Source organism: Fusicatenibacter saccharivorans (assembly GCF_015557635.1).
Classification (GTDB): domain Bacteria; phylum Bacillota; class Clostridia; order Lachnospirales; family Lachnospiraceae; genus Fusicatenibacter; species Fusicatenibacter saccharivorans.
Genome location: NZ_JADNOP010000001.1, coordinates 1 through 57,671 on the forward strand (window position 1 = coordinate 1; position 57,671 = coordinate 57,671).

Consider the following 57,671-nt stretch of genomic DNA (forward strand, 5'->3'; position numbering starts at 1 on the left):
TCATGTGTTTATGCGGATTTGAGAGACTTAATTTCAGAAATGGAACTGCAAAAAGCAGCATAAACACAGGCAGATATGCAGTGGATTACCTGTTATGTGGAAACCTGCCGTATCCGGCATGGAAGAAGCGCGTATCCGCGCAAGATCTAAGAAACAGGCGTATCCGCCGATATTTTGTCTGCCGCCTAAAGCGGTCTGAAGCACGTGACTTTAGTCATGTGAGGTTCACTTTATGTATGATTTTTTACTTCCAGCTTTTCAGTTTGTCCGCTTCTGGAGTCTGCAGCAGAATTTCTTTACAGGCCAAAAGAGAAGGACTCACATAATCACAAAATGGAAAAAGCTCTTTTGTATACGGTGTCAGATCCGGGATCATGCAGGAGATGGCACCAGCTGCACGCGCGGCCTTCAGACCATTGATGCTGTCTTCGGCTACTATGCATGCAGCAATCGGAACTTTCAGAAGAGACGCTGCTTTTAAGAAAATTTCCGGATCCGGCTTGCTGTTGATTACCTCATCCCCGCAGACTGAAGCATCGATATACTGGTCAATGCCAGACTGTTTCCAATAGTCTTCCGCAACGCGCCGCGTTGTAGAAGTAGCAACGGCAACTTTGATCGAATGCTCTTTGAGCCAGGAAAGAAACTCATGAAGCCCTGGTTTTTCCGGGACACCGTTGCGTCGAATATAATCGTTTAGATACGCCGTGCGGATTGCGCGTCCTTCATCGTATGTCACCTGTCCGTGAAACCACTCCTCAAACAGCTTTCTGCTCCGCGGAAGCGCACTGCCGCGCATCTGTGAGAGATGTTCCTCCGTGAGCGTAAAATTCAGCTCCCGGGCAGCTTTTTGCCAGCCCTCTTTCATTATAATCTCGGTGTCAAACAGGATACCATCCATATCGAATAATACTGCCTTTATCATAAACATGACCTCCAAAGCACTTCTGTATTTTCAGTTGCTTAAATACTATGTTCAGTATACGAAAAATCCCGAAAAAAGACAAGTCCATGAGACAAACAGAAGACCACAAATTATACTTGACTTCAACCTGGCTTGAAGTGATATGCTGTCAAAAAACGACAAATCAGGAGGAATGACAAAATGGAAAAGTCAACGGTTTATTTTACCGACTTTCGATGTCCGGTTGGAACGAGTCAGCTTGACAAGCTGAAAAAACTCTGTATCGCTGCCGGCATCAAAGATATTGATATGGAAGGGAAATTCGTCGCAATCAAAATGCATTTCGGCGAACTAGGAAACATGGCGTTTCTTCGCCCGAATTATGCGAAAGTGGTTGCCGATCTCTGCAAAGAGCAGGGCGGTCTTCCGTTTCTGACAGACTGCAATACGCTGTATCCAGGCAGCAGAAAGAATGCGCTGGAACATCTTGACTGCGCAAATCTGAATGGATTTAATACCATTACGACCGGTTGTCAGATTATCATCGGAGACGGTCTGCGCGGAACCGATGAAGTAGAAGTTCCGGTTGTCAACGGAGAATACTGCAAAACAGCATTGATTGGCCATGCGATCATGGACGCAGATATCTTTATCAGCTTGAGCCATTTCAAAGGCCATGAGGCAACGGGCTTTGGCGGTGCACTGAAAAATATCGGTATGGGATGCGGAAGCCGCGCCGGAAAGATGCAGCAGCATGCCAGTGGAAAACCGGCGATCAATACGGATGTCTGTCGTGGCTGCCACCGCTGTGCAAAAGAATGCGGAAGCGATGCGATTTCTTATGTAGATAAAAAAGCAGTCATTGACTATGATAAATGCAAAGGCTGCGGCCGCTGCATCGGTGCCTGCAGTTTTGATGCGGTTTACAATCCAAACAGCAGTGCAAACGAGCTTCTCGACCGGAAAATGGCGGAGTATGCGCAGGCTGTCTGCTATGGACGTCCGTGCTTCCATATCTCGCTGGTACAGGATATCAGCCCGAACTGTGACTGTCATGGGGAGAACGATGCTCCGATCCTGCCGGATATCGGAATGTTTGCAAGCTTCGACCCGGTTGCTCTTGACCAGGCGTGTGCCGATGCCTGCCTGAAGGCAACTCCGATTGAAAACAGTCAGCTTGGCGAGCACCTTGCACAGCCGGGATGGCACTGCCACCACGATCATTTTAAAGATTCCAACCCGAATATTGAATGGGAGGCAACCCTTGATCAGGCGGAAAAGATCGGCCTTGGTACGAGACAGTATGAACTGAAACGAATCAAATAGTTTCTCAAACAGAAAAAGCGCTGCGTCACACTCCTGTGCGGCGAAACAGCAGCGAAACACAATGAGAAAGCTCCAGCTTCAAAGAGAAACTGGAGCTTTTTACGATCAGATTTTTGCATTGCTTTTTGAGTCTGCTATTGTTTTATCCGTCTTATATCATCTTCAAAAACGCCTTATGAATCCGCACATCCGGGTCGAGTTCCGGGTGGAAGGAGAAGGCCATCTGGTTTTTGTGTTTTACACCGACGATCCGCTCTTCCACAACCGCGAGCACTTCCACGCCGTCCCCCACAGATGCGATATACGGCGCACGGATAAACGTCATCGGCACTGTTCCGATGCCTGCAACCTGTGCTTCTGTGTGGAAGCTGCCTAACTGACGGCCGTAGGCGTTCCGCCTGATGCACATCGGGATCGTACCGAAATACTGCTCCGGCTGTCCCTTAATCTGTCCGTCGATCGTTTCTGCCAGAAGAATTGCACCGGCACAGGTTGCGAGGACCGGCATGCCGTTTTGAATCTGGCTTTTGATCGTATCGAACATGCCAAGCTCTTTTAAAAGCTTTCCCTGAACGGTACTCTCGCCACCCGGCAGTACAAGTGCATCATAAGGCTCAGAAAGATCACGGTCCTGACGCAGTTCGATGCATTCGGCGCCAAGCTGCTCTAATACTTTTTCATGTTCTGCAAACGCACCCTGCAGTGCAAGCACTCCAATTTTCATTATTTTCCTCTTTCTGCCATCAGTAAAGCGATTTCCTGCTCGTTGATGCCGACCATAGCCTCGCCGAGATCAGCGGAGAGTTCTGCGATCAGTTTCGCATCGGTGTAGTTGGTAACGGCTTTTACGATGGAAGCCGCACGTTTTGCCGGGTTGCCGGATTTGAAAATACCGGAACCAACAAAAACACCCTCTGCTCCAAGCTGCATCATCAGTGCTGCATCGGCAGGAGTTGCCACACCGCCGGCTGCAAAGTTGACAACCGGGAGACGGCCGTTGTCATGAACATACTGAACAAGGTCGTACGGAACCTGCAGGACCTTGGCTGCCTCAAACAGCTCATCCTCACGCATCGAGGTCAGTTTCTGGATTTCGCTGTTCATTTTTCTCATATGGCGGACGGCCTGTACGATATCGCCGGTTCCCGGTTCACCTTTGGTACGGATCATGGATGCGCCCTCATTGATCCGGCGGAGTGCCTCACCGAGATCCTTTGCACCGCAGACAAACGGTACTTTGAAGCTTCGTTTGTTGATATGGTAAACATCATCTGCCGGAGAGAGAACCTCACTCTCATCAATGTAGTCGATTTCGATGGCTTCGAGTACCTGCGCCTCTACAAAGTGCCCAATACGGCATTTTGCCATAACCGGGATAGAAACGGCTTCCTGAATGCCGCGGATCATCTTCGGATCACTCATACGGGAAACGCCGCCGGCTGCACGGATGTCTGCCGGAATCCGCTCCAGTGCCATAACGGCACAGGCACCAGCTTCCTCGGCAATATGCGCCTGCTCCGGAGTGGTAACGTCCATGATCACGCCACCCTTTAACATCTGTGCCAGTTCTTTGTTCAGTTTGTATCTCTCATTCGCTGCTGTCATAATAAGTTCCTCCGTGTCTGATAAATTTTAGTTCCTGTTTTGGCTTTACTTTTGCTCTGTCTCACAGTATACTGGTAAAGTGACTATAAAAAAATTGCCAAAACAAATATATTCAGTAAGGTCAGATGAGAGGAGAACGGTCGGATGCTGACGTATAATTTTGCGAATATAGGGTCAGATTCCCTGTATGAATATTTATATAAATGTATCAAAAATGACATATTGCTGGGAAATATCCGCCCTGGAGAGAAGCTGCCGTCGAAACGGACGTTCGCGAAAAATCTGGGTATCAGCGTCATTACCGTCGAGAATGCCTATGCGCAGCTTGTTGCGGAAGGCTATCTGTATTCCATGCCAAAGCGCGGATTTTATGCAGCTGATCTGGAAATTGAGGATTCCATGCGGGATGCGGTGCCAAAAGAGATCCTGCAGGTGGCAAACGGGGAGACTTCCTATTTTGCGGATTTTTCCAGTAACCAGACGGACAGCGAGATTTTTCCGTTTACAATCTGGACGCGGACGGTGCGTGCTGTCCTGAATGACAACCGGATCCAGCTCATGATCAATTCCCCGTGCGCCGGGATTTTAAAGCTGCGCAGTGCGATTGCAAAATATCTGCGAGAGTTTCGTGGAATGCAGGTGCTGCCGGAGCAGATTATTGTCGGCGCAGGAACGGAGTATCTGCATAACCTTCTGATTCAGCTTCTTGGGAACGATCTTGTTTATGGAGTAGAGGATCCCGGGTATCACAAAATTGCGCGGATTTATGAGAGTATGAAGGTGCGGTACGAGCCAGTGCCGCTCGACCAGGACGGTGTTTCGGTGCAGGAGCTGGAAAAAAGATCGGTTGATATTATTCATACATCCCCGTCCCATCACTTTCCAACCGGGACAGTCATGCCGGTCAGCCGCCGTTATGAACTGCTCGGCTGGGCGGCAAAATCAGATCATCACTATATCATTGAGGACGATTATGACAGTGAGCTGCGTCTCGGCGGAAAGCCGTTTCCAACGCTGCAGAGCATCGATGTATCGGATAAGGTCATCTATATGAATACGTTTACAAAAACACTTGCTTCTACGGTACGGATCAGCTATATGGTGCTGCCGCAGACACTGGCAGAGAAATTTTACCGCGAGCTGTCGTTTTATTCGTGTACCGTTTCCAACTTTGAGCAGTACACACTGGCAGAGTTTATTGAGAACGGCAGTTTCGAAAAACATATCAACCGGCTGCGGAACTATTATCAGAACAAACGAGATCTGATTTTGCAGGCGCTTGAAAAGAAGCCGCTCGGTGATTACGTAACCATCGAAGAGGAAGAAGCCGGCGTCCATTTCCTGATGCATCTTTGCACAAATTTGAAAGAAGAGGCGATTGTGTCGCAGGCGAAATCCCGTGGCGTGAAATTGAAGCCGCTCTCCGGCTATTACGCAGACACAGCGGAGGCGGCAAAGCAGGAAAATACGTATGTCATGAATTATTCCTCCATTGATCCGGCAGCAATGGAGCGGGCAGCGGGAGTGCTGCTTCATATTCTGCAGATACCTGGCAGATGATCTGCGAAACGAAAAGAATCGGAAGGATTGGGTGGCCGGATGCAGAGAATGATAGACACTGTTTCCAAAATGGACATGTCTGCGCATCCCCAAGTTACTGAACTGATAGAATGGAGAAAAGCATATGACGAATCGTGAAATGATGGAGATTGCCATGAGGCAGTCTGCGGAAGATATGGGATGCCGCGTGGAAGATTTCAAGGCGGACAAAAATGTTGTTGTTCCCATAAAATTAGGAAAGAAGGCCCGCAAATATTTGAAAGAGCCTATTACCTGCAATCTGGTTTCCTATGGAAATAATATCATGGCGGCTTCCATACCGGAGACGATGGATCTGGTATCTGCGTATGTAGACAAATTCGAATTTTACCACTGTTTTGAGACACCAAACATGCATTGGCTGAATGAACGTTTAGCTGAAAAAGGTCACAAAATATGTTTCATGGCAGAATACTATCTGCCGGACATCAGCCGGATACCGACTCTTTCCTGCGCCTATGAGACACGAGTATTGACACAGGAAGATTTTGCGGATTTGTATCGACCGGAATGGAGCAATGCGCTTTGCGAAGATCGGAAGAATCTGGATGTACTTGGCGTCGGCGCATATGATGGAAGTACGCTGGTGGGACTTGCCGCCTGTTCTGCCGATTGCGACGATATGTGGCAGATCGGTGTGGATGTCTTGCCGGAATACAGACGACAGGGGATTGCCTCTGCACTGACAAGCAGACTTACAAAAGAGATCATAAACAGGGGAAAAGTACCTTTTTACTGTACCGCCTGGTCTAATGTCAGATCTGTAAGAAACGCTGTCAAAAGCGGTTTTATACCGGCATGGGTAGAAATGACTGCAAAACCGGCAAATATTGTTGATGAGATGAATTTATGAAGGAACCTTCCCTGTCGATTCCCGCTGAATCAGCTGTGCATGCAACAAATACGTACTGATTGGGATGTGATTGAGAAGACTTGACAATGCAAAAAATCCACTTTTTCCGAGCTCCAGCCGATCTTGTCTGATGGTTGTAAGGGGCGGTGACGTACAAGCAGCAATCGGCAGATCATCAAATCCGATAATGCTGATATCATCAGGAATTTGGAATCCCAGCTGCTGACATTGCGTGAGCGTTGCACTAGCAAGGGTATCCTGGTTGCAAATAATAGCAGTGATTCCGTTCTCCAGAAAACGGGGAAGATGCTTTTCCATACATTCTGACAGATAATAAGAACAGCCGATCGCAGCAGGAGAAGTCTTCAGTCCATGCTGGTGCATGGAACGGAGAAAGGCAGCATGGCGTGCCTGGAGAACCCGGGCACCGAGGGAGCTGCTCAGATAGGCGATCTTCCGGTGTCCAAGTCCGGCAAGATAAGAGACGGCAAGCTCCATTCCCTCCTCATTATCAATACCTACATAAGCGGTGGAAGGATTCCCTACTATATAGTTGTCGAAAAGAACAGCCGGTGTGCGGCTGATTTTAAAGTCTTGAATCCAGGGATCGCTCAGGGAAAAGCCGACCACAAAAGCTCCTATATAATCATGCTCCAGCATAAAAACATCATAATGCTGGTTTCTTTGGGTCTTAATATCAACGGGTACAATTTCAACATCAAATCCGGCAGGTTCTGCCATCTGACGAAAACCCACCAGGATATCATAGGCAAAATGATGCGGTTCCTGATACCGCATATTTTCTTTTTCTATTATAATACAGACTTTTTTCGTTGGTTTCTTATAACGCCGCAGCTTCGTATAACCCAGAGCTACGGCAGTTTCCAAAACCTGTTTCCGTAAAGCATCGCTGATATCAGGCGCGTCATTGAGCGCTTTGGATACCGTGCTCTTGGAAACTCCCATTTTATCAGCAATATCCTGAATGGTAGTCATAATCGGCAATCCTTTCACAAAACAAAAAATGTAAACTCCCAGCTATCATGATGGAGTTCTTTTAACGCTATTATATGAAGATTGCGGGAGTGCAAAGCACGTAGCAATCTGGTATCAAAGGGGTCAAAAAACCTTTTGCCCCCGTATCATTATATAAAAACATAAGATAAAAAGCAATCCATACCGTGAAAAAGAAATGTTTCGCTAAGTTTCGAAAAAAGAAAGCATCCTGCACAAAAATCATCCTGAAAATTATCTGAATTTTACGAAAGCGCAGGGAAAAATGGAAATTGATTGACGAAGAAATAAAAAAGGCTTATAGTAAAGTTACGAAACAATACGAAACAAAAAGTGATCGTGTTTCTTACAAGGATGCAAAAAACAGCTTTAGAGCTATGCGGGAGGAAAATGAGATGGAATTTAGCGGTGTATACCATAAAACTTCAGAACAGATGAGTTATGCCCTGGATGAGGACAGACTGATTGTCAATATCAAGACAGGATATGATGTAAAACAGGTTTTTATCCATTACGGAGATCCTTATGAAGCCGGAATTTTGGGCGGAAAAGAAAAGTGGATCGGAAAAAGAGAGGAAATGATATATAAAAAACGTCTGCCTTATCAGATCTGGTGGACAACAACGCTTCTTCCGGAATACAAAAGATGCAAATATTATTTCGAGCTGCGGACGGAAAAGGAAGTCTGGTATTATTTTGAAGATGGTTTCCTGACAGAAGAACAGCTCCGGATGGATGGCCGTATGCAGCAGTGCTTTATTGTACCCTGGATGAACCCGGCAGATATCAATCGCACACCGGCATGGGTAAACGAAACGATCTGGTATCAGATTTTCCCGGATCGGTTCTGCAACGGGACACCGGAAAAAAACGGAGATGATATCACGCCCTGGAGAAATCACGGAACCGTAACAAACGAAGAAAAATTCGGAGGAAACCTGGAAGGGATCCGTCAGAGATTATCGTATCTGCAGGAACTTGGGATTACCGGTATTTATCTGAATCCGATCATGAAAGCAGAGTCCAACCACAAATATGACACGACCGATTATACAAAAATAGATCCGTCTTTTGGCGATGCGGATACAATGAAAGCGCTTTGCAAAGAAGCACATGAAAAAGGAATCCGCATTATGGTAGATGCAGTGTTTAATCATAGTGGAAGAAAATTTGTGCCGTGGATAGATATCCTGGAGCATGGAAAAGAGTCTCGTTATGCGGACTGGTTTATGGTAGAGGACTGGGAACAGGTTCAAAAAAGGGGAGACACCAGAGACCGACGGTTCTATTCCTTTGCATTTACAGACGGGATGCCAAAGCTGAATACAAACAACGAAGAGGTGATACAGTATTTCTGTAAAATCTGTGAGGACTGGGTACGGGAGTTTGATATCGACGGAATTCGTTTCGATGTAGGAAACGAAGTGTCGCACAGGTTCTTAAAGCGGATAAGGGAGCATTTAAAAACGATAAAGCCGGATATTTATCTTCTGGGGGAAATCTGGCATGATGCAAGCCAGTGGCTGCAGGGAGATGAATATGATTCTGTCATGAACTACCCGCTGCTGAGCGGAATCCATGATTTCTTTCTTGATAAAACAATGAAAAAAGAAGAATTTGAATATATGGTAAACCGTTGCTATACCATGTATATGCAGCAGAATAACGATGTACTTTTTAATCTCCTGGATTCCCACGATACCGAGAGGCTGATGAACCGTTTTCACGATCTGGACAAGTTCTACCAGCAGCTTGCAATCCTTTTTACGCTTCCGGGAAGCCCCTGTATTTATTATGGAACGGAGATCGCAATGGAAGGCGCTCATGATCCGGACTGCAGAAGATGTATGCCTTGGAGTGAAATTGAAAGCGAAGAGAATCAGAAAAAAATTGCAACGATGCGGAAACTGATCATGCTTCGAAGAAATGAAAAAGTGTGCAGAAGCCTGCATTTCCATTTTCCGAATGGCTATGAAAATGATCGGTGTGTAGAGTATATTAAACTAGACGAAGAGGGAAATAAAATCGAAGTTCTGCTCAACGCATCAGATGAGGAGATAAAAGTAAAAGGAGACGGGGAAGTACTTTTCGCCCGGGAATTTGACGGAGAGATACTTGGTGTAAATGGAACGTTAATTCGCAGGATGTAAGGGTTTCACCTGTTAGAAATATGTGCAGACAGGCACAAAAAAAGCATGTTTTCTGGAAAAGCCACCGGAAAACATGCTTTTTTGATCTCTTGACTCGCCAAAAACATAAGTAAGGAGCCATTTTTCGAAGGAAAATGAGCGGATTACGAATGTTTTTGAAGATTGCGTGAGTGCAAAGCACATAGCAATCTGGTATCACAGTGATCAGACGTTTAAAATACCGAACGACTGCAGCAGCAGTGCGGCAAGGAGCACGGGTGCAATAAACTTCACCATGACGATATACAGTCTCTTTCGACCGAACTTATATCCTCCCAGCGTCACCTCATCGATGATGACCTGCGGCTTTACAACCCATCCGATCAGAATACAGGAGAGAAGTGCGACAAGCGGCATCAGAAGGTTATTGCTGATAAAATCCATGACATCCAGGATCTGAGCCGTTGCGCCATTTGGAAGCTTCAGTTCAAAATAAAGCGCATTGTAGCCGAGGCATACGATGATACCGACGAGACACGCATAAACCGTTACAATCACAGTGCTCTTCTTTCTGCTGATGTGAAATTTGTCGATCATACAGGAAACAATGGATTCCATGACCGATACGGAAGATGTAATGGCTGCAAAGGAGACCATAAGAAAGAAAATGGTTCCGATTACGCCGCCTGCTGCTCCCATGGACTGAAAGACCTTCGGCAGGGAGACAAACATCAGACCAGGGCCGGCAGACATACCCTCTGTCCCCATAAAGGTAAATACGGCAGGAACGATCATCAAACCGGCGAGCAGCGCAACAATGGTGTCGAAAATTTCGATCTGGTTGATCGATTTCATCAGGTTTGTTTCTTTTTTTACGTAGGAACCATAGGCAACCATAATACCCATCGCTACACTGATCGAAAAGAAAAGCTGTCCGAGTGCGTCGACAAAGACGGTGAAAAATTTCTGCGGCGTCATTCCTTTAAAATTTGGAACAAGATAAATTTTCATACCCTGCAGTCCCGTACGGACGACACCGTCTGCATCGGTATGGGTCAGTGTCAGCGAAAAAACAGAAATTCCGATGATTAAAATCAGAAGGATCGGCATCAGAATTTTGCTGTAGTTTTCAATTCCCTTATTGACACCACGATATACAACGAATGCGGTAAGAAAAAGATAGATTCCCAACCACACAATCGGCTGCCATGTACCGGTAATATAGCCGGTAAAGTAACCATCCTCGGCAGCAGCAGTGCCATGTCCGGTGAGAAACACAGACAGGTATTTTAATACCCAGCCGCCAATGGAGCAGTAGTAAGGCAGAATGACAACCGGCACGATACTGGCGAGAAGGCCAAGGCCGTTCCAGCCCGGGTGAATTTTTCCATAAGCGACAAGCGGACTTTGTCCCGTTTTTCTGCCGATGGCAATATCAGTTGTCAGCAGCGTAAATCCAAAGGTCAGAGCCAGTACGATATAAACTAAAATAAAGGTTCCGCCTCCGTCTTTTGCGGCAAGATAAGGGAAACGCCAGATATTTCCCAGTCCAACCGCGCTTCCTGCGGCAGCAAGCACGAAGCCGATCGATCCGGTAAAGCTGCCGCGCGTATGTTTCTTTTCCATATAAGATACATCTCCTTATTGATAGACTGACTGTTTTTAACAGCCGAATACTTCTATTATAAAGTTCGGACGATACTTCGTCAACCAGAAGATCTATAGATTGACAATTTCGATTAGTTGTACTATCATCTAATTAGTTGTATATGCATCTATTTGAAACAGATTGAGAATGGACAGGAGGAACAGAAAAATGGATCCAACAGAACGGAAAATAACAAAAATAGCGCGGGAAGCCGGGAAATTTACGGTTCAGGCAATGAAAGAAGAGGGCATCGGCACAGCAGAATTTGACTTTATCCATCTGGTGCGCCATCATCCGGGCATCACGCAGACGGAAGTGCGCGAACAGTTAAAGATTGATAAAGGAGCCGCTGCAAGACGCGCTGCAAGCCTTGAGGCAAAGGGATATCTGATCCGGAAACCGAATCCGTGGGACGGCAGAAGCCAGCTTCTGTATGCTACGGAAAAAGCAGAAACTTTGAAAAATTCCAAAGCAGAAATTGAAACGGTTTTTTATGAATGGCTGCTTTTGGAGCTTCCGGAAAAGGAGGCAGAAAGCTTCTGCGAAACACTGGACAAGCTGTACTGGAAATCGAAGAGAGAACGGCAGAATCATTTTGCGGAACTTTCAAAAATTTTAAGTGAAAAAGCAGATAAAACAATAAAAGCAACAGCAGAAGGAGGCAGCAGCGATGAAGGATGAAACCTTTCGCCCGAACCGGGTGCTCTCTTACTTTCAGGAAGAATGGAAAATTCTCTTTTTTGTTACGGTTTCCGGTCTCATCTATAATCTGGGACTTCTTGCAGGCCCCTGGTTTGAGGGAAAAATGACAGGAAAGCTGGTTGATCTCCTGGGTGGCACAGGAACCTTCCACCAGATGCTGATGCTGGTCACGGCCTATGTCGTGAGTATTGGCATTGTGCAGGTTTCCCGCTATTTCAAACGGTTCTATGTCAGAAGATTTGCCAACAACGTCAACCGGCATATGAAGCAGATTCTTTACGGAACGCTGGTTCGCAAAAGCCGCTTGGAGCTGGAAGCGGAAGGTACCGGAAATGTACTGACGAAGGCCATTCTCGACGTAGACGATTGCGTAGAAGGAATGCGGAAATTTACAACGGAAATCTTTGATACCGGTGTTGCTCTTCTCGCCTATGCGTGCATGCTGCTCTGGTACGACTGGAAGCTGGCCCTTCTCTGTATGATTTTCCCGCCGGTTTCCTACGTGATTGCGGAAAAGATGAAGGTCATTGTACAGAAAACAGGTGCCGCCTATAAGGTGCAGTCGGGTGCATTAAGTGCCGCAACCCTGGACCGTGCGGCAAACGCGATCACCTATCGTGTCTTTGGCTGCGAGGAAGACCGAAAAGCTGCATATGAGAAAAACCTTTCCGCTTACGAGAATGCTGCTGTCCGTGCCAATATCTGGAACACAGCAATGCCGCCGATTTACCGGATCATCTCGATGGCGAGCATTCTGTTTATCCTGTACTTCGGAGGCAGAAATGTTCTTCATGAGGGCTGGACACCGTGGACTATCGCCGTATTTACGACGTTCCTGTCCTGCTATACAAAGCTTGCTACTAAATCATCGAGTGCGGCAAAGCTGTTCAACGCGGTACATAAAGCACAGGTTTCCTGGAAACGAATCAAGCCGCTCTTGCAGAATTCCGAAGCAGAACCAGAGCTTCCGGCCGCAGCGCCTGCAAAGCTTTCGGTCGATCATCTGCATTTTGCCTATCCGAACGGAAAAGAGATCATCCATGATCTGTCGTTTGAAGCAGCTCCGGGCCAGATCATTGGTGTGACGGGACCGGTTGCATGCGGAAAATCAACGCTTGGAAAGACCTTCCTCTGCGAATCACCGTATGAGGGAAGCATCACTTTCGGCGGAAAAGAGCTTGGAAAAATGGAAAAAACAGACCGGAACTGCATCATCGGTTATCTCGGCCACGATCCGGAGCTGTTTCATGGAAGTGTGGAAGACAATATCCGCCTCGGCGGAAAACAGGGCGCGGAGGAAATAATTCGGATTGTCTGCTTCGAAGAAGAGACAAAAGCAATGGAGGACGGCATTCATACCCTGGTCGGAACAAGCGGTGTCCGTCTCTCAGGCGGCCAGGCGCAGCGCCTTGCCCTTGCGAGAACGTTGTATCACAAACGGCCGGTTCTGGTTCTCGATGATCCATTCTCGGCACTCGATAAAAAGACGGAAGCACAGATTTTTGCAAACGTAAAAGAGCTGGCACGAGATTCCATTGTCATTCTGATTTCTCATCGTCTCTATCTGTTCGATCAGATGGATCAGGTGATCTGGATGGATGAGGGACATACGAAAGTCGGCACACATGAGGAGCTCCTCGCAGAGGTTCCGTCCTACGCAGAACTCTGCCGTGATCAGACGAAGGGAGGCAGTAACGATGAAAAATAAAGAATCTGTATTGCAGGTCATCAAAGAGACGGTCCGAAAACACGGTGTTTTGTCCGCCGGACTTTTTGCAGCCGTCTGCGGTGCCGTTATTTTCGCACTGCTCCCGCCGCTTATTCTGGCACAGCTGATTGACCGGCTCACCAAGAATCACACCCTCTGGACGGGCGGAATTCTGCTGTATTTCGGACTGCTCGCCCTGACTGGTTTTCTCGAATCCGCAAGGGAGAGTCTTCTGACGGTATTCGGCCAGAGAATTACGCATGCACTCCGGAGCAGTCTGATGGAAAAGTTCGGACGCCTTTCTGCCAATGAACTGAACCGCCAGGAGCCGGGTGCCCTGGTATCGAGATTCGTCGGTGATGTCGATACCGTGGAAAATCTGTTCACCTCCGGTATCATCAGTATGTTTGCCGATGCGTGCAAGATTTTAAGTATTCTTGTTGCCATCTGGGTGACAAACCGCGGACTTACGATTGTTCTGATTGTTCTTCTGCCGGTCCTGTTCCTCTTTACCCGTTACGTACAGAAAAACATGCTGGCATCCCAGATTGCCAACCGCCGCGCGGTCAGCCGTGCTTCCGGCCACGTTCCGGAGACGCTGCACAACATTCGGACCATCCACTGCCTGCAGAAAGAGACGTATATGGAGCAGCAGTATGCGCGCTATATCGATGACAGCTACAGTGCGATGGAGAAGACCAACTTTTACGATGCCGTCTATTCTCCGGTTATTCTGATTTTAAATGCCATTGTTGTTGCTGTTGTCATGCTGCTTTCGGCCTCCGAAAATCCGACCGTTTTAAAGCTGTTCGGCATGTCCGCCGGAACCGCCGTTGCTGTTATAAACTATATTTCCCAGATCTTTACTCCGGTCGAAAGCCTTGGTATGGAAATCCAGACAATTCAGTCTGCGTTTGCCGGTATGGAAAGAATCAATGAATTTTACAGCCTGAAAGAGAAGAAAGGGCCGGCTGCGCTGACTGCAAATACAGATTACGGCATGGCGGCTGAGTTAAAAAATGTGACGTTTGGATATGACGAAAGCCAGGTCATCTTAAACGATGTGAGTCTGCAGATCAAAAAAGGCGAGCGGGTAACACTTTCGGGACGAACAGGTGCCGGAAAGAGTACCATTTTCAAACTGCTGCTCGGTTTATATGAGCCACAGAAAGGAAAGGTTCTGATTTGGGGCGTTCCATCTGTCGATCTGACGGATGCGAAGAAACGAAAGGTTTTCGGCTATGTGGAGCAGTCGTTCCATATGGTGCCGGGGTCGGTAAAAGACCAGATTACACTGTATGATTCGAAGATTTCGAATGCGGATGTAAAAAGAGCAGCAGAACTGACCGGACTTGCAAAGACCATCGAGGCGCTTCCGTACCAATATGATACGATCTGCACACAGGATCTCTTCTCACAGGGTCAGTGGCAGCTTCTCTCGATTGCACGTGCAGCCGCAGCGGAGCCTGAAATTCTGCTCCTCGATGAGATTACCGCAAACCTTGATGCAGAGACGGAAAAAATGGTATTAAATGCATTGCAAAGAGTTTCCAAAAACCGTACCGTAATTTCCATTTCCCACCGAACTATGGCAGAAACGGGACGCGTGATTCCAATTTCATAATTTCTTTTCGTTCATTAAATTTTTGAAACAAAGCGTGCCGGATGCATTCTGACAAAAAAAGATGCGCCGACACGCTTTCTTTGTCCCGCTAGGCAGAACAAAATAGAGCGGAGGAGCGAGTTTCAATTGACATAAAAAAGGGGAGCAAGTACAATAAAAGTAACGAAAAGAGAGGAGGCGGTATTCAGTTGAAAAAGAGAAAATGGAAATTACGCATCGCAGGCGGCGCTGTCACGCTGCTTGGCATCTATCTGATGGCGGTCGGCTACGGAGAGATGATCACACTCACCATCGCCACGGTTGTCTTGATTTTCGGCATTGCCATCTGGTCCATGGCAACCCCGGAGAGCTACAATTCCATGACGGATATGATTGCCATGATCTCCATGGAGAAGCCGCGGAAAATCGAAGAATTTTATGAGGCTTACAAGAACGTCGATACACCGTTCGGTTCCGCGTGGCTTGCAAAATTCTACACGATGCGGCAGAAAGCACTCGTTTTCGGACCGGACGCCAAGGGAGAATATCTCTACTTCTGGCTGAACAAAGACGGTCATGTCGGTTATTTGGGATATTCCTTCATCGAAGGCTTTATCAAAAAGAAACTCACCACACCCGTGTATCCGATTCATGAAGATGTTGCAGAGAACCTCGCAGACCATCTAAGCTACCATTCCGATCTGATGATGTTCCAGAGCGAATTAAAAGCGAATCTGGAGCATTTCGTCAAAACTGGAACGGTACAGCCGTTTCAGAAGATTTCAGCGTCCCAGATTTACACTTTCACGGAGGATTACCGCCTGACGGGCCAGCATTTCGATCTGGAGGATACAGACGGAAACCTGGTTTACGAGATCGACAGCACCGTGCCGCTGAAAACATTTTATATCTACGATGCGATGCACACCGAAATCTTCCGTATGACGAAGGAACTGCTCCACGCACTACCGACGTACCGCTTTTATCTGTACGGCGAGCCGTATGGTGTGTTGAAAAAGCAGTTTGCACTCGTACGGGATCAGTTCTCGATGGAACTGCCGGAGGGAAAACTGGAACTCCGGGAATATGCCGGCTCCATTGGCCACAATTACTCGGTAAAACTGAACGGAACCATGATCGGCGCCATCGTCGACAATATGGATCTTACCGTCGGAAACATCATGTTCGACAATGCGTTTCTGATTGTCTACGATGCAAAATATCTGCCGCAGCTGACCGCACTCGCTGTGATGGCGGCAAGAGAACTGGCACGCGACAAGGACGGCGGTTTTTCCAACAGGTCCTGACAAAAGAAAGAGAGGGGAATCTATGAGAAAAACGACAAAATTGTTTTTGGGTTTTACAGCAGGACTTCTGCTTCTGTGCGGATGCTCGGCGGCAGAAGAAAAGTTAGGGTATGAAAACGCGGATGTGGCAAAAGAAGCCCTTGCATCGGCTTCGTTCGTCCGCATGCGCTGTGATCTGGATAACGTTGACGCTTCGGGAAACATTTATGCGGATGAAAAGGCTGCCGCGTATATGAAAAACAGCGGTCTCTTTGATCAGACCTGGACGATCTCTATTTCCGGCGAAGAATGGTTCCATATGAAAATTGTGACGGACGAAGAAATCAATAAGATGACAAAATCCGCTACTACCTATGCATTCTATGATCCGGACAACAACCTGCTTGGCTATGCACAGGAGCGCGTGACGACACCGGATCAGATGCCGGAAGCGTATTACATTATTTTTCTCGATGCAGATCTGAACGAAAAACCATATTACGCATCAGAGGATGGACATACCATTTATACAGAGGGCGGAACGGTGATCGGTTCTGCGAAAAAAGAGATGGACTGGTCCGGTTCACAGTGCAATCTCTATGTGAACCTGGAGGATAACGGTACGCAGGTGATGGATTTCCAGGATAAATACGCCTTGCTCGATATGATGTACGATGAGGCAAATGAGTATTACAAAGATAACAAGTAAGGCGGAGGAAAAAGGCAGTTGAAAAAGAGAATATATACAGCCGCTGGTCTTTTTCTTGCCGCCGCTCTGGTGCTTGGCGGCTGCGGAAAAGAAAAAGTGCCGGAATCTGAGTTTGCAACTGCGGATGAGGCAAAAGAGGCGCTTACATCGGCAGAAACCATAGAAATCTACTTTGACCTGTATGGAAGTAAACGAAAGACGAAGATTGTGGCAGACGGAAAAGTGGCGGGCTATCTTCAGAAGAATACGGTCTATATCAACGAGGAGGAGTGGTTTTCGATTGACTATGTGGAGGATGAGCCCATCAATGACAGAGAAGGCTCCGGCACGACGTACGGCTATTACGACGCATCCGGTACGTGTCTTGGCTATGCGCAGGAGCAGTATGTGGATACCTCCTATGGAAAAGATACAAGACTGATTTTCCTTGATGTAGATGAAACGCCGCTCGATTACCAGAGTTCGAGAAGCGGCAGGATTCTGTATGATGAAAATGACGAGGAGATCGGCAGCGGAAAGATCGGGCGATCAGGGGTCAGTCTTCTTGACCAGTGGTACACGAATCTTTACTGTGCCGTCTTTAAGACCGAGACGGACGGCACGCGGCAGATTGATTTCATGGACCGGATGGCGATGCTGTGGCGTCTGGAGCGCGATTACCGCTCAATTGACGACAATCCTGTCAACACCGGCGTGCAGATTTATGAAACGGTTGCCGTTGTTTTTGTGCTGATCCTGTTGATTGGTTCGTCTTTCTCAAAATGGAGACAAAAAAAGAAAAATTAAAGGGAATGCTCGCTTCCTGGACGGCTGGTTTTGAGAAAAAACCACTGACAGGAAGGGGGCATTTTATACGCTTGTGAATCTTGCACAATTTCTGGTTTCATGCTAAAATTGTGCAGGTATGACGTTTGTTATACTTCTTATATTTATTCTTGAGAAAAGGTATGAAATACAAATGAATGATACAGAAACAAAAAACACAGCGGTAAAAGCGCCGGCATTGATGTCCACGCGGCCTGTGACAGCACAGGATGCGCTGGATCAGTGTGAGAAACTTTCGCCTATGATGGTACATTATTGCCAGACGAAGACGGGCTTGACTGACCCGGCTAATACCATTTTGTTTTACCGCTTAGGTGATTTCTACGAAATGTTCTTCGAGGATGCCACCCTGGTATCCAAAGAACTTGAGCTTACGCTGACCGGAAAGGACTGCGGCATGGAGGATCGCGCTCCGATGTGCGGTATCCCGTATCACGCTGCAGAAGGGTATATCAACCGTCTTGTAGAGAACGGCCATAAGGTTGCGATCTGCGAGCAGATGGAGGACCCGAAACAGGCAAAGGGCATGGTAAAGCGCGAAGTCATCCGCGTTGTCACACCGGGTACGACGCTGATCCCGCAGGGACTTGATGAGACGAAGAACAACTACATCATGTCGATCGTCTGCATGGAGGGATGCTTCGGTATCTCTACGGCAGATATCTCGACCGGCCAGTGCCTCGTCACGGAAATGGACAAGCCGCGCCGCCTTGTGGATGAGATCACGAAGTTTATGCCGGCGGAAATCATCTGCAATCAGTCGTTCCTGCTCTGCGGGATCGATGTGGAGGATCTTCGAACCCGCCTTCATATCTGCGTGAATGCATTGGAAGACTGGTATTTCGACGATGATATCTGCCGCCGTACGCTGCAGGAACAGTTCCATGCTACTACGATGGAAGGCCTTGGCATCGCCGATTACAACTGCGGAACAATTGCAGCCGGTGCGCTGTTCCAGTATCTGCACGAGACACAGAAATCGGATCTGTCTCACATGAATTCGATTACACCGTATGTGACAGACAAATATATGCTGATCGACAGCTCCAGCCGCCGGAATCTGGAATTGGTGGAAACGCTGCGGGAGAAGCAGAAACGCGGCTCCCTCCTCTGGGTTCTCGACAAAACCCGCACGGCGATGGGCGCGCGTCTTCTGCGAAGCTACGTGGAGCAGCCATTGATCGACGAGGATGAAATCAATGCAAGACTCGATGCTGTAGAGGCTCTAACGGGGCAGGCGATGATCCGCGAGGAAATCCGTGAATACCTCCGTCCGGTTTATGACCTCGAGCGTCTCGTCGGAAGAATCAGCTACCAGTCCGCGAATCCGCGTGACCTGATCGCCTTTAAATCGTCGCTGCAGATGCTGCCTTACATCAAGCAGCTCTTAAACTCGTTTGACGGTGACGCTTTGGCGCAGATTCAGGAGGATCTCGATCCGCTGGAAGACCTCTATCAGCTTGTCGATGCGGCAATCGTCGATGATCCGCCGTATCTGATGCGCGACGGCGGTATGATCAAGGACGGCTATAACGAGACGGTCGATAATTACCGTCACGCCAAGACCGAGGGAAAACAGTGGCTGAGTGAGCTGGAGGCAAGCGAGCGCGAGAAAACCGGCATCAAAAATATGAAGGTCAAATACAACAAGGTATTCGGCTATTATCTGGAGGTCACGAACTCGTTTAAAGATCTTGTCCCGGATTACTATACGAGAAAACAGACGTTGACGAATGCGGAGCGCTACATTACCCCGCGTCTGAAGGAACTCGAGGATACGATTCTCGGTGCGGAGGATAAACTGTATGCGCTGGAATACGATCTTTTCTGTACGGTGCGCGATACGGTTGCCGGTGAGGCGGAGCGGATTCAGCGCACGGCGCAGGCTCTGGCACGGCTCGATGTGTATGCATCGCTTTCCTACGTTGCCGAGCACAACCACTATGTGCGTCCGAAGCTGAACAGCCGCGGAAAGATTGATATCAAGGACGGCCGTCACCCAGTGGTCGAGAAGATGATTCCAAACGATATGTTTATCGCAAACGATACCCTGCTTGACAACGGTGACCACCGCGTTTCCGTCATCACCGGACCGAACATGGCAGGTAAATCGACGTATATGCGCCAGACGGCCCTCATTGTGCTGATGGCACAGATCGGTTCGTTTGTTCCGGCTTCGAAGGCAAACATCGGTATTGTGGACCGGATCTTTACCCGTGTCGGCGCATCCGATGACCTGGCAAGCGGCCAGAGTACGTTTATGGTTGAGATGACGGAGGTGGCAAATATTCTTCGGAATGCAACCTCGAACAGTCTGCTGATTCTCGATGAGATCGGAAGAGGAACGAGTACGTTCGACGGTCTTTCGATCGCCTGGGCGGTGATTGAGCATGTGGCGAATCCGAAGCTGCTCGGCGCAAAGACACTGTTCGCTACGCATTACCATGAGCTGACTGAGCTTGAAGGAAAGCTTCCGGGCGTGCACAACTACTGTATTGCCGTCAAGGAAAAGGGCGACGATATCGTATTCCTGCGTAAAATTGTACAGGGCGGCGCAGATAAGAGCTACGGTATCCAGGTAGCGCGTCTTGCGGGAGTGCCGGAGTCAGTGCTCTCCCGGGCGCAGGAGCTGGTGGAGCAGCTGAGCGATGCCGATATCACTGCTGCGGTCAAGGATCTGACCATGCAGAAGAAACCGAAGGCAAAGCCGGTTCACTACGACGAGGTCGATATGGCACAGATGTCGCTGTTCGATACGGTGCAGGACGATGATATCATCAAAGAGCTCTCGGAGCTTGATATCTCGAATATGACACCGATGGATGCTTTAAATACCCTGTACCGTTTCCAGGGAAAGGTGAAAAACCGCTGGAAATAGGGGAATACTGGATCAGAACATAAGTTAGAATCAATCCGAAACAGAAAGGAACAACATGGCTACCATAGCAGTACTGGATCAGAATACGATCGATAAAATTGCGGCCGGTGAGGTCGTGGAACGGCCGGCTTCCGTGGTAAAGGAGCTGGTGGAAAATGCAATGGACGCCGGTGCGACGGCGATCACCGTGGAAATCCGCGACGGCGGTATCTCGCTGGTGCGGATCACGGACAATGGAAGCGGCATTCCGGCCGAACAGGTGCCGCTCGCTTTTCTGCGCCACGCGACGAGCAAGATCCGTTCCGTGGAAGAACTCGTGCAGATTGCATCTCTTGGCTTCCGCGGCGAGGCGCTCTCGAGTATCTCGGCGGTTGCGCAGATCGAGATGATTACGAAAACGCCGGATGCGCTGACGGGAACGCGGTATGTGATTGAGGGCGGCGCGGAGAAGGCCAATGAGGAGGTCGGTGCCCCGACCGGAACAACCTTTCTGGTCCGGAATCTTTTTTACAACACGCCGGCTCGTCAGAAATTCTTAAAAACGCCGGTTACGGAGGCGAATGCGGTGACTTCTGTGGTGGAGCAGCTCGCTCTGTCCCATCCGGGCATTTCGTTTAAATACATGGTCAATTCGCAGGTGAAGCTTCATACAAGCGGCAACCGGAATTTAAAAGAACTGGTCTATAATATTTACGGCCGCGACATCGCGCGGGAGCTGATCGAGATTCACTCGGAAAGCCCGCTGATGACGATTGATGGTTTTATTGGAAAACCGGTGATCTCGAGGGGAAACCGGAATTTTGAAAATTATTACGTGAATGGACGGTATGTGCGGAGCAAGCTGCTCGCCCGTGCGATTGAGGACGGATATCAGACATCGATGATGCAGCATAAATATCCGTTTACGCTGTTCTATGTCCAGATGGATGGAGAGGCGGTGGATGTCAATGTGCATCCGACGAAGATGGAGCTTCGTTTTTCCCATCAGGAGGAGATTTACCGCCAGATGCGTGATATGATCTCGGATGCGCTGAATCACAGGGAGCAGATTGTGAAGGTTTCGCTTTCTTCCGACAGGGAACGGAAAGCAGAGGAAAAAGCGGCACGGAAAGAACAGATTGTTGTTCCGGAACCGTTCGAGCAGAAACGGCAGGTAAAAGAAGGCTTTGCACGGCAGTCCCTTCCGGTGGAGCCGGTTTCCAGCCAGAGCAGAAGAATGCCAATTTTCCCGGAGGTGGAACGAAATGGATACCGCGCAGCGAAAACGTATGTGCCGGTTCAGCAGATGACGGGAATGACGCGGGAAGAGGAAGAACTGTTTGAGCCGGGTGCAGGAAACGTGCCAAAGACGGCAGACCTCTCAAACGCGGACGCAATACAGCATCAGCAGGAGCCAGATGCAGCTCCAACGGTATCTTCCATGCCGGAAGAATCCTCATCTGCATCTGCATCTGCTTCGCCTGAGCCAGAAGGCCAGATGCAGCTCTTTGATGAGCAGTTTCTTACCCCGGAGGCAGAGAAATCGCACCGCATCATCGGCCAGGTTTTCGATACGTACTGGCTGATTCAGTACGGCGAGAATCTCTACATCATCGATCAGCATGCCGCGCACGAAAAGGTACTGTTCGAGCGGATGATGAAAAATTACCGGGAAAAGAACGTCACCTCCCAGATGGTGAGTCCTCCGCTGATCGTCTCCTTAACGCCGCAGGAAGCGGATCTTGTGACCCGTTACATGGACGTTTTCCAGTCCTTCGGCTACGAAATTTCCCCGTTCGGCGGAAAAGACTATGCGATCAACGCCGTGCCGCACAACCTGTACGGTATTGCGACGGAGGAGCTGTTTGTCGAGATTCTCGACAATCTTGAGGAGGTCCGCGAAAAGCCGCTGGAGATTTTAAAAGACCGTCTGGCGACGATGTCGTGCAAGGCCGCCGTAAAGGGCAACAATCATCTTTCCTATGCAGAGGCGGAGCAGCTCATTGCCGAGCTTTTGGCGCTCGAAGATCCGTATCACTGCCCGCACGGCCGGCCGACGATCATTTCCCTCTCGAAACGGGAACTGGAAAAGAAATTTAAGAGAATTGTGTAGGTGATTTTTTTGAAAAAACCTTTGATTATCCTGACCGGTCCGACCGCTGTCGGTAAGACGAAGCTGTCGATTTCGCTTGCCAAAGCGGTAAATGGGGCCATTATCTCCGCGGATTCCATGCAGGTCTACCGCCATATGGATATCGGATCTGCCAAAATCCGCCCGGAGGAGATGTGCGGCGTTCCGCATTATCTGATCGATGTGCTCGATCCTTCCGAAGAGTTTCACGTCGTGAAGTTTGTGGAACTGGCGCATGAAGCGATGGAAAAAATATACGCCGCCGGACAGATTCCGATCGTGACGGGCGGCACCGGCTTTTATATCCAGGCGCTTTTAAAAGAAGTTGATTTTACGGAATCGCACGGTGAACTGCCGATCCGGAAACAGCTGGAAGAAAAAGCAGCAACGGAGGAAGGCGCGGCAGAACTGTACCGGGAACTTTCCGAGGTTGATCCTGCTTCCGCGGAGACGATTCACCCGAATAATGTAAAACGTGTAATCCGGGCGCTGGAATATTATCACGAGACAGGACAGAAGATTTCGGAGCACAACGAGGAGCAGAAGCAGAAGGAATCTCCGTACTGTTCTGCTTATTTTGTGCTGAACGACGAACGTTCGATTCTGTATGACCGCATTGACAGGCGTGTCGATCAGATGATCCGCGACGGACTGGTTGATGAAGTTTTCCGTTTGAAAGAAATGGGATACACAAGAGATCTTGTCTCCATGCAGGGACTGGGCTACAAAGAACTGTTCCCATATCTTGCGGGCGAATGCACGCTGGAGGAGGCCGTCTATATCATCAAGCGGGACACCCGTCATTTTGCCAAACGGCAGCTGACCTGGTTCCGACGGGAAAAGGATGTGATCTGGCTGAACAAGCCGGATTTTGACTACGACGAAGAAAAAATATTATCATATATGCTGGATCGCTGGAACGAAATCGTTTCGGCCGATGCAAAGGAAGAAGGAGAACAATCATGTTGACAGAAAAAGCTGCTATGTACAGCACACTTGGCATTTCCAAAGAGGTTTTCGCATTTGGAACGAAAATTGAGGAAGAATTAAAAGAGCGTTTTGCAAAAATTGATGAAATCGCAGAATACAACCAGTTAAAGGTCATCCACGCCATGCAGGCAAGCAAGGTCAGCGAGGCATGCTTATATGGAACCACAGGATACGGATACAATGACCTGGGACGTGATACGCTGGAGCAGGTCTATGCAACGTGCTTCGGCACTGAGGATGCACTGGTACGCCCGCAGATCGCCTGCGGAACCCATGCGCTTGCAACGGCGCTTTCCGGAAATCTCCGCCCGGGCGACGAACTGCTTTCTCCTGTTGGAAAACCGTACGACACCCTTGAGGAAGTGATCGGCATCCGCCCGTCCGTCGGATCTCTTGCGGAATATGGCGTAACTTACCGCCAGGTAGATTTAAAAGAGGACGGCTCTTTCGATTACGAAGGAATCAAAAATGCCATCAACAAAAAGACAAAGATGGTGACGATTCAGAGGTCGAAAGGATATCAGACCAGACCGACGCTTTCTGTTACCCGCATCGGTGAACTGATTGCATTTATTAAAAATATCAAACCAGATGTCATCTGTATGGTCGATAACTGCTACGGCGAGTTCGTGGAGACGATCGAACCGACCAATGTCGGTGCAGATCTGATGGTCGGATCCCTGATCAAAAACCCGGGCGGCGGACTGGCTCCGGCCGGCGGTTACATTGTTGGAAAGAAAAAGTACGTGGAAAATGCAGCATACCGTCTGCTCTCCCCGGGACTTGGAAAAGAGGTTGGCGCAACACTCGGTGTGAACGGTTCCTTCTACCAGGGATTCTTCCTGGCACCGACCGTTACCGCAGCGGCATTAAAAGGTGCTGTCTTTGCTGCAAATGTTTATGAGAAACTGGGATTTGCCGTTGTTCCAAACGGAACCGAGAGCCGTCACGACATCATTCAGGCGGTAACCTTTGGAAAACCGGAAGGCGTCATCGCATTCTGCCAGGGTATCCAGGCAGCTGCCCCGGTCGACAGCTTCGTTTCCCCGGAACCTTGGGATATGCCAGGTTACGACAGCCCAGTTATCATGGCAGCTGGCGCTTTCGTGCAGGGCTCTTCCATTGAACTTTCTGCCGATGGCCCGATCAAACCGCCGTACGCTGTCTATTTTCAGGGTGGGCTTACGTGGCAGCACGCAAAATTCGGTATTCTGATGAGTCTTCAGAAACTCGTCGATGCCGGTATGGTGACATTATAATGGCAAAAAATGTGGTAATTATCGGCGGCGGCGCGAGCGGACTGATGGCGGCAATTTGGGCCTCACGTCTCGGTGCCGCGGTCACCGTTCTGGAAAAGAACGATAAACCGGGCAGAAAGCTTCTTGCGACCGGAAACGGACGGTGTAATTTTACCAATCGTTATCAGGATGCATCGTGCTACCGCACGGGAAATCAGGAGCGTGCATCACGGGTTCTCGAACAGTTTACCGAACAGGACACCGAACAGTTTTTTGAACAGCTCGGCATCCGCATCCGGAGCCGTGAAGGCTGGCTTTATCCGGCCAGCGAGCAGGCACAGTCCGTTCTTGAGCTGCTGATTTTGGAAGCCAGATTCCGAAAGGTAAAAATCAAGACACGGGAAACGGCTGTTGCAGTGGAAAAAGCCGAAAATGGTTATCTGGTGCGCACCGAAGGATGGCAGTACCCGGCTGACAGCGTCATCATCTGCTGCGGAAGCTGTGCTTCCCAGATCGCCGGTTCCGACGGAGATACACTTCGATTTGCCGATCAGCTTCAGCTCGCTTCGATTCCGTTTTTCCCGGCCCTCTGCCCGCTCCGCTGCAAAGGAAACCAGTTTTCCTCCTGGGCGGGTGTTCGGGTGCGCGCGAAGATTACGCTTCTGGTTGAAAATCAGGAGATTCTGACGGAACAGGGAGAGCTGCAGCTTACCGACTACGGTGTCTCCGGCATCCCGGTATTCCAGATTTCCCGGTTCGCTGTGCGCGCCTGCATGCAGAAAAAACGCGTTGAACTTCTCGTAGACTTCTTTCCGGAACTGACGGAATTGGAGCTTACTGCAGAACTTGTCAGACGGCAGGAAATCTGCCCGTATAAAGCGCCAAAAGAGCTTCTGATCGGTCTTCTTCCGGAAAAACTCATTCCGGTTCTGATCGGAAAGAAAAAGACTCCGGAAGAAATGGCAGGCGCCATCAAATCATATCGTTTACAGATCACCGGCCAGACCGACTTTGGAAAAGCCCAGGTGTGTGCGGGCGGCATCACGCTCGACCAGCTTACGGATTCTCTGGAATCGGTACAGCACCCTGGTATTTTCTTTGCGGGAGAAGCCCTGGACGTCGACGGCGTCTGCGGCGGCTACAATCTCCAGTGGGCCTGGTCCAGCGGAAGTGCAGCCGGAAGAGCTGCAGCAGGAGAACATGCATGATTCGGATACAGCAATTAAAGCTTCCAGTCACCCACACACAGGAGGAACTGGAACAGAAAATAAGAAAAACACTGAAAATCGGAAAACACGATCTGCAGGAAATTGAGCTCTTACGCCGCTCAATTGATGCCAGAAAGAAATCCGAATTAAAATACGTTTATCAGCTTGATGTAAAAGTAAAAGATGAGAACGCCGTACTGCGGAAGGCGAAAAATAACCAGATCGTAAAAGCGGAGAAAAAGCCATATGTGTTCCCAAAATCCGGAGAACAGACTCTTGTTCACCGGCCGGTTATTATCGGAAGCGGTCCGGCAGGACTTTTTTGTGCCTATGTTCTCGCAAAGCATGGCTACCGTCCGCTCGTTCTGGAGCGCGGCGAATCTGCAGAACAGAGAAAGAAAAGTGTCGATGCGTTCTGGAAAACCGGCGTTCTGAACCCGGAATCGAACGTACAGTTCGGAGAGGGCGGCGCCGGTACGTTTTCGGATGGAAAATTAAACACTTCGGTGAAGGATCCATCCGGCAGAAACCGTGAGGTACTCCGGATCTTCACGGAATGCGGGGCACCGGAAGAAATTCTGTACGATCAGAAACCGCACCTTGGCACCGATCAGCTCATCGGAATTGTGACAACAATGCGGAAAAAGATCGAGGCATGGGGCGGAGAAGTCCGTTTCGGAGCAAAAGTGACGGACTTTGGGATTGAAAACGGCAGACTCACTTCTGTAACCGTCAATGAAACCGAGAAGATTGCCGCGGAGACTGCAGTCCTTGCGATCGGCCACTCTGCACGCGATACCTTCTTTAAACTCTGCGAAAATAAGATCTCCATGGAAGCAAAATCCTTCGCTGTCGGCGTCCGCATTGAGCATCCGCAGAAGATGATCACGGAGGATCAGTACGGACCGGAGGCACCGGATTTCCTTGGGGCAGCACCGTATAAGCTCACCAATCAGTGTGAAAACGGAAGAGGTGTGTACTCATTCTGCATGTGTCCCGGCGGCTATGTTGTCAACGCATCCTCGGAAGCGGAACGCACCTGCGTCAACGGTATGAGTTATTCTGACCGGGAAGGTAAAAATGCGAACAGCGCTATGATTGTCACCGTAACACCGGAAGACTACCGCCCGTACCATGTAGAGGGAACGCCGGACGTACTCGATGGTGTGGCATTCCAGAGAGCGCTTGAACACGCTGCGTGGGAAGCCGGAAAAGGCAAAGTTCCGGTGCAGCTTTTTGGTGATTTCTGTGAAAACAGAGTTTCTACAGCACTTGGAGAGGTAACCCCTTCCATCTGCGGAGAATGGACTTTCGCCAATCTGCGGGAAGTTCTTCCGACGTTTATCGGAGACTCCCTTGTGGAAGGCATTCGTGCATCTGAGCGGAAAATCCACGGCTTTTCCCGTCCGGACGCCGTTCTTTCCGGCGTGGAAGCGCGTACCTCGTCACCGGTCCGCATTGTAAGAAATGAAACGCTCGAAAGTCCGTCGCTTACCGGTCTTTACCCGTGCGGAGAGGGCGCAGGCTATGCGGGAGGCATCACTTCCGCAGCCATGGACGGATTAAAAACGGCAGAGGAAATTGCAAAAAAATATATGAATTTTTCATAATTCCTATACATCTGCGGAAAGTTGTGCTAGAATGATGGGTGATTCAAACCAATGTATTCCATGAAAATTCCCGGAAGAGTGGTGGGAGGAATACATGAGAAAAAATGGATTACGAAACCTGCCGACGATGGAACAGCCATATGAAAAATGCCTGGAAAACGGCCCGGAAAGTCTTTCCGACGCGGAGCTTCTGGCTGTCATTTTACGATGTGGGGCAAGGGGAAAAACATCCCTGGAGCTCGCAAGAGAAATTCTTTCCCTTTCCGGAAAAGAGGAGGGCCTGTTAGGACTCTATCACTGTACAAGACAGGAACTTCTGCAGATCCGCGGAGTCGGGGAAGTAAAAGCGATCCAGCTCCAGTGCATCGGTGAGCTTTCCAAACGAATGGCCGCGGCCGGAGCAAGAAAAGGTCTCTGCTTTCATGATCCGGCTTCCATTGCGGATTATTACATGGAACGTCTCCGCCACGAGGATCAGGAGGTTCTTCTCTGCATGATGCTGGACACAAAAAATCAGCTTCTCGGAGAAAAGGAAATCACAAGAGGAACGGTCAATGCGACGATGATTTCGCCGCGGGAGCTTTTTCTTGCGGCACTGCAGTTCCGTGCGGTTCATATTCTACTGGTTCACAACCATCCAAGCGGAATCCCGGAACCAAGCGGTGACGACATTACCGTGACACGGCAGATCCGGCGGGCGGGCGAAATGCTCGGCATTACCCTGCTGGATCACATTATTATCGGGGATCACTGTTATACCAGTATGCTGGAACAGGGAATCTGATCCCGAAAATCCGAGGCAGAAATGCCCAAAGGAAGGGAACAAGTTAAAGGAGCACGATGCAGATTCGAAATGTATACGGCATAGACCTTGGCACCAGTACCGTCAAAATCTATGACCTGAAGAAAGACACAATCACAAAAGAAAAAAATATGATTGCCATACGCAACCGCGAACAGGTGATTGCCGTTGGAAATTACGCATATGAAATGCACGAGAGAACGCCTTCCAATATCGAGGTAATTACCCCCATGAGCAACGGACGCATTGCGAATGTATTGATGGTAGAAGCCGTTTTGCACACGCTTCTCCACCGCTGTACGCGCCACATGGGATACCGCCCGGAGCTGTATTTTTCAGTTCCCTGCGATATGACAGAGATTGAACGGCGTTCTTATTATACGATTGCACATAAGGGAGCCTTAAAAAACTGCCGCATGTATCTTGTGGATAAACCAATCGCGGATGCGCTGGCACTTGGCATTCCGATCAACCGCACGAAGGGTTCCATGATTGTCAACATCGGAGCGCAGAGCACAGAGATTTCTGTTATCGCCAACGCGAGAGTTATTTTTTCCAGAATCATCCCGGTAGGCGGAAAACAGTTCAACGAATCGATATGCAATCTGAACCGCCGCAAAAACAATTTCCAGATTGGCTCCAAAACAGCCAAACGTGTCAAGATTGCGCTGGCGGATCTTGGAACAGACAAAAAAGAGGCGCGGAAGGTGCGCGGCGTAGATGGTGCATCCGGTCTTCCAATGGAAGGGATCATTACTTCTTCCCTCGTAAACGAAGCACTCCTTTCCGGTGTTAATGAGATCGGCGAGGAAATCAAGCATGCGCTGGAGCGTACACCGCCGCAGATCCACGATCATATCCAGAAAGAGGGTATTTATATCACCGGCGGAAGCACAAGGATTCCGAACATTGACCGCTATCTTTCGAGACAGCTCGGCTGTCCGGTGCAGCTTTCCCAGTATTATGACCTCTGTACCATCTGTGGGCTCAAGGAACTGATCACGCACGATGCGCTGCATCGCTGGGCTTACACGGTAAATAAAAAGAAGTAAATCTATCAAAAAGGACCCGCTATGAATAAGAAGAAAAAATTTCAGCTAAAAAGCAAACATTTACTTTTCATCATGACGTTCCTGTGTCTCTCCGGCATTTTAGGCAGTGCAGCAGACAAAATGCCGGTCACGCCGATCCGGGAAGCCGCAGGCTTTGTGATCATCCCGTTTCAGAACGGAATTAACCAGATCGGTGCGTATTTGACAGACTGTCTGACCGGTTTCCAGAACGTCAAAAAACTGTCTGCCGAGAAAGAGGAGCTTGAACAGAAGGTCACGGATCTGACTGAGGAAAACAATCAGCTTGTACAGGAGCAGCAGGAGCTGCAGCGTCTTCAGGAGCTGTATCAGCTGGACCAGTCCTACTCGGAATATGAAAAAGTAGCAGCACAGGTCATCTCAAAGGATCCGGGCAACTGGTATGATACCTTTGTCATCAACAAAGGATCAAATGACGGGATTCAGAAAGATATGAACGTTATTGCAGACGGCGGCCTTGTTGGACTTGTTGAGGAGGTAAGTTCCAATTCCGCTACTGTCCGCTCTATCATTGATGACTCCAGTTCCGTGAGCGCCATGACAGCATCTACCTCGGATACGTGTATTGTATCGGGTGATCTGCGCCTGATCAGCGACGGAAAGCTTGCCTTTTCCCAGCTGAATACAACCGACACGGTAGCTGAGGGCGAAAAGATTGTGACATCGAACATCAGTGATAAATACCTCCGCGGTATTCTGATCGGCTATGTCAGTGAAATCACCGAGGACTCCAATCACCTGACGAAAAAGGGATACATCATTCCTGTTGTGGATTTTCAACATATTCAGGAAGTTCTCGTGATCAAAGAATTAAAACAGCAGGGAGGAGAGTAAATGCGCAGAAAAATCACGCTTGCCTTTCTGATTCTGGCAGCTTTCCTGTTACAGACAACTGTATTTCAGTATTTTCAGATCGCGTCCGTAACGCCGAACCTTCTTCTGATTCTGACGTCCGCCTTTGGGCTGATGCGCGGAAAAAAAGAGGGACTGATGGTCGGATTTTTCAGCGGTCTGATGATTGATCTGTTCTACGGCAGCCTGTTTGGATTTTACGCACTGCTCTACATGTATATCGGTTATCTGAATGGCTTTTTCTGCAAAGTCTTCTATGACGATGATATTAAGGTACACATTGTACTGGTCGCTGCCAGCGATCTTGTCTACAGTCTGCTGATGTATGTGCTGCAGTTCCTGCTGCGCGTGCGCCTGCACTTTTTCGATTATCTGGCGCATATTATTCTGCCGGAAATGGTATACACGGTAGTGCTCTCCATTCTGCTTTACCGGCTTTTATTTATCATCAACCGTAAACTGACCGAAAATGAAATGGAAGGACAACAGTCGCCATGGCTAAGAAGATAAGAAAACTTTTCCGCAGACTCGGTGAAAACCGCACCCTATTGCTTGGTGTGGTTTTCCTTGCTATGTTTGCCGTCCTGATCGGAAGACTTTTTATCCTGCAGGTGGTGCATGGAGAAGAGTATGCGGATAATTTTGAACTGCAAATCACAAAAACCAGAACCCTTGATAGTACAAGAGGAAATATTTATGACCGGAACGGAAAACTGATCGCTGGAAATAAGGTTTCCTACTCCGTAACCATCGAGGATAACGGAACGTACAACACGACAAAAGAACGTATTCTCTCTCTGAACGCAGAACTCTATCGTCTCTGTAAGCTGATTCGTGCAAACGGAGACTCGATTGACACCAGCACCTTCCCGATTGAAGTGGATGAGAACGGTGCGTTTGTTTTTACAGGTGAAGAGGGAACGACCCGCGACCGTTTCCGTGCAGACATTTATGGACAGAAGAAAATCGACGATATGACGGCAGAACAGAAGAGTTCCAGTGCCGAAACGCTGATGACATTTCTTGCCGGACCGGACGGCTTTGGCCTGGATGCCTATTCTGACGATGAAAAATACGCATATTCTGCCAAAGATTTTGAAGAGTATGGTCTTCCATACCAGACAGACGAATCCGGAAATGCGGTCCTTTCTCTTTCCAATCAGGAGCGTCTGGAAATTCTGGTGATCCGCTATAAGATGAAACAGACGAATTATCAGAAGTATGTCCGCGTGACAGTTGCTTCCGGCGTCAGCAGCAATACAACTGCATCGATTGCAGAGAATGAAGATGTTCTGCAGGGTGTCAGCATTTCGGAAGATTCCGAGCGTGTATATTATGACGGAAAGTATTTTTCCTCTCTGATCGGTTATACGGGCCAGGCGTCCTCAGACGAGCTGACAGAACTGAATGAAGAGCTGAAGAGCCAGGGAAAAGAAGAAACGTATTCCACGGAATCCATCGTCGGAAAATCTGGTCTGGAACAGTATATGGAGACAATCCTTCAGGGAACCGACGGATCAGAAGAGATTATCGTTAATAACGTCGGAAAAGAGCTGGAAACGGTAGAAGGATCCCTGGTTGAGCCAAAACAGGGAAATAACGTCTATCTTTCGATTGATTATGACCTGCAGATTGCGGTATATAAAATTCTGGAACAGAGAATTGCCGGCATTCTGAAACAGTATCTGAGTGATGTAAAATCCGTTGATACCTCAACACTTGCCAATACGGATGCCGTTCCGATTCCAATTTACGATGTATACAATGCACTGATCGAAAACAGCACGATTGATATTTCCCATTTCTCGGCGGCGGATGCCACGGAGCGTGAGCAGCGGATCTATGCACTGTTCCAGCAGAAGCTCCAGCAGGTGCTTGCCGAGATTACGCAGGAACTGACCGTTGAAACAGCAACCGTTTACAACGACCTTAGCGATGAAATGCAGGAATATGAGACATTCATCGTGGATAAGCTGCTTTCCAGTACGATGGGTATTCTTTCTTCAACAGCAATTGATGAGAAAGACGCCACCTATCAGGCATGGAATGACGGAACGATTTCTCTTCGTGATTATCTGACGTATGCGGCAAGCCAGAACTGGATTGATGTCTCAGCACTGACGCAGGATGATGCCTACCTGGATTCTCAGGAGGTTTATCAGAAGCTGACGGAGGTTATTCTGGACCGTCTGGCAAACAATACAACATTTGCAAAAAAGATGTATCACTATATGCTGCTGCAGGATATGCTCGATGGCTATGATATCTGCAATCTGATGTATGATCAGAACCTTCTGACGAAAGAGGATGACGATTATGCCGCTTATGTTGCAGGAAATATGACACCGTTCCAGCTTCTGTCCGATAAAATCGCCAAACTGGAAATCACCCCGGCACAGCTTGCACTCGATCCGTGTTCCGGTTCTGCTGTCATTACGGACCCGAATACCGGTGCTATTTTAGCCTGTGTTTCCTATCCTGGCTACGACAACAACCGCCTGGCAAACCAGATGGATACCGCATACTGGGCAAAATTGAATACCGATGAATCCAGCCCGCTGTACAACAAAGCAACCCAGCAGAAGACGGCTCCTGGTTCCACCTTTAAACCGCTGATGGCGGTTGCCGGATTAAGCGAAGGCATAATTACTCCGACCAGTACCATCAACTGCAACGGTCTGTTCGGGGAAGGACTTGTCAACGAATCTGACTATGTCCACTGCCATCAGTTGAGCGGCCACGGAGATCTGAACATTGTCGGTGCCATCCAGAACTCCTGCAACGTGTTCTTCTGTACGCTTGGATATCGTCTGGGACTCGATGAGAACGGCACCTTTAAACAGAAGCGCTCTCTGGAAATGATCCAGAAATATGCCGATATGTTTAAGCTGGATGAAAAGACTGGAATCGAAATTTCGGAAACCGATCCGAATGTAACCGATTCCCTCCCGATCCCTTCCTCGATTGGTCAGGGTACCAACAACTATACGACGACACAGCTTGCACGCTATGTCACAACGATTGCAAATTCCGGTACGGTTTATAATCTTTCCCTTCTGCAGAAAGCAACGGATTCGGATGGCAATGACATCGATATGGGCGCAGATTTCGGCCCGACGGTAAATTCAGAAATGGATGTTGATTCCAACATCTGGGATCTGGTACACGAAGGCATGCGAAAAGTAATCAGCGTATCCAATGCGACCATTTTCCCGGAATCCTGGCCGGTAGAGCTTTCCGGAAAAACCGGTACCGCGCAGGAAGACCGTACACGTGCAAACCATGGACTGTTTATCGGCTTCTCTCACTATGAGAGCAGAGACGATATTGCTCTTGCCGTCCGCATTCCGTTTGGATATTCTTCTATGAACGCAGAGTTGGTAGCTAAGGATATCTTAGATTATTACTATGGCCTCTCAGACGATATTCTGTCCGGTCAGGCAAACTCCAACGGTGTTGCAAGCGTGAGAGCAGACTAAGGAATTTTTCCGGCAGAAACGAAGCCTGGGAAGAAAGCTGCAAAAGAGAAAGGATGCGTTTTTAAACAAAGGTTTGGACGCATCCTGCGGCATGAAAATGCAGAACAGTTTTCAACAAGGAGGTTCCAGATGAGTGAAGTCATTGTAATTACATCAGGAAAAGGCGGCGTCGGAAAGACGACAACCGCAGCAAATATCGGAATCGGGCTGGCACAGCTTGGAAAGAAAGTTGTGATGGTAGATACCGACATCGGTCTTCGAAACCTGGATGTCGTGCTCGGCCTTGAAAACCGGATTGTCTACAATCTTGTGGATGTTGTGGAGGGCAACTGCCGGATGAAGCAGGCGCTAATCCGCGACAAACGGTACGAGCAGCTCTACCTTCTCCCGTCTGCCCAGACGAGGGACAAGACAAGCGTAACGCCCGAGCAGATGAAAAAACTCTGCGATGAATTAAAACAGAGCTTTGATTTTGTTCTTCTTGACTGTCCGGCAGGCATTGAGCAGGGATTTGCAAATGCAGTTGCCGGTGCCAATAAGGCAATTGTTGTGACTACGCCGGAGGTTTCGGCCATCCGGGACGCGGACCGCATCATCGGCCTTCTGGAGGCGCAGGATCTGAGGGATATCTCTCTTGTCATCAATCGTATCCGGCCGGATATGGTAAAACGCGGTGAAATGATGTCGGTGGATGATGTACAGGAAATTCTTGCTGTTCCGCTGCTCGGCATTCTGCCCGATGATGAGCAGGTAGTAATCGCCACCAACCAGGGCGAAGCGATCGCTGGAAGCGGTTCCAAGGCAGGAGAAGCCTTTACGAATATCAGCCACAGGATCCTCGGGGAGAGTGTTCCCTACTTGGATCTTGACAGCAAAAAGGGATTTTTCCGCCGCGTATTCGGGCGATAGGAGGGAACTGGTATGGGTTTATTTTCAGGCAGAAAGCCGCACTCCGGCCTCGTTGCAAAAGAACGTCTGTCCAATCTTTTAATGGCAGAACGTCTGAACTGTTCTCCGGCATCGCTTCAGATGCTGAAAAATGATCTTTCTGCTGCTGCAGGAAAATACCTTACCGTTGAGGCGGATGAAATTTCCGTCACCATTACACAAACAACCCCTGTCATACTGACAGCGAAAATACCATTGAAAAGAAACGAGGAGTATCATGTTAAGACGATATAAGCTGAAAAATTATAATTTCCGGCTGGTCATTCTTCTGATTGCCATCAGCATTATTGGTGTGTTTCTGATCGGAAGTGCAGACAGTGCAGACCAGAAAAAACAGGCCATCGGAGTCGTATTGGGCGTAGTCATCATGATTATTGTCTCTTTACTTGACTATAGCTGGCTTCTGAATTTTTACTGGGTTCTTTACATCGGAAATCTGATGATGCTTGGCGTTCTTTATCTCGGCGGTTCTACCGCAAAAAACACGTTTGGTGCGACCCGTTGGATTCAGATCGGAAGCTTTCAGTTTCAGCCGACCGAGCTTTCAAAAATCTTTCTGATCATGTTTTTTGCGATGTTTCTGATGAAGCATGAAGAAGATCTGAATACGGCGAAAACCATTTTTACCGCGATCGGGCTTCTGATTCCGCCGCTCGTTATGATTTACCGTCAGCCGGATTTGAAAAATACGATTACGGTCATGGTTCTGTTCTGCTTTATGATGTATGTGGCGGGCTTAAGCTACAAAGTTATCGCCGTTGTTCTGGTTTCCGGTTCAGCACTGGTACTTGCGCTTCTGCTTGTCATTACGCAGGTGAATTTCCAGCTTCCGGCGGCTCTTGACAAGACGATTGGTTATCAGCTTGGGCGAATTCAGGACTGGTTAAGCGATGATGCCGACAACGCCGACGGCCGTCTCCAGCAGCAGAATTCCATTACAGCCATCGGTTCCGGAAAGCTGACCGGAAAAGGACTCAACAACAATAAAGTTTCTTCCGCAAATAAGGGAAATTTCGTTTCCCAGAACCATAATGACTTTATTTTTGCAGTGGCAGGAGAGGAACTTGGTTTCTTTGGATGCTGCGGAATCATCCTGCTCCTGTTCCTGATTCTCGTCGAATGCATCCGGACTTCCCGGAAAGCAAAAGATCTGTCAGGAACGTTGATCTGCTGCGGTATGGCAGGACTCATTGCCTTTCAGAGCTTTCTGAATATCAGTGTTGCAACCGGAATCCTGCCGAACACCGGTACACCGCTTCCGTTCGTCAGCTATGGACTGACCTCCCTTGTAACACTTTACATCGGAATGGGGCTTGTCCTGAATGTCGGACTGCAGAACCGGGATTTTGTAACCAGAAACTATGAATTACTAAGGAGGAAAACCATCAATGAACATCGGATTGATCGCGCATGATGCAAAAAAAACGCTGCTTCAGAACTTGTGTATCGCCTACCGCTCGGTACTTGCCAAGCATACTCTTTACGCAACCGGAACTTCCGGCCGTCTGGTAGAAGAGGCAACCGGACTTAACGTCCGCAAATATCTGGCTGGACACGTTGGAGGCGTTCAGCAGATGGGTTCTCAGATTGAACAGAATGATCTGGATCTTGTGATTTTCCTGCGGGATCCGGAACAGCCGAAACAGCATGAGCCGGATGTCCATCGGATTATCCGTCTCTGCGACGTACACAGCATTCCGCTTGCCACCAATCTTGCAACGGCAGAAATGCTGATCAAATCATTAGACAGAGGAGAAATGGACTGGCGTGAAATCTACCGGAGAAACGACTAATACTACAGAAAAAGAACAGAAACTGCCTGTAACGGAGAAAAACGGGACTGCTCCGGAAAAAACCGAACATATTTTAAACCGCCTGATCATCGGCGCGGGTGTCTGTGTTGCTGTTATTGCGGTTCTGATCGGTGTGAAACTGTACCGTCAGGACCGCCAGATGGACATTACAGAGCCGTTTGCGCGAAGTATGGTGCTCGCCTCCGATCCGCTTTCGGCAGAAAAACGGTTTCAGGCTGAAACGCTCTCTGCCGATCTCTGTGTCGGTGAGACGAGCGTACCGCTGAATGATATCTCGTTTTCTTCACAGGTAAAGGCCGGACTGTTTGATCTGGATCACAAAAAAGTATTGTTCGCGCAGAATATGTATGATCAGATCTACCCAGCCAGCATCACGAAGATCATGACGGCTCTCCTTGCCATGGAATACAACCAGCCGGATACGCAGGTAACGATCACAGAAGAGGATCTTGCGCTGGAAGATGGATCCCAGATGAGTGGACTGGCCGTGGGCGATACGGTAACGATGGATCAGCTTTTCCATGCATTGTTGATTTATTCTGCCAACGATGCTGCTATGGCGATTGCCCGCCAGGTAGGCGGAAGTGTAGAGAATTTCGTTCAGATGATGAACGATAAGGCAGCTTCCCTTGCCATGACCGGTACGCATTTTGCAAACCCGCACGGTCTTCACAATGAGAATCATTACACTACTGCATATGATGTTTATCTGATGCTGTATGCTGCCTATCAGCATACGGAATTCCAGAATACGATGTCAATGTCTTCCTACACGCTGAACATGACGCATGCGGACGGTACGGCGGGAACGATCTATTTAAGCTCCACGGACAAATATCTGACCGGAGAGAAAAACGCACCGGAAAATGTGACGGTGCTCGGCGGAAAAACCGGAACGACCGATGAGGCCGGTTCCTGCCTGGCACTGGTATCCCAGAATGCATACGGAGAACCGTTTATCTCTGTCATTCTTCATGCATCAACAAAAGTGGAACTGTACGAGGACATGAACACTCTTCTTTCCAATATCAACTCCTGACGTAATCTTTTTGCAATCCCCCGGACGGCGTTTTTTCTGCCTATCCGGGAGATTGTCGTATCCGTTTAGAAAAACAGAGCTCCTTTCCCTGCGAATTAGAAGATTTTTCAGAATTTTTTCATTTTACCATTGAAAACGTTGGTGAATTGTACTATAATTAAACCATGAACTTAAAGGTTTTTGGTGAAAATATCTTATTCTAATCTAAGGAGGAAACTGCTATGGTTCAATTAATTGTAGGCAAGAAGGGAAAAGGCAAAACAAAACAGCTGTTAGACAAAGTAAATGCAGAGGTAAAAACCGCAAACGGAAATATCGTGTATATTGACAAGAGCACAAAGCACATGTTTGAATTAAACAACAAAGTACGTCTGATTTCCGCAACCGACTATCCTCTGAAAAACAGTGATGAATTTATCGGATTTATCTGCGGTATCGTTTCTCAGGACCACGATCTCGCAAGCGTTTATCTCGACAGCTTCCTGAAAGTAGCAAAACTGGAAGGAGAGGACATCACAGATTGTGTTGAACAGCTGGAAGGCATTGGCAAGCAGTATAACATTACCTTCGTATTAAGTGTCTCCATGGATAAGGAAGAGCTTCCGGAAGGCATGCAGGATAAGATTATCGTTGCACTGTAACCGAAACTGTATTATAATAATTGCATAGCGACAAAACCAAAGGACGGCGCTTACGGCACCGTCCTTTTAGCGCATGGATTAAACAATAAAAGGAGCATACATTTTGTCTAAGCAGAAAAAGAACAGCCGCCGGCATTCGAGAATCCGTTTCCCTTTTCCGGCGTTGAATATTGGAAATATCATCTTTGGAGCCCTTTTTTTCTATATGGCAGTTTCACTTTTCTTTTACCTGACCGCCGATCATATCAAATCTTTTCAGGTTGTGCAGGGAACTTTATCCCGGAATGATACCTATACCGCATTCGCCATGCGGACAGAGAGCGTGCAGCTTTCCTCCGGCAGCGGATATGTTCAGTTCTATACCCCAAATGCATCGAAAATCAGCCGCGGAAGCGCTGTTTATGGGATTTCCGCAACAGAAAATGTCGATACCTCTGGTATTGCGGCAGATGCGGCAACGAGAACGTCGCTTCGTTCCTCGCTCGCACGTTTTTCTTCTGATTATGATTCCAGTTCCTTTTCCGGCATTTATCAGCTGAAAACAGAACTTTCCGCAAAGCTGCTTGCCGCTGCCGCTGAAAACGGAGATTCCTCATCACAGACAATATTTTATGCAGATCAGGACGGTGTTGTCGTCTACGGCAGTGATGGATATGAAAGCTATACGGAGGACAGCCTTACGCCGGAGCTTTTCTCTACGAAAGCCTCTGTGGTTTCCTTTGATTCCGGCGCGCAGACGGAGCCTGGAAATGCAGTATACCGTCTGGTGACAGATGAGCAGTGGGAAATTGCCGTTCCGGTGACGAATAAGCAGGTCGTTACACTTTCCAATTTCAGTACGATAAAAGTTAAATTTCTGAAAGACGGAAAAACACAGACGGGAACGCTGAATCTAAAGTCCATTAACGATCAGAACTATGCTGTCATTTCGTTTACAAGCGGGATGATCCGTTATGCGGAAGACCGTTTTCTTTCAATAGAGCTGGTCACAAACACTGGAAGCGGACTGAAAATTCCAAATACTGCCATCACGGAAAAAGATTTCTATAAAATCCCGGCGCAGATGCTCGTACAGGGCGGAGACAGCAATTCTTCCGGTTTCCTGCGGGAAAAGACCGATAAAAAAGGAAATGTCATGCTGGATGATAACGGACAGCCGGTGACAGAATTTGTAAACGCCACGATCTATGAGCAGGTCAATGATGAAAATGATAATCCGGTCGAATATTACGTCGACATGGCCGCTTTTAATGATGGAGATATACTTCGTGCACAGGATTCCGCCACAACGTATCAGATTGGAGAAACGGTTCCGCTGCAGGGTGTTTACTGCATCAACAAAGGATATGCTGTATTCCGCAAAATTCAGATCGTCGATCAGAATGCGGAGTATTCTATCATAAAAAAACAAACGCAATACGGCATTTCGCAGTATGATTATATTGTGGAAAATGCATCCACCGTCAGTGAAGAAGATATTGTGCATTAAATACTGGAGGTTAGAAAGATATGCTGAAAGAGAACTATGAAGAAGTCCAGAAGAAAATTACAGAAGCCTGCAAAAGAGCCGGACGGAACCGGGAGGAAGTTACCCTGATTGCGGTCAGCAAGACAAAACCGGTCGAAATGCTTTCCGAAATCTATGATCTTGGCGAACGCAATTTCGGTGAAAACAAAGTGCAGGAGCTGACAGAAAAAGAGGAAGTGCTGCCAAAGGATATCCACTGGCACATGATCGGTCATCTGCAGCGGAATAAAGTAAAATACATTGCAGGAAAAGTTGCCCTGATTCATTCTGTCGATTCTCTTCGTCTGGCAAAAACGATCAGTGAGGAAGCGGTAAAGCACAACTGCGAAATCCCGATCCTGATCGAGGTAAACGTTGCCGGCGAGGAAAGCAAGTTTGGTGTCTCCGTAGAGGAAACCCTTCCATTGATTGAAGAAATCGCAAAACTTCCGGCAATTCATGTGGAGGGACTTATGACCATTGCACCGTATGTGGAAGATCCAGAAGAAAATCGTCCGGTTTTTCGCAAATTAAAGGAATTAAGTGTTGACATTGCCGCCAAAAACATTAATAATGTACGTATGGCCATTTTGAGCATGGGCATGACCGGCGATTACGAAGTAGCAGTAGAAGAAGGCGCCACTTTAGTACGGGTTGGAACCGGAGTCTTTGGCGAACGGGATTACAGTAAAAGATAACAGGAAGCCTTTCCAAGAAGAGTGACCCCGCGCATTCTGCACGGCTGTCTGGCCAAATGCCACAGGACTAAAAATAGGAGAGTATAAGAATGAGTGTTTTAGACAAATTTCTGGATGCCATCCGGCTGAACGACGATTACGAGGAAGAGGATGCTGATTCGGATAGCTTCTTCGATGAAGAAGACGATGATATAGAAGAAAAACCAAAGAAACGTTTCTTCCGTAAACTGGAGAACGAGGATGAGGACGAAGAGGAAGAGCCGCAGGCGAAACCGGTTCACACTGCACCGCGTAAACAGCCGGCGCCAAAGACCACCGCTTCAAGCCAGGCTGCTGCTGCACGAGCTCCAAAGCCAGCTGCTCCGGTTTCCTCGAAAGTTACTCCAATGAGAAAGAAAGCAGGTGCATTAAATATGGAAGTATGCGTCATCAAACCGGCTTCCATGGAGGATACCCGTGAAATCGCGGATACGCTTCTGGCCGGATGTACCGTTGTCCTTAACTTAGAAGGCATTGATGTGGATATTGCCCAGAGAATCATTGATTTCTGCTGTGGTGCATGCTACTGCATGAGCGGAAGTCTGCAGAAAGTTTCCAGCTATATTTTCATCCTGACACCGTCCAGCGTAGAAATTTCCGGCGACATCCAGGATATCTTAAGCGGAGCTTTTGATCTTCCAAATATCCGTACCGATTATTAAAGAAAATTATCTTTGCAGTAAATTAAAATGGATCCACTGGATCAATTATTGATTTGCTTAGTAACAAAGGAAAAGCATCAGATGCAGGATTCTGATGCTTTTTTCATGAAAGAACATACAGGAGGCATAATTTATGAAAACACTTACCGTTAAAAGAGAAGGCACATCTACTGAATTTTCTTATGAAATTGTCTGGGACGGCAGCTACGAACGCCTCGCCGGCTGTGTGGAGAACTTAAAACTCCCTGCAAAAAAGGCCTGCATTGTCACAGACAGCACGGTTTCAGAACTGTATCTGGAAGAGGTAAAAAATGTACTGTCCCCGCTGTTTGAGACCGTAACCGCATTTGTTTTCCCGGCTGGTGAAGCAAGCAAAAATCTGGATACCGTCAAAGATCTGTACACGCATCTGATTGAAAACCACTTTGAGAGAAAAGACATTTTATTCGCACTCGGCGGCGGTGTCGTTGGGGATCTGACCGGCTATGCGGCGGCAACGTATCTGCGCGGCATTGATTTCATCCAGCTTCCGACGACACTGCTTGCACAGGTAGATTCCAGCGTTGGAGGAAAAACGGGCGTCGATTTCGACCAGTACAAAAATATGGTCGGTGCATTCCATCATCCACGTCTTGTCTATATGAATATGGCAACCTTAAAATCCCTGAACGGAGAACAGTTTGCCTGCGGTATGGGAGAAGTCCTGAAAACAGGTCTGATCCGCGATGAAAAATTCTACATCTGGACCATCAATCACATGTCTGAGATCGAAGAGCGGATTGAGCCGGTATTAACGAAAATGATCCAGAAATGCTGCGATATCAAACGCCAGGTTGTAGAAAATGACCCAACAGAACAGGGAGAGCGTGCCGTTTTAAATCTTGGCCATACGATCGGTCATGCCATTGAAAAGCTCAAAAACTTCGAACTGCTCCATGGCCAGTGCGTTGCACTTGGAACCGTTGCTGCTGCCTATATTTCCTACAAGAGAAGTTATCTCTCCGATGAAGAGTTTTACGAGATTCGTGATATGAACGTCGGTTTCTATCTGCCAATCACCGTGGACGGCCTGAAATCGGAAGATATTCTGGCTGCAACAAAATCGGACAAGAAAATGGAACAGGGTACGATCAAATTCATCCTTCTGGAGTCTGTCGGCCATGCTGTGGTGGACCGCACGGTTACAGATGAAGAAATGCTGGAAGCTATCAATTCTATTAATGGAGATCTGATCGATGAAGAGTAAAAAACTTTCTCCGCTGGCCGTTTATCTGGTTTGCGCGGCAGCGATTGTCCTTCTGCTTGCAGCAGATCAGTATACAAAATCACTGGCAGTGCAGTATCTGAAGGACCAGCCGTCGATCGAGCTCATTCCAGGGGTTTTGGAGCTGTTTTATCTGGAAAACCGCGGTATGGCATTCGGACTTCTGCAGGATCAGTACTGGCTGTTTGCTATGATGACGGTATTGTTTCTGATCGTCATGGTGATCGTCTTTTACAAGCTTCCAAAGACACGCCGCTTTTTACCGCTTTTTGCCGTGCTGACTGTTCTGACGGCTGGTGCGGTCGGAAATTTTTACGATCGTTTTCTGAATCACTATGTCGTTGATTTCATCTACGTTTCGCTGATCAACTTTCCGGTTTTTAACGTAGCTGATATTTATGTCACCGTATCGGTCGCTGTCTTTTTACTGCTGTATCTGTTGTACTACAAGGACGAAGACTTCGCATTTCTGCATAAAAACGCCAAAAAGGAGGAGTCCGATGGCTGAAGAAGAACGGATTTTGGAAGTTACACCGGATTTTGACGGAAAACGGATTGATCAGTGCCTGGCCGCATCTTTTTCGGACTGTTCCCGTTCTTTTCTGCAGAAGCTTTTAAAAGACGGAAAGGTTTCGATCAACGGAAAAACGCAGAAAGCAAGCAGTAAGGTTGCCGCCGGTGATGCCGTTCTGGTGCTTCTGCCGGAACCGGAAGAACTGAACGTGGAGCCAGAAAACATTCCGCTTGATATTCTGTACGAGGATGATGATCTTCTGGTCGTCAATAAGCCCAAGGGGATGGTCGTACATCCGGCGGCAGGCCACAGCAGCGGAACACTGGTCAATGCGGTTCTGTATCACTGCCGCGGAAATCTCTCCGGCATCAACGGCGTTCTGCGCCCCGGAATCGTCCACAGAATCGATATGGACACAACGGGTGCCCTGGTTATCTGTAAGAGCGATTTCGCCCACCAGAGCCTCGCAGAACAGCTCTCTGTACATTCCATTACCCGAAAGTACCGGGCAATTGTCCATGGGAATCTGAAAGAGGACGAGGGAACCGTGCGCGGTGCAATCGGCCGCCATCCGACAGACCGGAAAAAGATGGCGATTAATGAACGGAACGGAAAACCGGCGGTCACACATTACCGTGTGCTGGAACGCTTTGGAAATTATACGTATATTGAATGCCAGCTGGAAACCGGCCGGACGCATCAGATCCGTGTCCATATGGCAAGTATCGGGCATCCGCTGCTTGGCGATGCGGTTTATGGCCCGAAGAAATGCCCGGTGAAAAACCTGCAGGGACAGACGCTGCATGCGATGGTACTTGGATTTATCCATCCACGGACCGGTGCCTATATGGAGTTTGAGGCGCCGATTCCGGAATATTTTTCCAATCTGTTGCTGCAGTTTCGAAAAAATGTCTGAAACCGCTTAAAAAGAATGATATTTTAAAAAGTATATAGTTAATTTGTATAAGTTTTATCAAAATGTTCTGTACTTTCTGTGAATTCTGTAGTATACTGGATGTAACGAAAAAACGCGAGTTACTACATCTGTGAAAGCAGATTATTGTGACGGAATGGAAAGGAGCGGATTATATGAAAACTATCATAACGATTGGACGTCAGTACGGAAGCGCCGGACATTCCATTGGTAAGATTTTAGCGGATGACCTGGGAATTAAGTACTATGACAAAGAGCTGCTGGAGAGAGCAGCAAAGGACAGCGGATTATGCCAGGAATTGTTCGAAAACCACGATGAAAAACCAACCAACAGCTTTTTATACTCTCTGGTTATGGACAGTTACTCCTTCGGCTATGGATCTACCATGATGGATATGCCGCTGAACCAGAAGGTATTTCTGGCACAGTTTGATGCCATCAAGAAGATTTCGCAGGACGGTCCGTGTGTCATCGTAGGCCGCTGTGCAGATTATGCACTGGAGGAAAATCCGAACGTGCTGAGCATCTTTATTAAAGCAGATATGCAGGATCGCATCCGCCGTATCGCAAAGCTGTATGATCTTTCCGATGCAAAAGCAAAAGACAAGATCACAAAGATCGACAAACAGCGTGCAAGCTACTACAATTACTACACCAGCAAACGCTGGGGCGAGGTAGACAGCTACGACCTGTGCCTGAACAGCAGTGTATTCGGTATCGATGGAACCGTAGATATGATCAAACAGGCAATTGAAGTTAAAGAAGCGGGAATCCGCAAGATTTTCAGCACCTGATCAAAACAGAACATAGGAGAAACGACCCTCCTCTTAAAAATAAGAGGAGGGTCGTTTTATGAAAGGATTTTAAAGATGAGAATTGTTATACAACGTGTAAAAAGAGCAAGTGTTTCGGTGGAAGAGAAGGTTGTCGGATCGATTCAGAAAGGTTTTCTGGTTCTGATCGGTGTCGGCCAGGGGGACGATGAAGCAACAGCAGACAAGTATATGAAAAAACTGCTGGGACTGCGTATTTTTGAAGATGAAAATGGAAAGACGAACAAGTCCCTGGCAGATGTGGATGGACAGCTTCTGATGGTTTCACAGTTTACCCTGTATGCCAACTGTAAAAAAGGAAACCGTCCAAGCTTCACGGAAGCAGGCGAGCCGCACAGAGCAGAAGAACTGTATGAATATATGGTCGCGAAAGCACGGGAACAGGTTCCTGTTGTCGAAACGGGAGTGTTCGGGGCTGAGATGGAAGTATCACTGGTGAATGATGGGCCGTTTACGGTGATCTTAGAGGATCTGTAAATAAAATTTTCTTGTTTGCCGAATCGGTAAAACAGAACGTGGTTTGCGAGATCTGTGAAACCTGTTTTTGTCTAGAGATAGTGTACCATCATCGGACTGAATTGTTTGTATTTATATAGTTTACATAAAATGATTATGTGAACTTGTGAAGAGGAGAAAATCTTTTATGCCGCAATTTGACTATCAGCAGCTGTGTCACTTTGTCCTTCCGGAACAGGGGGGACTGTCGGTGGAAACAATTCTAAAACGTTTTCTGCACCTGACACCACGTGAAATCCGCCATGCCAAATATATTCCGGATGGAATTTAGAAAAACGGTGTTTCCTGCCGCACGAATGCAGTCGTTCAGACTGGAGATACAATCACTTTTCGATATGAGCAGAAGTGTCCCCACCTTTCCGAAGATCAGGTTCTGCCGGTATCAGGTGATTCTGCCGGCGTACGGATTCTCTATGAGGACAGTGATCTCTGTGTCGCAGACAAGCCATCCGGTATGGTCTGCCACGCTTCCCACGGCCATTATTCCGATTCCCTGACACATGCTGCCGCATCCCTGTTAAAAACACCGACAGCGCCTTCTGAACTCCGCTGCATCGGCCGTCTTGACAAAGATACATCGGGTCTGGTACTATTTGCAAAGAATCAGCTGGCTGCTGCCAGACTGTCCCGGCAGCGGGAGATCGGCGCGCTGAAAAAAGAATACCTGGCTCTGGTACACCATCCCTTTTCCGAAGAAACGCAAAAAGAAACCATTCGTCTTTCCATGGAGCAAATTCCAGGAGATGACCCTGATTCTTTCGATCCGTCTGGGAAACGTATCACTAAAATGCGTATCTGTAAAGAAGGGAACGGCCTGTGGGCTACTACACACTACGAGGCTGTCCTTCAGGATCCTTTCTGGGCCGTCGTGTGCTGCCGTCTGGAAACCGGCCGCACGCATCAGATCCGTCTTCACATGGCATCTATTGGACATCCACTTTTCGGAGATCCGCTCTACGGAGTCCGCGACGGCGGTACCCGTGCCGCGCTCCATGCCTGGAAACTGCACTTTCTGCAGCCGATGACAGGAGAACCAATTGATCTGGAAAATATTCGAACGCACATGTTCGATTAAATATATTTGAAGTATAAGGAGAACATTTTATGGAAGAACAGAAAGAACACAAACGCCGCGTCCGCTACAAAGGCACACATCCGCGGAATTACAATGAGAAATACAAAGAACTGAATCCGGAGAAATATCAGGGGACCATTGAGCATGTGATCCAAAAGGGAAGCACACCGGCCGGCATGCATATCCCGATTCTCGTAGATGAAATCCTCGATTTTCTCAAGATCGAGCCGGGACAGAACGGACTTGATGCAACACTCGGATACGGCGGCCACAGCTCCCGTATGCTTGCATGCCTGCAGGGAAAAGGGCATCTCTGTGCGCTGGATGTCGATCCGATCGAGATGGCAAAAACAAAAGAACGACTGGCCGCGCAGGGGTACGGCCCTGAGATTTTAACGATTCTTCATCAGAATTTTGCCAATATTGATCAGGTTGCTGCCAAATACGGCCCCTTTGACTTCATTCTGGCGGATCTTGGTGTTTCCTCCATGCAGATTGATAATCCGGAGCGCGGCTTTTCCTACAAATATGATGGACCGCTGGATCTTCGCCTGAATCCGGAGGCAGGAATTTCCGCGGCCGAGCGTCTGCGCACGGTTGCACGCGATGAACTGGAAGGCATGCTCATTGAAAATGCCGATGAACCGTATGCAAAAGAAATTTCCCAGGTTGTTACGCGGGCACTTCGGAAAGGAAAGAAAATTGACACTACGTTTGCACTGCGTGATCTGATCGCTGAAGCACTGGATTTTCTTCCGAAAGACGAGAAAAAAGAAGCCATCAAAAAATCCTGCGCCCGCACCTTCCAGGCACTGCGGATCGATGTAAACAACGAATATGAGGTTCTGGAAGCATTCATGGAAAAACTTCCGGATGCTCTTGCTCCGGGCGGCAGAGCGGCAATTCTGACGTTCCATTCCGGCGAAGACCGGCTTGTGAAAAAGTCCATGAAGGGACTGTATCAGATCGGTATTTATTCCGAATATTCAAAAGAAGTCATTCGTCCTTCCAAAGAAGAATGCATCCGCAACAGCCGTGCAAGTTCAACGAAAATGCGCTGGGCAATTAAGGCGGAGTAACTTAAAAAAAAGCAGGAGAGAAGTCGTCTCCATAAAAAAGAGGAATCAACGAATGGGATATAATCCCTGTTGATTCCTCTTTTGGTTTCTGATATGTTTTTATTCCTCATGCTCCGGCATGGACTCCCGCAGCCGTACCGCTGTGGCAGCCTGACGGCGCCTTGCATCGTCCATGGCAGCATAATGTTTCTTCGTCGTATTGACATCCTTATGGCCGAGAACATCTGCAACAAGATAAATATCGCCTGTTTCCTGATACAGCGTCGTACCGTACGTACTACGCAGTTTATGCGGCGTAATTTTCTTCGTTGTCGTCACCTGGGACGCATATTTCTTCACCAGATTTTCCACCGTCTTGACGTTGATCCGTTTTCTCTGCGCCGAATAGAAGAGTGCGTGTTCGTGTCCTGCCACAGGTGTAATACCTGCGCGGACTTCGATATACTTTTTCAGTGCCTCGGCAACTTCATCTCCAAAGTAGACAAACATTTCATTTCCACCTTTTCGAAGCACTTTGATGCCATTGTTTTTAAAATCGACATCCTCAATATCTAACCCGACACACTCCGACACACGGATTCCCGTGCCAAGCAGAAGAGTAATGATTGCAAAATCACGTTCCTTTGTTTTTTCATAGTAGGCCCGCTGATGATTGCTCAGCCCGTCGCCGCAGGATTCAATAAAATCGAGAAGCTCCGCAACCTCATTTGGCTCCAGACGGATAATTTCTTTTTCGTGGAGCTTCGGCATATCGATAAGCAGCGTAGGATTTGTCTCAATCAGTTCCTTTTTGAAATAATAGGAATAGAACGTCCGAAGTGCCGACAATTTTCGTTTCAGGCCTTTTTCCCCGTTGGTGGTATAAGATTCCTGGGAACCGATATAAGCCTTTAAATATTCTGTGTATTCCTCAAGATCAAGTGCAGTGACCTGGTCAAGCACATCAACGGACATCTGATCCATGGGAATTTTGGCAAGTTCCGGATTTTCTTTCTGCAGATACTGAAAAAAGATCCGAAGGTCATATGCATATTTGATCCGGGTGCTGGTCGATGTCGTTGTGCTGATGCCGCGGAAAAATTCGGAAGTAAAAGAGGGAAGCGTCTTCAGAACCTCGCGGAGCTTCAGTGTATTTTCCATATCGGTTTGTTCGTGATACGTAATTTTTGATTTCATAACTGCAAATGAGCCTTTCTAAACAGAAAAACCGGGAAAATGAAAGAAGTATTTCTTCTATATAACTATTCGGGAAACGCAGGTTTTTCGAATAGTTGAAGAGTTACTTTCAGAAATCACCGGTTTTTCCTCTGAAACCGCCGAATTTTACAGGCCGATTTCTTGTTCGTTTTTTCGCAACATTTTTTATTTTCTTCTTTTATTTTTCAGGATAAAAATCTTAATACTCCAATTACCTTTCCTACGATCTGCAGATCATTCACAAGGATCGGATCCATCTCATCGTTTTCCGGCTGCAGGCGGAAATAACCGTCTTCCTTGTAGAATGTTTTTACTGTAGCGGAATCATTGACCAGAGCGACAATTTTTTCTCCATTTTCCGCAGTTGCCTGTTGCTCCACAAGAACAAGGTCACCGTCTAAAATACCTGCATTTACCATGCTTTCGCCCTGTACCTTTAAAAGGAACGTTTCTGCGTTTGGCAGACGGTCTACCGGCATCGGGAAATATCCTTCAATATTCTCTACCGCAAGAATCGGTTCTCCGGCAGCTACTTTGCCGATCAGCGGAATCTGTGCAACCTCACTCTGGGATGCGGTGTCTTCCGATGCAATTCCCTGGATTGCACCAAGGCGGCCGGTATGGAATCCTTCATCGCAGATTTCAATGGCTCTCGGTTTTGTTGCATCTCGTTTGATATAGCCTTTCCGCTCCAGTGTTTCCAGATGTGCATGTACCGAGGATGTAGAACGAAGGGAAACCGCTTCGCAGATCTCACGCACAGACGGCGGGAATCCTCTCTGCAAAATTTCCTGTTTTAAATATTCGAGAATCTGTCTCTGTTTCTCTGTCAGTTTATTTTTGTCTCCAGCCATCGTATGTTCCTCCTGTCGTTTCGTTTTTTATATGAATTAGGGTAGTCCCCTCTTTCTATACGATATTTGCTTAAAATATACCAAATAAATTTTACCATAAATCCCACCGGAACGCAAACAAAAGTTTCGAAAATTTGTTCGTATTTCGTATTGACAAACATACGTTCTTTTATTATAATGAACATATATTCGAAAGAACAAATGTTCACGTAGCACAACTACTCTTCTATCACAAATCAAGGGGGAATTTTACATGAGTACCAATGCAAAGAAAAGAAAATCACTGAGAGAAAGACTAAAAATCCAGAGAAGAAAACTGCAGATCCGCGCAGCCGCCGCTCTCCTGTCTCTGGTTGCCATCACATTTCTTTTAATCTTCCACTTCACGCCGCAGAATACGCAGGCAGACAGTGAGCCGAAAGCTCCAACCTACAAATACTACACCAGTATCCGCGTTTCTTCCGGCGATACACTGTGGGACATCGCCAAAGAATACCGTACAGAAGAATACTCCGATATTTCCAGTTACATTGCTGAGGTCCGTGAGATCAATCACCTGAGTTCCAACCAGATCACGGACGGTATGTATCTCTGCATTCCGTATTACTCCGAGGAGTATAAATCATGAAATTCAAGAAATACTTTACATAATTCGGTTATGTAAACAAAGTAAAAAAACAGCTTCCAAAATGCACGGAACCTTCTAAAACAGCATGTTCGGGAAGCATGGTTTACCAAATAAAGAATGAATGTGAAAAGCAGAAACGTCCCGCAAATGAAATTTCTCATCTGCGGGACGTTTCTGCTATCTTATGCTTTTTTTAATCCTCTTCAATATGCTCCTGTCCCTGTGCGATGATTGTCCGTACATGACCATCTGCAAGAGAGTAGAACACCGATTTTCCTTCTCGTCTGCTCTTTACCAGCTTATTCTGCTTCAGAATGCGAAGCTGGTGAGAAATTGCGGACTGTGTCATGTGCAGTGCTTCTGCCAGGTCGCAGACGCATACCTCTGCCTCAAACAGGACAAACAGGATCTGGATCCGCGTGGAATCACCAAATACCTTGAAAAGCTCTGCCAGATCGTAAAGCTCTGTTTCATCCGGCATGGTCTCATTGACAATCTTTACCAGATTTTCATGAACCTCACAGGAGTCACAGCACAGATCAGCTTCTTCCGGATTGATTTTTGCCATTTTGTGTCCTCGTCTTTCTATAGATTTTTCACAAACAGAGCACGAATTGCATTCAGAACCGCCAGAATCATAACTCCGACATCTGCGAAAATTGCCATCCACATGTTAGCGATACCGATGGCTCCCAGAAGCAGGAACAATACTTTGATACCAATTGCAAAATAAATATTCTCATAAACAATGTGAATACATTTTCTGGAAATGTGAATTGCTTTGGAAATCTTGAGCGGATCGTCGTCCATCAGAACGATATCAGCTGCTTCAATTGCTGCGTCGGAACCAAGTGCTCCCATCGCAATACCGATATCGGCACGGGACAGTACCGGTGCATCGTTGATGCCGTCACCTACGAAGGCAAGTTTTTCTTTTTCTGTCTTTGCGGCAAGCAGCTCTTCCACTTTACTTACTTTGTCACCAGGAAGCAGTTCGCTGTAAACTTCATCAATTCCAAGATCTGCAGCTACCTGATCGGCTATCCGCTTGGAGTCTCCGGTCAGCATAATCGTCTTTTTAATACCGGATTTCCGCAGCGCCTGAATCGCCTCTTTCGCATGCGGTTTGATCATATCACAGATCAGGATATGTCCGGCATACTTGCCGTCTACAGCAACATGGACGATGGTGCCGACGCTGTGGCAGTCGATATAATCAACGCCAAGGCGCTCCATCAGTTTTGCATTTCCGGCAGCGACATTTTTACCGTCTACCTTTGCTGTTACACCGTTTCCGCTGATCTCTTCGATATCCGTGACACGGCTTCGGTCGATCAGTTTTCCATATGCTCTCTGCAGACTCTTGCTGATCGGATGGCTCGAAGCACACTCAGCAAGTGCTGCGTATTTCAGAACATCTTCCTGACTGATCGTATTGTGGTGAATACCGGCTACTTCAAAGACACCCTGTGTCATGGTACCGGTTTTATCGAATACAACGTATTTGGTCTGGGAAAGTGTTTCCAGATAGTTGGAACCTTTCACCAGGACACCTTCATGGCTTGCGCCGCCGATACCGGCGAAGAAGCTGAGCGGAATACTGATGACCAGTGCACAAGGGCAGCTGATAACCAGGAAGGTCAGCGCACGGTAAATCCATACGCTCCACTCAGGAGCGGCACTTAAAAACAGCATCCGTGCCAGCGGCGGCAGGATTGCCAGCGCCAGCGCACCGTAGCAGACGGCCGGTGTATAGTATTTCGCAAATTTGGAAATAAAGTTCTCGGATCTTGATTTCTTGGAGCTGGAGTTTTCCACAAGGTCCAGAATTTTGGATACGGTGGACTCTCCAAACTCTTTCGTTGTTTTTACTTTAATCAGACCGGACATATTGATACATCCGCTGATGACTTCGTCTCCCTCCCGGGCGTCACGCGGAACACTCTCTCCGGTCAGGGCACTGGTATTCAGTGTGGTGTTTCCTTCTTCGATCACACCATCGATCGGAATCTTTTCACCAGGCTGTACAACGATGATTGTGCCAACCTCAACTTCATCCGGATCAACCTGCTCGAGTTTTCCGTCTACCTCGATATTTGCATAATCCGGGCGGATATCCATCAGTTCGCTGATGTTCCGGCGGCTCTTTCCGACAGCATAGCTCTGGAACAGTTCGCCGATCTGGTAAAACAGCATAACGGCTACGCCCTCCGGATACTCGCCAAGCAGAATGGCACCGACCGTTGCAACAGCCATCAGAAAGTTTTCATCAAATACCTGTTTGTTCAGGATTCCCTTCCAGGCCTTTTTCAGGATATCGTATCCGATGACCAGATAAGGAACCATAAAGGTTGCAAATCGCACATAGCCGGTTGTCGGCAGTACCGCGCAGAGAATCAGAAGAACCGATGCAACGATGACGCGGATGAGAACCTTTTTCTGTTTCTTATTCATACATATGCCTCCTTTGTTCTTAACGCCGGATGAAAAAATCCAGCATTTCATCCCAGAGATTTACAGATCCAAATCCGCTGCTCCAGAGAGAAAATACTGGATTTTTCTCGAGCTGAACCGCAGACAGGTTTTAGAATCTATTCTGCTCCAGCTTTTTCTTCCATCCGCCGATGAAAGTTTTTTATTTTAGAGGAAGATCTCGCAGTCATCCTCAACTTTTTTGCAGTTTTTCAGAACATCCTGCATAACGCTCTTTGGATCCTGTCCGTCTTCGAACTCAACGATCATTTTGAGCATCATAAAGTTTACGGTAGCATCCTTTACACCTGCTGTGTTTTTTGCAGCCTCTTCCATTTTGTTTGCACAGTTTGCGCAGTCAACATCGATCTTATACGTTTTCTTCATCGCTTTTGATCTCCTTTTTCATTTTCACTGTTCATATGAACATTTATTCATATGTTTGTTTTTATTATAGCACCAGTGATGCAATTGTCAATGGAAAACTGAAAAAAATCAAAAAATCTGCCCGTCGGATTTTTTTGATTCCTGCGGGCAGATAGATCTGTTATTTATTTCTCATAAAGAAACGTTATGTTCTGCTATTTTTCACTTTTCCGAATCACAATCTGTCCGAACCGTGCACATCCGTCCAGAACCTCTATTTTCAGAATGCCTTCTCCTGTAACGGTACCGAGTGTGAACCGTTCGAGTGTGTTCGGTGCTGTTTCATATGCAAAATATGGATGAATATCCGAAGTTACTTTCTCACCGGCAGGAGGCATTACCCCTTCAAAAAGAGTCTCTCCCTGAATAGCTGCCTGTACCTTCACCTCTTTGTCTGCACAGTAAGTTACAGAAACGGTATAGGTTTCTTTTTCACGGATTGTATAGGAAGCATACTCTCCTGCGCCCAGCTGAAGCTGTACATGATCTCTCGGATGTTTGATCGGACCCGGTGCGGCAAACCCGGCCGGTTCAGGATGATATCCTTTTTCATAAACCAATTCAAACCGGTCATACAGACGATATCCTGCAGCATTCGGAAGATCACTAAGACCACGGTGTGAATCCATCGGCAGCGCGTTGTAGCCGATCGCCGGGATCTCAAAATTGCCCTCTCGAAGCAGATAAGGATGATACTGCGTATTTTCTTTGCATTTATCGACCGCCAGGCATTCCAGGTAGCTGTCCCAGATGGCCTGCGCATGCTCGTAGGACGGTTTTGCAGCTCCATTAATTGCATAATCGGTAATCAGATGCCATTCATCCGGAACATTAAAGTTCAGAATCGAAGCACATCCTGCTCCCTCTACCGTTTTCCAGCACCACAGATTATAACCGGCGTGGTACTCGGCAAGAATCTCATACATCGTTGTCTGCCATGCGTGCTCATTTCTTCCTCCTGTCTCGCCCATCCACAGGCAGATCTTCTGTTCCCGGCAGGTACGGAGAACGCTGGCAAGAGAAGCTACCTCCGGAACAACCATCTCATACGCATGAAGACTGATGCCCCAGTTGTGGTATTCCGGGTCAAACTCATGATCAAAGAAATATGTAAGAGAGGAAAACTGTGTACCATTCAGCAAAAATAAGTGTTTCTGGTCGATCTTTCTGCAGCGGCGGATCATTTTCTCGTAAAAATAGACCAGCTTCGGTGTCAGCTCCTCGCGGCGCGGCGTCATGGAGATCGGCTCGTTGATACAGTCATATGCGCCGATGATCCAGCGGTCTTTGTATCTTCTCATAAACTCTTCCATCAGAAGAAACATCCGCTCCATCGATTCTTCATCGTCATACAGATGCTGTCCATTGTCCACGCCGTCATCACACGGAATTCCGGACTGGCCTGCCGTTGCCGCATGGAAATCTACGACAGCATAAACCTGATACGTCTCACACCAGTCGAGAACATCATTCAGCATGGCAAAGGAATCTTCATTATACGTAATCCCCGGCTCCTCATACAGAAAGCTTCCTGCGCGGATCGGCAGACGCACGGAATTGTAACCGCGTCTGGAGAGAAGTGCAATATCCTCCTCCGTCAGATACAGCCGTCTCCAGCGTTTCCAGAACTCCTCCGCATATTTCGTTCCGCAGGTCTCCCGTAGAATCTGGTCCATACTTCTTCCACGGTCCATGCGTCCCATCGGCGCATATTTTCCAGGCTCGAACAGTCCAAAGCCGCTCTGGGTGCCGAGCATAAATCCTTCCGGATTATCCCAGTTTCCCATGCCCCAGCCGCGGAGAATCACCTCTTCTCCGAAATCATTCACAATAATACCGTCCTGATTGTGCAAAAATCCCCTTACACGTTCTTTGTCATAATACCCCATACAAAAATACCACCTTTCCGCAGAAGCCTTCTGGTTCTGCGCTTTTTCTTCTATTATAAAAATTTTGGTTTTCTGTGTCAAGAAATAGATTTTTACTATTTTCAGGGAAAAAACATGATATTTTTTTTAAAATTGCTTGACAAACCGAAAAATGAGACTATAATGCAAAGTGTTCAAAAGAAAAAAGGGATCAGAAAAAAGCAATGAGCAGGACAACATTTTTCGGGTGAGCCTTTGCAGAGAACCATCGGCTGGTGCGAGATGGCAGGTATCCCAAAGAACAATCCCCTGTGAGCTGTACAGACGAAACCAGAAATGGAAAGTAGTCCGGACCGGCCTCTCACCGTTAGCAGAGAAGAGATTCACCGGAAAGTGTATCAAATGGTTTCGGGGATCTTGTCTGAGTGATCGACCAAAAGAAACAGCCGATAATTAGAAGTGGTAACGCGGAGCGTTTTTTGAAAGCTTCGTCTTCTTGCATAAGTCAGGGAGACGAAGCTTTTTTTGTTTCCAAGCATACCAACACAATTGCCTTTTCCCTTTTCTTTTTCCATTTGAAATCCATGTAAACTGGAAATATCATTTTTGAACGAGGAGGAATTTTATTATGAACACGTTGGTTATTGTACTGATCGCCGCCGTATGTCTGATAGCAGGTTATACCTTCTACGGAAGCTGGCTGGCAAAGAAATGGGGCATCGATCCCAAAGCAAAAACACCTGCCGTTGCAAAAAATGACAGTCAGGATTACGTCCCTACCGATGGATGGACCGTATTCGCCCATCAGTTTTCTTCAATCGCAGGTGCAGGCCCTGTCACCGGTGCCATTCAGGCCGCTGTCTTTGGATGGGTTCCCGTCCTTTTATGGATCCTGATCGGCGGTATCTTCTTTGGTGCTGTTACCGATTTCGGTGCGCTGTATGCGAGTGTCAAAAACGAAGGAAAATCCATGGGACTTCTCATTGAGAAATACATCGGCAAAACAGGAAAAAAACTGTTTCTTCTCTTCTGCTGGCTCTTTACACTGATCGTTATCGCCGCCTTTGCAGATATGGTTGCCGGAACATTTAATGCTTACGAAACGGTTGACGGCGTCACAAAGCTTTCTGCCCAGGCAACTGTAAACGGCGCTGCCGGAAGCATCTCCCTTCTGTTTATCGCTTTTGCTGTTGTCTTCGGACTGCTCCAGAAAAAACTGCAGTGGAAAGGCTGGAAAGAAATGGTACTCGGCCTTGCATGCACCGTTGCAGCTTTTGCAATCGGCATGAATGTACCGCTTGTAACAAGCAAAGCAACCTGGACTTATCTGGTATTTGCCTACATCTTTCTTGCCGCTGTCCTTCCGATGTGGCTTCTGATGCAGCCGCGTGACTTTATGACAACCTTTATGTTTGCCGGCATGATCCTTGGCGCTGTTGTCGGACTTGTTGTTGCACACCCGAAAATGAATCTTCCAATGTACACCGGTTTCCACAATGCGGCATCCGGAGATCTGTTCCCGATCCTGTTTGTCACCGTTGCCTGTGGTGCTGTTTCCGGATTCCACAGCCTGGTATCGTCTGGAACCTCTTCGAAAACCATTGCGAATGAAAAAGATATGCAGAAAGTCGGATACGGAGCTATGGTTCTGGAGAGCCTGCTTGCCGTCCTCGCCCTCTGCGTTGCCGGTGCTGCTGCTTCTGCAGACGGTACGGCTGCTGTCGGAACGCCATTTGCGATCTTTTCTTCCGGTGTTGCCGGATTTCTGGAAATGTTCGGCATCCCGGTATACGGAGCACAGTGCTTCATGACGATGTGTGTATCGGCGCTGGCACTTACCAGTCTTGACTCCGTTGCACGAATCGGCCGTATGTCCTTCCAGGAACTGTTCACTGTCGATGATATGGAACATGCTGCCGGATGGAGAAAGCTGCTCTGCAATAAATATTTCTCTACCATTGTTACTCTGCTCTGCGGCTACATCCTGACCCAGATCGGATATGCCAATATCTGGCCGCTGTTCGGAAGTGCAAACCAGATGCTGAGTGCACTCGTTCTGATCACGCTCTGTGTCTTCCTGAAAGTCACCGGCCGTGAAAACAGAACCCTGTTCCCGCCGCTCATCATCATGCTCTGTGTCACCTTTACCGCACTGGTAGAGCGTGTCATTGCACTTGTAAAAGCGTATGGAGCAGGAACCGCTGTCTTCCTCGTTGAGGGACTGCAGCTCATCATCGCCATTCTGCTGATGGTTCTTGGTGTCATCATTGTCATCAGCTGTGGAAAAGAACTGTTCCGGAAGAAAGCGGGACAGGAAACGAAATAATATAGATGTTTCTTCAAAGAGCTTCCTAACGTAAAACGCCGTCAGACTACAACAAGTCTGACGGCGTTTTACATGCCATAGTTTTTTACGAAACAATTGCCGCCTTGGTCGCACCGATAATCGGGGAGCTGACTCCCTTCGCCCATTGCCATGCCAGTGCGGTCATAC

Annotated in this window: 51 protein-coding genes; 40 read left to right on the top strand and 11 right to left on the bottom strand. The window is 47.9% G+C overall.

Going from position 1 to position 57,671, the window contains the following annotated elements:
- Positions 1-244: 244 nt before the first annotated feature.
- Positions 245-925 (bottom strand): HAD family hydrolase, encoded by a 681-nt coding sequence (locus tag I2G42_RS00005; protein WP_055228121.1) that lies wholly within the window; start codon positions 923-925, stop codon positions 245-247.
- Positions 926-1,105: 180 nt separating this feature from the next.
- Between I2G42_RS00005 and I2G42_RS00010 the strand changes: the two genes are divergently transcribed.
- On the top strand, positions 1,106-2,230 hold the full coding sequence (locus I2G42_RS00010; protein WP_195530594.1) for a DUF362 domain-containing protein: 1,125 nt from the start codon (positions 1,106-1,108) through the stop codon (positions 2,228-2,230).
- Positions 2,231-2,381: 151 nt separating this feature from the next.
- On the opposite strand, the gene pdxT is transcribed toward I2G42_RS00010, so the two are convergent.
- Positions 2,382-2,954 (bottom strand): pyridoxal 5'-phosphate synthase glutaminase subunit PdxT, encoded by a 573-nt coding sequence (pdxT, locus tag I2G42_RS00015; protein WP_055228123.1) that lies wholly within the window; start codon positions 2,952-2,954, stop codon positions 2,382-2,384.
- A complete protein-coding gene (gene pdxS / locus I2G42_RS00020; protein WP_055266047.1) occupies positions 2,954-3,835 on the bottom strand; it encodes a pyridoxal 5'-phosphate synthase lyase subunit PdxS in 882 nt (293 codons plus the stop codon). The genes pdxT and pdxS overlap by 1 nt, the downstream gene beginning before the upstream one ends.
- A 144-nt stretch (positions 3,836-3,979) precedes the next feature.
- Here pdxS and pdxR point away from each other — a divergent pair, with 144 nt between their 5' ends.
- Both pdxR and I2G42_RS00030 read left to right on the top strand, forming a co-directional pair.
- Positions 3,980-5,395, top strand: coding sequence for a MocR-like pyridoxine biosynthesis transcription factor PdxR (gene pdxR / locus I2G42_RS00025; protein WP_195530595.1), 1,416 nt, complete (start codon positions 3,980-3,982; stop codon positions 5,393-5,395).
- Positions 5,396-5,519: 124 nt separating this feature from the next.
- Positions 5,520-6,287 carry a GNAT family N-acetyltransferase gene (locus I2G42_RS00030; protein WP_195530596.1) on the top strand — a complete coding sequence of 256 codons (768 nt, stop codon included), beginning with the start codon at positions 5,520-5,522 and terminating at the stop codon, positions 6,285-6,287.
- Here the strand turns inward: I2G42_RS00030 and I2G42_RS00035 are convergent.
- On the bottom strand, positions 6,282-7,283 hold the full coding sequence (locus I2G42_RS00035) for a LacI family DNA-binding transcriptional regulator (RefSeq protein ID WP_117804963.1): 1,002 nt from the start codon (positions 7,281-7,283) through the stop codon (positions 6,282-6,284). The genes I2G42_RS00030 and I2G42_RS00035 overlap by 6 nt on opposite strands.
- 413 nt (positions 7,284-7,696) lie before the next feature.
- Between I2G42_RS00035 and I2G42_RS00040 the strand changes: the two genes are divergently transcribed.
- The gene (locus I2G42_RS00040; RefSeq protein ID WP_195530597.1) at positions 7,697-9,451 is read left to right on the top strand and encodes a glycoside hydrolase family 13 protein; all 1,755 of its coding nucleotides are present in this window, start codon (positions 7,697-7,699) and stop codon (positions 9,449-9,451) included.
- Positions 9,452-9,655: 204 nt separating this feature from the next.
- Here I2G42_RS00040 and I2G42_RS00045 read toward each other — a convergent pair whose 3' ends face one another.
- Positions 9,656-11,056: a sodium-dependent transporter gene (locus tag I2G42_RS00045; RefSeq protein ID WP_118594444.1), complete on the bottom strand. Its 1,401-nt coding sequence runs from the start codon at positions 11,054-11,056 to the stop codon at positions 9,656-9,658.
- A 190-nt stretch (positions 11,057-11,246) separates the two neighbouring features.
- Between I2G42_RS00045 and I2G42_RS00050 the strand changes: the two genes are divergently transcribed.
- From I2G42_RS00050 to rsmH, 34 genes are all read left to right on the top strand, one after another.
- Positions 11,247-11,759: a MarR family winged helix-turn-helix transcriptional regulator gene (locus I2G42_RS00050; protein ID WP_022461532.1), complete on the top strand. Its 513-nt coding sequence runs from the start codon at positions 11,247-11,249 to the stop codon at positions 11,757-11,759.
- On the top strand, positions 11,749-13,488 hold the full coding sequence (locus tag I2G42_RS00055) for an ABC transporter ATP-binding protein (RefSeq protein ID WP_055217815.1): 1,740 nt from the start codon (positions 11,749-11,751) through the stop codon (positions 13,486-13,488). Before I2G42_RS00050 ends, I2G42_RS00055 begins: the two co-directional genes overlap by 11 nt.
- Positions 13,478-15,112, top strand: coding sequence for an ABC transporter ATP-binding protein (locus I2G42_RS00060; protein ID WP_195530598.1), 1,635 nt, complete (start codon positions 13,478-13,480; stop codon positions 15,110-15,112). Before I2G42_RS00055 ends, I2G42_RS00060 begins: the two co-directional genes overlap by 11 nt.
- A gap of 188 nt (positions 15,113-15,300) precedes the next feature.
- Positions 15,301-16,398, top strand: coding sequence for an LURP-one-related family protein (locus I2G42_RS00065; protein ID WP_195530599.1), 1,098 nt, complete (start codon positions 15,301-15,303; stop codon positions 16,396-16,398).
- A 22-nt stretch (positions 16,399-16,420) separates the two neighbouring features.
- A complete protein-coding gene (locus tag I2G42_RS00070) occupies positions 16,421-17,086 on the top strand; it encodes a hypothetical protein (RefSeq protein WP_022461040.1) in 666 nt (221 codons plus the stop codon).
- Between the two features lie 18 nt (positions 17,087-17,104).
- Complete coding sequence (locus I2G42_RS00075) at positions 17,105-17,872, top strand: hypothetical protein (RefSeq protein ID WP_022461039.1); 768 nt, start codon at positions 17,105-17,107, stop codon at positions 17,870-17,872.
- A 280-nt stretch (positions 17,873-18,152) separates the two neighbouring features.
- Positions 18,153-20,789, top strand: coding sequence for a DNA mismatch repair protein MutS (gene mutS, locus I2G42_RS00080; protein ID WP_195530660.1), 2,637 nt, complete (start codon positions 18,153-18,155; stop codon positions 20,787-20,789).
- A gap of 55 nt (positions 20,790-20,844) precedes the next feature.
- Positions 20,845-22,881: a DNA mismatch repair endonuclease MutL gene (gene mutL / locus I2G42_RS00085; RefSeq protein WP_055228135.1), complete on the top strand. Its 2,037-nt coding sequence runs from the start codon at positions 20,845-20,847 to the stop codon at positions 22,879-22,881.
- A 9-nt stretch (positions 22,882-22,890) separates the two neighbouring features.
- Positions 22,891-23,868 (top strand): tRNA (adenosine(37)-N6)-dimethylallyltransferase MiaA, encoded by a 978-nt coding sequence (miaA, locus tag I2G42_RS00090; RefSeq protein WP_055218339.1) that lies wholly within the window; start codon positions 22,891-22,893, stop codon positions 23,866-23,868.
- Positions 23,862-25,148 carry a methionine gamma-lyase family protein gene (locus tag I2G42_RS00095; protein ID WP_055228136.1) on the top strand — a complete coding sequence of 429 codons (1,287 nt, stop codon included), beginning with the start codon at positions 23,862-23,864 and terminating at the stop codon, positions 25,146-25,148. Before miaA ends, I2G42_RS00095 begins: the two co-directional genes overlap by 7 nt.
- Positions 25,148-26,335 (top strand): BaiN/RdsA family NAD(P)/FAD-dependent oxidoreductase, encoded by a 1,188-nt coding sequence (locus I2G42_RS00100; RefSeq protein WP_055228137.1) that lies wholly within the window; start codon positions 25,148-25,150, stop codon positions 26,333-26,335. The genes I2G42_RS00095 and I2G42_RS00100 overlap by 1 nt, the downstream gene beginning before the upstream one ends.
- Positions 26,332-27,945 (top strand): NAD(P)/FAD-dependent oxidoreductase, encoded by a 1,614-nt coding sequence (locus tag I2G42_RS00105; RefSeq protein WP_055228138.1) that lies wholly within the window; start codon positions 26,332-26,334, stop codon positions 27,943-27,945. Before I2G42_RS00100 ends, I2G42_RS00105 begins: the two co-directional genes overlap by 4 nt.
- A gap of 94 nt (positions 27,946-28,039) precedes the next feature.
- Complete coding sequence (radC, locus tag I2G42_RS00110; protein ID WP_195530600.1) at positions 28,040-28,729, top strand: RadC family protein; 690 nt, start codon at positions 28,040-28,042, stop codon at positions 28,727-28,729.
- A gap of 56 nt (positions 28,730-28,785) precedes the next feature.
- Positions 28,786-29,799, top strand: a complete 1,014-nt coding sequence (locus I2G42_RS00115) for a rod shape-determining protein (protein WP_055217830.1) — start codon at positions 28,786-28,788, stop codon at positions 29,797-29,799.
- A gap of 21 nt (positions 29,800-29,820) precedes the next feature.
- Positions 29,821-30,672 carry a rod shape-determining protein MreC gene (mreC, locus tag I2G42_RS00120; protein WP_055228139.1) on the top strand — a complete coding sequence of 284 codons (852 nt, stop codon included), beginning with the start codon at positions 29,821-29,823 and terminating at the stop codon, positions 30,670-30,672.
- A complete protein-coding gene (gene mreD, locus I2G42_RS00125) occupies positions 30,673-31,200 on the top strand; it encodes a rod shape-determining protein MreD (RefSeq protein ID WP_022462850.1) in 528 nt (175 codons plus the stop codon).
- Positions 31,185-34,169: a penicillin-binding transpeptidase domain-containing protein gene (locus I2G42_RS00130; RefSeq protein WP_118659644.1), complete on the top strand. Its 2,985-nt coding sequence runs from the start codon at positions 31,185-31,187 to the stop codon at positions 34,167-34,169. The genes mreD and I2G42_RS00130 overlap by 16 nt, the downstream gene beginning before the upstream one ends.
- Before the next feature lie 129 nt (positions 34,170-34,298).
- Entirely contained in the window at positions 34,299-35,078 is a 780-nt protein-coding gene (gene minD / locus I2G42_RS00135) for a septum site-determining protein MinD (protein ID WP_022462852.1), read from the top strand.
- 12 nt (positions 35,079-35,090) lie between these two features.
- The gene (locus I2G42_RS00140; RefSeq protein ID WP_022462853.1) at positions 35,091-35,351 is read left to right on the top strand and encodes a cell division topological specificity factor MinE; all 261 of its coding nucleotides are present in this window, start codon (positions 35,091-35,093) and stop codon (positions 35,349-35,351) included.
- Complete coding sequence (locus I2G42_RS00145; RefSeq protein ID WP_118659646.1) at positions 35,335-36,531, top strand: FtsW/RodA/SpoVE family cell cycle protein; 1,197 nt, start codon at positions 35,335-35,337, stop codon at positions 36,529-36,531. Before I2G42_RS00140 ends, I2G42_RS00145 begins: the two co-directional genes overlap by 17 nt.
- A complete protein-coding gene (gene mgsA / locus I2G42_RS00150; protein ID WP_022462855.1) occupies positions 36,506-36,910 on the top strand; it encodes a methylglyoxal synthase in 405 nt (134 codons plus the stop codon). Before I2G42_RS00145 ends, mgsA begins: the two co-directional genes overlap by 26 nt.
- Positions 36,885-37,970 (top strand): D-alanyl-D-alanine carboxypeptidase family protein, encoded by a 1,086-nt coding sequence (locus I2G42_RS00155; protein WP_226906396.1) that lies wholly within the window; start codon positions 36,885-36,887, stop codon positions 37,968-37,970. The genes mgsA and I2G42_RS00155 overlap by 26 nt, the downstream gene beginning before the upstream one ends.
- A 221-nt stretch (positions 37,971-38,191) precedes the next feature.
- On the top strand, positions 38,192-38,611 hold the full coding sequence (locus tag I2G42_RS00160) for a hypothetical protein (RefSeq protein WP_022462857.1): 420 nt from the start codon (positions 38,192-38,194) through the stop codon (positions 38,609-38,611).
- A 205-nt stretch (positions 38,612-38,816) separates the two neighbouring features.
- On the top strand, positions 38,817-40,100 hold the full coding sequence (locus I2G42_RS00165) for a biotin/lipoyl attachment domain-containing protein (RefSeq protein WP_195530601.1): 1,284 nt from the start codon (positions 38,817-38,819) through the stop codon (positions 40,098-40,100).
- Between the two features lie 20 nt (positions 40,101-40,120).
- Positions 40,121-40,816 (top strand): YggS family pyridoxal phosphate-dependent enzyme, encoded by a 696-nt coding sequence (locus tag I2G42_RS00170; protein WP_022462859.1) that lies wholly within the window; start codon positions 40,121-40,123, stop codon positions 40,814-40,816.
- An 89-nt stretch (positions 40,817-40,905) separates the two neighbouring features.
- Positions 40,906-41,517, top strand: a complete 612-nt coding sequence (locus tag I2G42_RS00175; RefSeq protein ID WP_055217838.1) for a cell division protein SepF — start codon at positions 40,906-40,908, stop codon at positions 41,515-41,517.
- Positions 41,518-41,650: 133 nt separating this feature from the next.
- Positions 41,651-42,763, top strand: coding sequence for a 3-dehydroquinate synthase (gene aroB / locus I2G42_RS00180; RefSeq protein WP_055217839.1), 1,113 nt, complete (start codon positions 41,651-41,653; stop codon positions 42,761-42,763).
- Positions 42,753-43,289 (top strand): signal peptidase II, encoded by a 537-nt coding sequence (lspA, locus tag I2G42_RS00185; RefSeq protein ID WP_022462862.1) that lies wholly within the window; start codon positions 42,753-42,755, stop codon positions 43,287-43,289. The genes aroB and lspA overlap by 11 nt, the downstream gene beginning before the upstream one ends.
- On the top strand, positions 43,282-44,211 hold the full coding sequence (locus tag I2G42_RS00190) for an RluA family pseudouridine synthase (RefSeq protein WP_117801150.1): 930 nt from the start codon (positions 43,282-43,284) through the stop codon (positions 44,209-44,211). The genes lspA and I2G42_RS00190 overlap by 8 nt, the downstream gene beginning before the upstream one ends.
- A gap of 173 nt (positions 44,212-44,384) precedes the next feature.
- A complete protein-coding gene (locus I2G42_RS00195; protein WP_117508930.1) occupies positions 44,385-45,023 on the top strand; it encodes a cytidylate kinase-like family protein in 639 nt (212 codons plus the stop codon).
- Between the two features lie 75 nt (positions 45,024-45,098).
- Positions 45,099-45,539 carry a D-aminoacyl-tRNA deacylase gene (gene dtd / locus I2G42_RS00200; protein WP_022462865.1) on the top strand — a complete coding sequence of 147 codons (441 nt, stop codon included), beginning with the start codon at positions 45,099-45,101 and terminating at the stop codon, positions 45,537-45,539.
- A 166-nt stretch (positions 45,540-45,705) separates the two neighbouring features.
- Positions 45,706-45,849, top strand: a complete 144-nt coding sequence (locus I2G42_RS00205) for a hypothetical protein (RefSeq protein ID WP_195530602.1) — start codon at positions 45,706-45,708, stop codon at positions 45,847-45,849.
- A gap of 135 nt (positions 45,850-45,984) precedes the next feature.
- Complete coding sequence (locus I2G42_RS00210; protein WP_330611262.1) at positions 45,985-46,653, top strand: RluA family pseudouridine synthase; 669 nt, start codon at positions 45,985-45,987, stop codon at positions 46,651-46,653.
- A gap of 29 nt (positions 46,654-46,682) precedes the next feature.
- Positions 46,683-47,732 carry a 16S rRNA (cytosine(1402)-N(4))-methyltransferase RsmH gene (gene rsmH / locus I2G42_RS00215; protein ID WP_022462867.1) on the top strand — a complete coding sequence of 350 codons (1,050 nt, stop codon included), beginning with the start codon at positions 46,683-46,685 and terminating at the stop codon, positions 47,730-47,732.
- A 99-nt stretch (positions 47,733-47,831) separates the two neighbouring features.
- Here the strand turns inward: rsmH and I2G42_RS00220 are convergent, their stop codons facing one another.
- Together I2G42_RS00220 and lexA are read right to left on the bottom strand one after the other, a co-directional pair.
- On the bottom strand, positions 47,832-48,908 hold the full coding sequence (locus I2G42_RS00220) for a tyrosine-type recombinase/integrase (RefSeq protein WP_022462868.1): 1,077 nt from the start codon (positions 48,906-48,908) through the stop codon (positions 47,832-47,834).
- Between the two features lie 206 nt (positions 48,909-49,114).
- On the bottom strand, positions 49,115-49,783 hold the full coding sequence (gene lexA, locus I2G42_RS00225) for a transcriptional repressor LexA (protein WP_055217843.1): 669 nt from the start codon (positions 49,781-49,783) through the stop codon (positions 49,115-49,117).
- A 253-nt stretch (positions 49,784-50,036) separates the two neighbouring features.
- Between lexA and I2G42_RS00230 the strand changes: the two genes are divergently transcribed.
- The gene (locus I2G42_RS00230) at positions 50,037-50,411 is read left to right on the top strand and encodes a LysM peptidoglycan-binding domain-containing protein (protein ID WP_195530604.1); all 375 of its coding nucleotides are present in this window, start codon (positions 50,037-50,039) and stop codon (positions 50,409-50,411) included.
- Between the two features lie 193 nt (positions 50,412-50,604).
- On the opposite strand, the gene I2G42_RS00235 is transcribed toward I2G42_RS00230, so the two are convergent.
- The 4 genes from I2G42_RS00235 to I2G42_RS00250 all read right to left on the bottom strand — a co-directional run bounded on the left by I2G42_RS00235 (position 50,605) and on the right by I2G42_RS00250 (position 55,198).
- On the bottom strand, positions 50,605-50,979 hold the full coding sequence (locus I2G42_RS00235; protein ID WP_055217845.1) for an ArsR/SmtB family transcription factor: 375 nt from the start codon (positions 50,977-50,979) through the stop codon (positions 50,605-50,607).
- Positions 50,980-50,996: 17 nt separating this feature from the next.
- Positions 50,997-52,865, bottom strand: coding sequence for a heavy metal translocating P-type ATPase (locus I2G42_RS00240; RefSeq protein WP_055228147.1), 1,869 nt, complete (start codon positions 52,863-52,865; stop codon positions 50,997-50,999).
- A gap of 186 nt (positions 52,866-53,051) precedes the next feature.
- Positions 53,052-53,270, bottom strand: coding sequence for a cation transporter (locus I2G42_RS00245; protein WP_055266075.1), 219 nt, complete (start codon positions 53,268-53,270; stop codon positions 53,052-53,054).
- A gap of 194 nt (positions 53,271-53,464) precedes the next feature.
- On the bottom strand, positions 53,465-55,198 hold the full coding sequence (locus tag I2G42_RS00250) for a glycoside hydrolase family 5 protein (protein WP_195530605.1): 1,734 nt from the start codon (positions 55,196-55,198) through the stop codon (positions 53,465-53,467).
- 607 nt (positions 55,199-55,805) lie between these two features.
- Between I2G42_RS00250 and I2G42_RS00255 the strand changes: the two genes are divergently transcribed.
- Positions 55,806-57,503, top strand: a complete 1,698-nt coding sequence (locus I2G42_RS00255) for a carbon starvation CstA family protein (protein ID WP_195530606.1) — start codon at positions 55,806-55,808, stop codon at positions 57,501-57,503.
- The last annotated feature ends 168 nt before the right edge of the window (positions 57,504-57,671 follow it).

Bases quoted from the DNA above. Each gene is read 5' to 3' on its own strand.
- I2G42_RS00130 (WP_118659644.1), top strand. From the start codon at position 31,185: ATGGCTAAGAAGATAAGAAAACTTTTCCGCAGACTCGGTGAAAACCGC.
- I2G42_RS00220 (WP_022462868.1), bottom strand. From the start codon at position 48,908: ATGAAATCAAAAATTACGTATCACGAACAAACCGATATGGAAAATACA.
- I2G42_RS00235 (WP_055217845.1), bottom strand. From the start codon at position 50,979: ATGGCAAAAATCAATCCGGAAGAAGCTGATCTGTGCTGTGACTCCTGT.
- rsmH (WP_022462867.1), top strand. From the start codon at position 46,683: ATGGAAGAACAGAAAGAACACAAACGCCGCGTCCGCTACAAAGGCACA.
- I2G42_RS00105 (WP_055228138.1), top strand. From the start codon at position 26,332: ATGATTCGGATACAGCAATTAAAGCTTCCAGTCACCCACACACAGGAG.
- I2G42_RS00070 (WP_022461040.1), top strand. From the start codon at position 16,421: ATGAGAAAAACGACAAAATTGTTTTTGGGTTTTACAGCAGGACTTCTG.
- I2G42_RS00050 (WP_022461532.1), top strand. From the start codon at position 11,247: ATGGATCCAACAGAACGGAAAATAACAAAAATAGCGCGGGAAGCCGGG.
- I2G42_RS00010 (WP_195530594.1), top strand. From the start codon at position 1,106: ATGGAAAAGTCAACGGTTTATTTTACCGACTTTCGATGTCCGGTTGGA.
- I2G42_RS00190 (WP_117801150.1), top strand. From the start codon at position 43,282: ATGGCTGAAGAAGAACGGATTTTGGAAGTTACACCGGATTTTGACGGA.
- pdxT (WP_055228123.1), bottom strand. From the start codon at position 2,954: ATGAAAATTGGAGTGCTTGCACTGCAGGGTGCGTTTGCAGAACATGAA.
- I2G42_RS00255 (WP_195530606.1), top strand. From the start codon at position 55,806: ATGAACACGTTGGTTATTGTACTGATCGCCGCCGTATGTCTGATAGCA.
- minD (WP_022462852.1), top strand. From the start codon at position 34,299: ATGAGTGAAGTCATTGTAATTACATCAGGAAAAGGCGGCGTCGGAAAG.
- I2G42_RS00250 (WP_195530605.1), bottom strand. From the start codon at position 55,198: ATGGGGTATTATGACAAAGAACGTGTAAGGGGATTTTTGCACAATCAG.
- pdxR (WP_195530595.1), top strand. From the start codon at position 3,980: ATGCTGACGTATAATTTTGCGAATATAGGGTCAGATTCCCTGTATGAA.
- I2G42_RS00145 (WP_118659646.1), top strand. From the start codon at position 35,335: ATGTTAAGACGATATAAGCTGAAAAATTATAATTTCCGGCTGGTCATT.
- I2G42_RS00035 (WP_117804963.1), bottom strand. From the start codon at position 7,283: ATGACTACCATTCAGGATATTGCTGATAAAATGGGAGTTTCCAAGAGC.
- I2G42_RS00170 (WP_022462859.1), top strand. From the start codon at position 40,121: ATGCTGAAAGAGAACTATGAAGAAGTCCAGAAGAAAATTACAGAAGCC.
- I2G42_RS00175 (WP_055217838.1), top strand. From the start codon at position 40,906: ATGAGTGTTTTAGACAAATTTCTGGATGCCATCCGGCTGAACGACGAT.
- I2G42_RS00045 (WP_118594444.1), bottom strand. From the start codon at position 11,056: ATGGAAAAGAAACATACGCGCGGCAGCTTTACCGGATCGATCGGCTTC.
- I2G42_RS00060 (WP_195530598.1), top strand. From the start codon at position 13,478: ATGAAAAATAAAGAATCTGTATTGCAGGTCATCAAAGAGACGGTCCGA.
- dtd (WP_022462865.1), top strand. From the start codon at position 45,099: ATGAGAATTGTTATACAACGTGTAAAAAGAGCAAGTGTTTCGGTGGAA.
- radC (WP_195530600.1), top strand. From the start codon at position 28,040: ATGAGAAAAAATGGATTACGAAACCTGCCGACGATGGAACAGCCATAT.
- I2G42_RS00005 (WP_055228121.1), bottom strand. From the start codon at position 925: ATGATAAAGGCAGTATTATTCGATATGGATGGTATCCTGTTTGACACC.
- I2G42_RS00095 (WP_055228136.1), top strand. From the start codon at position 23,862: ATGTTGACAGAAAAAGCTGCTATGTACAGCACACTTGGCATTTCCAAA.
- I2G42_RS00240 (WP_055228147.1), bottom strand. From the start codon at position 52,865: ATGAATAAGAAACAGAAAAAGGTTCTCATCCGCGTCATCGTTGCATCG.
- I2G42_RS00030 (WP_195530596.1), top strand. From the start codon at position 5,520: ATGACGAATCGTGAAATGATGGAGATTGCCATGAGGCAGTCTGCGGAA.
- I2G42_RS00195 (WP_117508930.1), top strand. From the start codon at position 44,385: ATGAAAACTATCATAACGATTGGACGTCAGTACGGAAGCGCCGGACAT.
- I2G42_RS00205 (WP_195530602.1), top strand. From the start codon at position 45,706: ATGCCGCAATTTGACTATCAGCAGCTGTGTCACTTTGTCCTTCCGGAA.
- I2G42_RS00245 (WP_055266075.1), bottom strand. From the start codon at position 53,270: ATGAAGAAAACGTATAAGATCGATGTTGACTGCGCAAACTGTGCAAAC.
- I2G42_RS00160 (WP_022462857.1), top strand. From the start codon at position 38,192: ATGGTTCAATTAATTGTAGGCAAGAAGGGAAAAGGCAAAACAAAACAG.
- lexA (WP_055217843.1), bottom strand. From the start codon at position 49,783: ATGGCTGGAGACAAAAATAAACTGACAGAGAAACAGAGACAGATTCTC.
- mutS (WP_195530660.1), top strand. From the start codon at position 18,153: ATGATGGTACATTATTGCCAGACGAAGACGGGCTTGACTGACCCGGCT.
- I2G42_RS00115 (WP_055217830.1), top strand. From the start codon at position 28,786: ATGCAGATTCGAAATGTATACGGCATAGACCTTGGCACCAGTACCGTC.
- mreD (WP_022462850.1), top strand. From the start codon at position 30,673: ATGCGCAGAAAAATCACGCTTGCCTTTCTGATTCTGGCAGCTTTCCTG.
- I2G42_RS00055 (WP_055217815.1), top strand. From the start codon at position 11,749: ATGAAGGATGAAACCTTTCGCCCGAACCGGGTGCTCTCTTACTTTCAG.
- I2G42_RS00140 (WP_022462853.1), top strand. From the start codon at position 35,091: ATGGGTTTATTTTCAGGCAGAAAGCCGCACTCCGGCCTCGTTGCAAAA.
- I2G42_RS00040 (WP_195530597.1), top strand. From the start codon at position 7,697: ATGGAATTTAGCGGTGTATACCATAAAACTTCAGAACAGATGAGTTAT.
- I2G42_RS00230 (WP_195530604.1), top strand. From the start codon at position 50,037: ATGAGTACCAATGCAAAGAAAAGAAAATCACTGAGAGAAAGACTAAAA.
- aroB (WP_055217839.1), top strand. From the start codon at position 41,651: ATGAAAACACTTACCGTTAAAAGAGAAGGCACATCTACTGAATTTTCT.
- lspA (WP_022462862.1), top strand. From the start codon at position 42,753: ATGAAGAGTAAAAAACTTTCTCCGCTGGCCGTTTATCTGGTTTGCGCG.
- mgsA (WP_022462855.1), top strand. From the start codon at position 36,506: ATGAACATCGGATTGATCGCGCATGATGCAAAAAAAACGCTGCTTCAG.
- I2G42_RS00100 (WP_055228137.1), top strand. From the start codon at position 25,148: ATGGCAAAAAATGTGGTAATTATCGGCGGCGGCGCGAGCGGACTGATG.
- mutL (WP_055228135.1), top strand. From the start codon at position 20,845: ATGGCTACCATAGCAGTACTGGATCAGAATACGATCGATAAAATTGCG.
- pdxS (WP_055266047.1), bottom strand. From the start codon at position 3,835: ATGACAGCAGCGAATGAGAGATACAAACTGAACAAAGAACTGGCACAG.
- I2G42_RS00165 (WP_195530601.1), top strand. From the start codon at position 38,817: ATGGCAGTTTCACTTTTCTTTTACCTGACCGCCGATCATATCAAATCT.
- mreC (WP_055228139.1), top strand. From the start codon at position 29,821: ATGAATAAGAAGAAAAAATTTCAGCTAAAAAGCAAACATTTACTTTTC.